The following is a 56,977-nucleotide window of genomic DNA, read 5'->3' on the forward strand; positions in this document are numbered from 1 at the left end:
CTATTTAGGCTATTTTCAGGTCTATTTCGTAATTAAGGGAAATTTCTCCGCTTATTGAGGGTTCGCTCTTTATTTAAATTTATTGATGTCAAAGACTCCAACATAAATGAAAAGGCGTGTCAAATCTGTTGTCAGATTGCACGCCTTTTTCATTGTCATTTACAGGATTTGCACCTCAAAACGGAACGGTTTAATAAAAATTAGGCCGGATTCTTTACTATTATGCCTTTTGTTCAAAAAGCTGCGTAATCTCAATAATGACGTTAGTGGCTTTAACCATATTGTCGATTGAAACATATTCATACTTGCCGTGGTAATTTTCGCCACCAGTGAAAATGTTTGGAGTAGGGAGCCCCATATAAGAAAGCTGTGAACCGTCAGTACCACCGCGGATAGGCTCTATTTTTGGCTGTATATCTAGGTTTTCCATCGCTTGTTGTGCGATATGAACGATCTCCATCACTGGTTCGATTTTTTCACGCATGTTGTAATATTGATCATTCATTTCAAGTAAGATTGAACCTTCGCCGTATTTGACCTGTAACTCATTCACAATACTCTCAATCTTCGCCTTCCTAGCTTCAAAACTTTCCTTATCAAAATCTCTAATGATGTAAGATAGGATAGTCTTTTCAACATCTCCTACAACTGAGTTTAAATGAAAGAAGCCTTCATAGCCTTCCGTATATTCAGGTGCCTCATCAGCAGGTAGCTTACTATTAAATTCCATTGCGATTTTAGTGGAATTAACCATTTTACCTTTTGCTGTTCCTGGGTGAATATTTGAACCATTAATCGTCACTTTCACGCCCGCAGCATTAAAGCTCTCATACTGAAGCTCTCCAAGCGGTCCGCCGTCCATCGTATAAGCATATTTTGCATCAAATGCAGCTACATCAAATTTGTGCGGTCCTCTACCAATCTCTTCATCTGGTGTGAAAGCAACACGAATTTTTCCATGCTTGATTTCCGGGTGCTGAATTAAATAAGCCATAGCCGTCATAATCTCAGCAATTCCAGCTTTATTATCAGCACCGAGTAACGTAGTGCCATCGGTTGTCATTAAGGTGTGACCTTGATAATTGCTCATTTGTGGGAAGTCCTTTGTCGTTAGGACGATATGTAAGTCTTCGTTTAAAACAATATCCTCACCGTTATAGTTTTCAATGATTTGCGGTTTGACATTCGCACCAGTAAAATCAGTTGCCGTATCAACATGGGCTAAAAAGCCAATGGTTGGTACATCTTTATCAGTATTGGAGGGAAGTGTAGCCATTACATAGCCATTCTCATCCATTGTCACATCGACCATACCAATCGCTTTTAATTCATCTACAAGCTGAGTGGCAAGCGTTAATTGTCCTTTAGTGGAAGGGCAAGTCGTACTGTCAGCGTCGGATTGTGTATCCACAACCACATAGGAAGTTAATCTTTCAATGATTTCGTTTTTCACGGTACTTCAACTCCTATTTCTCAAGATAATTTCATCTTATCATGGATTAATTAGGTTCGGTATCTTTCATTCGTTACATTGCAATCAAATTTCACTCTGTGGTGTAAGTAATTTTTTTCAGCTAAAATGGAAGAGATAAATGCAGTTATCAATGAATGGAGAGAAATCAAATGAATGATTTAACACTAAAGCAAATGCAGAAGGAAGTAGACGAATACATAGGTCAATTTAAAGAAGGATATTTTAGCCCCATGACGCTAGTTGTCCGCTTGTCGGAAGAACTTGGGGAGCTCGCTCGCGAAGTAAATCATCACTACGGTGAGAAACCAAAAAAGAAAGAAGAGGAAGAGGGAAGCATTGCTTTAGAGCTTGCAGACATGATGTTTGTTATTACTTGCATGGCCAACAGTCTTCAAATCGACCTCGATGATGCCCATAAACGTGTAATGGAAAAATTCCGTACTCGTGATGCCGATCGTTGGACGAGAAAAGAGTAACATTTTTATTGATAACTTCCAAAGAAATGTATAGGAATCCCTTTTCTATGAATAATAAAATTGGAACAAAATGCATATAAAGGGGTCAACAATAATGAAAAAGTTTATTTTGGATGGAGCATAAGAATTTGCTTCATCCATTTTTTGTTAAAACTGTGAAACTTTAGTTGTGGATAAACGTCTAATGATATTATTGAAAACTATGAAGTGTATGAATTCAATAAAGGAGCTGCTCGCAAAGCATGAAACTTATTTCACAGTTAATAGGATTATTATTCATGTGGCTATTTGTAACAATCGTCTTAATTATGGTTGTTTTATTACCTAGAGGATTTACAGAGATAGACTTTTCTAAATCAAGAGTTGAGATGGTGAAAGAATACGAGAGTAATATTACTACTTTTTCATGGGATGCGTATAAACAAAATATCACCAATACATACAAGTATGTGAAAGAACATAAAAGCTTAGGTCAAACGGTTCATCTTTTATCAGTAGAATATGAAGTTTGGAGATATTGGAAAAAGAGTCTGATTATTTTAATACCTAGTATTCTACTAAGTATGATTCTAGGAATATCAAAAGGGGTATATGATTTCACATTAAAGAAGCGGAAATTTTCTTTAGTAGGCGCTCGAACAACATCTTTTTTCTTAGTAGTTCCTGATTTTTTTATTATCCTTTCAAGTCAATTGTTGATCATGATAGCCTTTTCCTATGGGTTACCATATGTAGATGTCTATGGCAGTGAGACTTGGTCTAATAAAATTTTGGCGATCCTTTTTTTATCGATGTATCCTATGTTTTTCATCGCAAGAATTACTTCCTCTACCTTGGAGGAGCAATCGGGGCAAGACTATATTCGAACAGCTTTAAGTAAAGGGGTATCTTTTCGCAAAATTATTTGGCGGCATATGATGGGGAATTGTTGGTTGAAAATAATCAGTCAGTTGAATACTTTAGTCCTTTACCTTTTATCTAACCTTTTTATCGTTGAATTTCTACTCGGCTATCGAGGTGGGGCATACAGATTTTATAGAGCCTTTGAAATAAAAAGAACATTCACTCCTCTTGATGTAATGAATATTGATACTGGAATTGTTATAGGCTTTATCATTGTTTTTACTTTTATCGTTTTCATTAGTCATATCATTAGTAAAATCTTAAGCTTTTATTTTTTAAGGAATGAGGGGAACAATAATTGAACTGGAATAGACAATTAATATGGGGACTAATATTTGTGTTTATCCTTCTTTTTATTACCATTTTCGGTCCCTATTTACCCTTTATTGACAGCGACCTTACGAAAGAAGGTGCTATAATTTCTAAAAAGGATGGGAAAATTTCATTACCTCCATTTGCACCATCGAGTGAATACTGGCTTGGTTCCGATCGAAATGGAGTGGACATGTTCAGTCGTCTTGTAATGGGGGCAAAAGATATGTTGCTACTCGTATGTAGCATTACCCTGATTCGTTATGTATTTGCGATTCCATTAGGTTTTTTTGCCTTTTATTCAAGGGTTATAGAAACGCTTTTAAATTTTTTGAATTTAGCCTTTTCCTTTGTACCTGCTATCTTTATGATCATTCTATTTATTAATATGCCATATTTAATTTACTCTCCACATCGTGTCATTTGGGTGATTCTAATTATCGCCTTTCTTGAAGTAGGTAGGGTGGCTGAAATATTGAAGCAGCAAGTGACGATGATTTCTCAAAAGCCGTATATTGAAGCAGCGATTACAATTGGCACAAGACAAAGCAAGTTAATGAAACGTTATTATTTCCCTGTATTATTTCCTGAGCTATTAGTTAATATCATCCTCGACTTGGGAAGAACTATGTTTATTATTGGACAATTAGGTATTATAGGAATTTTTATTTCGCATAAAATCCAAACTATTTCAGCTGATACGATTCCTGTTTTTCAAATTCAAAATACATCTAACGCCTGGCCACTACTATTTGAAACATTATTAAAAGATATTTTTAGTGCACCTTGGATTCCCATTGCTACTGGGATAGCAATTTCCATCGTAATATTAGGATTTTTCACATTAGCAGAAGGATTAAGAAAACATTTTCATAAAGGAATTCATTATTTGTAAAAGGATGGTGGCACCATCCTTTTTTTAGCGTGTTTTTTGTAGTCTCAGTAGTATTAGCAAAAGTTTACTAAAAGCATCTTTTTTAATGCACTATATTTTGAGGATTTGTAAAAATGTTATCGGTTTGTTGCAACAATTCAGATACAGTTACAAATTTATAGCCCTTCTTAACAAGGATTTCAAGAATATTCTCAACTGCTTTTACGGTTTGCGTTCGATCACCACCAGCATCATGGAAAATGACAATATCACCAGGCTTTGCGTCAGTTACAACGTTGTTTGTTATTTTTATAACACCTGGTCTTTTCCAATCCTTCGTGTCTTGATGCCATGACCACAAAATTACTCGATAGCCATTATTAATGGCTGTATTAACAATTTTTTCATTGTAATAACCTGAATGCGGCCGATAAAGTAAGGGCGTTTGTCCTGTTAAATCCTGAATAACCTTAGAGGTTTTATCTAATTCATCTTTTAATTTTTCTGGATTAAAATGATCTCTGAAATTATGTCGATAAGTATGATTCGCAAGTTCGTGTCCTTCTTTTACTTGTCTTTGTATAATTTGTGGATATCTTTCTGCTTCTGCACCAATTACAAAAAAGGTTGCTTTTGCTTTATATTTGGCGAGTGCATCTAATATTTGAGGAGTATACATCGGATCGGGACCATCATCAAAGGTCAATGCCACTAGTTTCTCATTTGTTTTAACATCCCAAAATACCTGTCCTGTTTTTTCAAATTTAAAACGCTTAAACATATTTGCCTTTGCTGTGGAAATAGGAAGAGTAAGGCACAGCACAGTGATGGTAAGAAACATAAGAAGTTTTCTCATGATTATGGACTCCTTAGTATTTAGGTTTAGTTTATATTGTTTGTTTGTTTGGATGATTTTATTAGACACTTTTTGTAAACATAGAAAAACAACAACCTCTCGTAAAACAGCTTTTGTGCAAAAGAATGAATTCCCTATTTCTTTCGGGTGACGAAAGTACTTGTCATTCCCATTAAGTTCTAATATTATGAAGATTAATGAAGAATTTTGGATAGAGATAGGGAATGATCATTTGGACACTTTCTTTTTTACGCTATTAGTAGTTGGAATTTTCTCTTCTTTTGTAGGGACATTAGCAGGCGGCGGTGGGTTAATTACTCTTCCAGCCATGATGATATTGGGGATTCCTATTCAAACAGGGATTGCTACAAACAAGTTTTCATCAGGAATTGCAGCCTTTACAAGCGTTACATTTTTGTTGAAAAATAAGCAGCTTGACAAGAGAACGATTTCCATTAATATAATAATTGCCTTTCTAGGTGGAATTTTCGGGGCTCTTATTACAACTAGCTTGTCAGAAAAATCAATGAATGTCATTGCACTGATACTATTGGCTTTTGCCCTTTTCGTAACCTTTAGAAATAATAATTGGGTGTCAGCAAGTCAAGGAAATAAATCGCAGAAAACGGATAGCCTTTCTTCCCGCATGATTACTTTTTTCATTGCTGTATATGATGGAGGATTCGGTCCCGGCTCATCTACTTTTGGAATCATTCATTATATGGAAAAAAATCAAACTTATGTGAAAGCTGTGCAGCTGACAAGGGTTCTAATATTTGGAAGTGCATTTGGCGCCTTTATCGTTTTTTATCTTACAGGATTTGTTCAATGGCCATATGCCATTGCTTTAGCTATCGGTTCGACATTAGGCTCGCAAATTGGTTTAATAGCTCTTCCACATGTCCCATTAAAATTGGCCAAGTCATTATTAATTACGATTATTGTTCTACTAATTGGGGAAATGGTTTATAAGATTGTTTAATTTAGAACTGGATGAACTTATGTTTATCCAATTTTTTATTTAAAGGAAAATAATGAATAAAATTAACTGTGAATTGTTAGAAATTTCTATATAATAGGTTTAAGTGGGAGCTAAGTTAGTGTATCTGCACAGTTCCATATTTAATAGATAAAAAATTGGGAGGCGAAACATCGATGTCTAATGATAGTGAGGTTTTATTTGATAAAGGAAAACAAAATGATCCAAAATTGAAAGTTGAAAGAAAAGAAGGAGAGCCGACTGCAGCGTTTAAAGGGGCTTCTTGGGCGGCGCTGTTAGTAGGTGTTGCGGGATATTTTATCGGTTTGTTTAACGCTTCGATGGAGCTAAACGAAAAAGGATATTACTTTGCGGTATTAGTATTCGGTCTTTATTCCGCCGTTTCTTTACAAAAAGCAGTAAGAGATAAGGAAGAGGGTATACCTGTTACGAATATTTATTATGGTATTAGTTGGTTTGCACTTATTGTAGCTATTTCCTTAATGGCGATTGGATTATACAATGCAGGAAGTATTGTTTTAAGTGAAAAAGGATTTTATGGTATGGCATTTGTTCTCAGTTTATTTGCAGCCATAACGGTTCAGAAGAATATTCGAGATGCTCAGAGGGCAAGAGAAAGAGATTAACGCCAATGGTTGAGAGATATATAACCATCGAATAAAATCAGATTTAGAAAAAAATTCTCTTAAAGATAACCTTCCCATTAAGCAGGATTTGGAATAGGGGTTATGGAACTACTTATTCATTAGGAAGTTCATAATTTCGAGGTGGTAATGGTGAAGGATAAAGCAGGTAATTCTTTTGTAGGTGTGCCTTTCTTAAGACTCATTCGATTCGCCTTTTTGTTATTTATCGTATTTCTAATCATTTCTGCATATTACTTACAAACTGAAGGCAAATTGCTTGGGGTAATTCAAACCATTCTATTTGTAAAAATAATTCCTTTCGTTAAAGCCCACTGGTATGAAATTGTAGTCAGTTCCACGCTATTTTCCCTTGGTTTTTGGTGTGGAAGAGCTAGTAAAGGAAATCATAATCGAAATAAATTTAGAAGGAGTTCTACCTGAAAAGAGATGAATTTTAGCTACTCTGTTCTTTTGAAGAGTACCTTAAAGAATGATTTCACTCTCAATGTATGGTATACTAATTAATAATAAAATACCGAACAACTTGGAGGAGCCTGTCACCAAGGGACTATTATGTCCTTTGGTAACGGGCTCTTTTTGTATTTTATTTTAATTAAGACAAATCATAACAATACGAAAGGGTGGAAATGAAGTGTTAATACTACAACTCGCTATTATCTTAATTGCTTCAAAAATAGCAGGAAGTCTCAGTGTAAGATTAGGGCAGCCCTCCGTCCTTGGTAAACTGCTAATCGGTATTGTCCTCGGTCCATCTGTTTTAGGTTTAGTGAGTGAAACTGAATCTTTAGCTGAATTTAGTCAAATAGGTGTTATTTTATTAATGTTTATTGCTGGATTAGAAACAGATATTGACGAATTTAAACGGACTGGAAAAGCCTCCACATTCGTAGGGTTTGGTGGAATTATTGTTCCACTTCTTTTAGGCTATGTTGCTGGAATTATCTTAAATCTTTCTACCTTCGAATCATGGTTTCTAGGACTACTGCTTTCTGCAACAAGTGTTAGTATATCCGTTCAAGCACTTAAAGAAATGGACCGACTGAAAACACCTGAAGGAACGACCATCTTAGGGGCAGCCGTCATCGATGATGTAGTAGTAATCATTGCTTTGGCCTTCTTAATGAGTTTTTCTGGTGGAGACGTTAATCTAACTACCGTAATTTTAAAGAAAGTAATATTCTTTGCTGGAGCCATTCTGGTAGGATGGAAAGTAGTTCCATGGTTTATGGGGAAATTCGCCAATTTCAAGGTATCAGAAACGGTCATTTCTTCTGCTTTAGTTATTTGTTTTGTGTTTGCGTATTTAGCCGAATATACGGGAGTTGCAGCGATTATAGGAGCATATATTGCCGGTGTCGCCATAAGTGTTACGAAATACAAACACGAAGTTTTTGAAAAAGTTGAAACGATCAGTTATTCAATCTTTGTACCTGTATTCTTTACTTTGATTGGGATATCTGCAGAGTTTGGTGGCATTGGTCAAAATATAGGTCTTATTATTATCCTTAGTATTTTAGCCATTCTAACTAAGTTAATTGGTGCTGCTATTGGTGCGAAAGCAGCTGGATTTGGTTGGAACAGTTCGTTGGGAATTGGGGCAGCAATGGTTTCTCGCGGTGAAGTCGCATTAATAATCGCCGCTATTGGTTTAGAAGCGAAACTTCTTACTCAAGACATTTTCGCCGTACTAGTTATCGTAATACTTGTGACAACAATTGTAACCCCTCCAATGATGAAATTATTTTTTAAATCAAATGGTCAAAAGGAAAAGAGTGTAGCTTAACGAACTTAACCCATCTAAAAGAATGTAAGCCCCTCATGATTTAACGGGTTCTCTTTTGGAGTGCAAAAGTGAAAAAACAGCTCAAATAGCATGCTAAATCACATATGATTTAGCATGCTATTGGTATAAAAACGTTTATAACATTTTAGTTTGAGAATTAACATTGAAATTAGCATTATAAATAGCAGTGTGAGAATGAACATTCTCATGCTGGTAGTTTATATGCTAAAACGGTTGTTAATACTTCGTTAAATTTGATAGGAATGGCAGATTTTTAAACAAAAAATAGATGCATCTAGTAGACAGAATCCTTGTCCTTAATAAAGTGACCAGCGAAAGAAAAAGAAGCGGAGTTTTTCCGGTTATATTCAGAATGGAGCACGTTTCGGGCTAAATAAGGGGAGATTTTCCGCCTAAGCCAAGAAAAACCCCTGAATTTCATGTTTTTTGAGTCAATAAGCGGAATATCTCCGTCTATTTTAGCTATTTTCAATGTTATTTTCTAATTAGGCGGAATATCTCCGTCTATTTATCAGATCGGGTGTTTATCTGTTCCCCTTATAAAACTGATTGTTTAATTCCAATTATTACGAGTTTAAAATATAACGAATAATATCCAGAAGCTAAAAAGCATGATGATTAAATTGCATGCTTTTTCCTACGTAATTTGTATTGTTATTACTGACTTTGCACTTCAAATGAGATCCCATTACTCATTTGTGAGGTTACGTTTTTTCAATATTAAAGAACATGTTCGATAAATATTTGAAAAATAAGAGCTACTGTGACGAATCGCAGAATAGGTTTTACATATTGCGGTTTCAATTTCTGCGCAATACGGACACCAATTTGTGCACCAGATAGAGAGCCGAGGAGAAGAGCTAATGTTACTGGCCATATAATTTTACCAGTAGCAATATAGGTGATCGCTGCACCAAAACAGCTTGAAAAAGTGGCAAGTCTGACTAATCCAACAGCACGAATATAGGCAATATTTAAATATCCAAACAAATAAAACATTAGTGTTCCTTGCCCTGGGCCAAATAGCCCATCATAAATACCAATACTATAAAGCCCAGGAATACTAACCTTATTCATCTTTAAAGATTCTTGCCCTGTAAAATTTCCCTTTCCAATAAAAGAGGTTATGAAAGCAAAAATAAGCAGTGTGATGGCAACAATATACATATTTTCAGCAGATATTTTTGATGCAATAAAACCTCCACTTATCCCACCACCAATACTTACAGGGATAATCCAGAAAGATTCTTTAAGCGATATTTCTTTCTTTTTATAAAGATGAAAAAAGCTTGAAAAAGAACTAAACGTATTTGAGACTTTATTGGCCCCAATCGCAGAGTGGACAGGTATTCCCAAAATCAGCATCGCTGGAAGACTAATCAATCCACCACCACCAGCAAGCGTACCTATAGTTGTCGCACAGATTCCAATCAAGAACAGTATCACATACTCCATATTTAGCACCCCCATGTATCATAGATTAAGTATATTTCTTTTTGTATCATAAGAAAAATTGATTGTTATTATCATAATGGATAAGAAAAACTTATTGCGACAATTGTTAGTGGCTGTAATATCAATAAGGGAATTCAGAATATTGGGCCTGATTTGTGGTATTATTTATTTTAAAAATGGCATTCTCCTTAAAAAAACGAAAAATGGGCATCCATCTCCCAATAGGATACCGTTATTACTCTAATCCAACAGCACGAATATAAGCAATAATTTTTAGAGCAAATATTTTAAAGAAAGTGAGAAGATTTTATGGGGAAAATGATAGCAATCGGTGGAGGTTATAACGGTGGAGATTTTGATAAGCAGCTAGAAGAAAAGATACGTTCTTTTATTCCTAAGGAAAATCCAATCGTTATTTTTGTTCCATACGCTTCAACAGATTATATAGAAAATTATAACGAATTTAAACAGATTTATAATTTCCTAGGATGTGAAGTGAATATGCTTCAACCAGGAAAAGAAAATGTTCTGCTTCAAGCAGACTTAATATATTTTGGTAGGGGATCGACCATTCAATTACTAAAAGAATTGCACGAAACAAATTCTATTTCTTTTTTACATCAAGCAATCAATAATGGAACGATCTTAGCTGGTTTCAGTGCTGGGGCACATGCCTTATTTACAGTTGCGGGTAGTAATGAAGGGGAACTAGGTTATACCTTAGTAGAAGGTTTGGGCTTTATAGATGGCTGTATTATTTCTCACTATAATTATCTAGATAGAGCAGAAGCGTTCCACAATATGTTGACAGAAAGAAGGATAAATGGAATTGGCTTAGAGGAACACACTATGATGGTTGTAGAAAATAATATAGCTACTTTTTATTCTTCAAACACAGTATCAAATGGGTATTTCATTAAAATCTTCGATCATAGTACCTTTATACGACCTATAAAAGGTGAGAAGATTCTTGTACCTTTTTAAACTTTAACAGATGTTTCATTGCCATTATGAATGTTTCAAATAAGCCAGAAATATAAAAGTTGAATAACTTTAATATTTTGGCTTATTTTTTTAAAAACTCTTTTCATAAGTAGTTTAATTATAACATTCGGAATGTTTCATCTATTATTATGGTATTATTTACCTTTATTACTTGTTTCGGGGGATTAGTATAGGAAGAGAAGCAAAAAGTTGCTCAGGCTGTTGGGGGGAGTAAAAATGATTTCACAAGCGATAATCCTACAAAATAATCAAATATTAATGGTAAAACAATATGTTCAAAGAGGAGATATTGTTTGGAATTTTCCTGGTGGAGGGATTGAAGAAAATGAAAGCCCTGAAGAGGCTTGTATCAGGGAGGTAAAAGAGGAAACTGGCTATGATGTGGAGATAATGCGTCTTGCGTTTAGAAACTCTAATAAGTTTACTTATGAAGCGAGGATTATTAGTGGAGAACTTACCATTGATTTAAATAGCGAGGTTAATAAGGATATTATTGATGTTTCATGGGTGAGGATTGATGATAAAGAAATGTTTGATCATTATACAGCCCCGTTATTAAATATGGTGCTGGAAAATTCAGTTTCTATTTAGGCTCTTAAAAAGAAAACGGGCAACAAACTGGAGATAGATTACCATTTTCCCTTAAAAAAACGAAAAACGGGCATCAAAACGGAGATAGATTACCATTTTCCCTTAAAAAAACGAAAAACGGGCATCAAAACGGAGATAGATTACCGTTTTTTCTTAAAAAAACAAAAAACGGTCACGAAAACTCAGATAGGTTCCCATTTTCCTTCAAAAAAACAAAAAACGGTCACGAAAACTCAAGTCCTCTTCTTGTCCCATTTTTCTGTGGTTAAGGTATTAATAAACAGACTTTAAAAAAGGAGATTCCCTAATATGCAAAATAAAAGTATGGATCAAACGTTTGAAAATACACAATCCCAATTAAATATGCTACGAGAAATAAATGATATCTGCACGTCATTAGGTGCTACTATCTGGTTGCGTGGTGGATGGGCAATTGACTTCCTTCTTGGAAGAGTAACTCGTTCACATTCTGACCTTGATTTAGTTTCTATGATTCAGCACCGCAACGAACTTGAAAATGCTCTTGTGAATGCTGGTTTTCAACAAATACCTGTCACAGAATTTCAAACTGATTTCCTCAAGGATGGCGTAGATATTAGCTTTGTTTTCGTTGAACGTTCAAATGAGGGTCGAATCTTTGCTTACAGCATTCCAGATTGGGAATGGAGAACAGATTCTTTACAATCTCAAAAATACCAACTTCAAGGTGTTTCAGCGAATGTCCTCAATCCTCAGATGTTACTTGAAGAAAAACTAGTTTACGAAGAAGGTACAGGTCGGAAACCACGACCAAAGGACATTGAAAGTATAAAAATACTTCAGGGGATTATAAACCATGTGAACGGCTAAATTAAAGCAAATCCAACATAGAAAATGTAGATAAATAGATTTTATGGAAAACTATTCCACGCGCTAAATAAATGTGATAAACTTACTCAAATTTAACTTCTTTAAGGATGTGTAAGTATGGATACCCAACTATTTCTCTCAAAACCTACAATCGAATTAAAGGAAGAATACATGTCTTTTTACCATGAATGGAAACAAAGTGGTGAAACAATGGTTCCTTGGGTCATTGAAAAAGATCCCTCTAATTTTGAAGCAATGGTTCAATCCCTACTTGAAAGTGAAAAATGTTTAAATTTACCAGAAGGATGGGTGCCTGATTCTACCTTTTGGTTAATAAACGAGAACAATAGAGTTCTAGGAGCGGTGAACATTAGACATAGGCTAACACAGAGGTTAATCGATCGGGGTGGGCATATTGGCTATGGGATTCGTCCTTCTGAGAGACGAAAAGGATATGCAACAAGGCTCTTATCCTTATCATTGGAAAAAGTAAAAGGATTTGGTGTAGATAAAGCCCTTATTACATGCGATGAAAGTAATACAGGTTCTTTAAAAACAATTTTAAATAATGGCGGAGTTCCTGATACTGATTTTATTGAAGAAGACGGTAACGTTATTAAAAGGTTTTGGATTGAAACTGAAAGAAAGGAAGTGTAAAAGATGAAATGGTCAGAAGTTCCATCCATTTGGCAGGAATGCTTTAACCAAGCATGGGAGGCCTTTCAAGAAGGCTCTCGCCCAATTGGAGCAGTTGTAATTAATGAAAACGGAGATATTGTTTCTAAAGGTAAAAGTTCTACACTAAATGAACTATCAGAATCGGTTGTTTTTCATAATGAACTAGCCCATGCGGAGGTAAATGCTTTATTAAAATTAGATAATCGAATTCATAAAAGAGTAACGCAGTATACCCTGTATTCTACTTTAGAGCCTTGCCCATTATGTTTTGGTGCATTTTATATGAGTGGGATTCGAAATTTAAAATATGCTGCTAAAGACAAGTATGGTGGAAGTACCAATTTAAAAGATACAACTCCATATTTAAGCCTTAAACCGATAAAAATGGAAGGACCTTTTCCTTATCTAGAGCAGCTTGCTATCCTCATCCATATTTATTTTGAAGACATGATCAATCTAGATAGAAAATCCATCGTACATGACGCAATGGCCGAAGAGTACCCAGAAGCAGTTGCCTTAGCGAAGGAATGGGTTAAACTTGGAAAGCTGAAAGAATACCACCAGCTGATAATAGAAGATGTTTATAACATGATGGTCGAGGAACTTTGCTTAGTTACAAACTGTTAAAATCCTAATTATTTTATAGCATAAACGGGAAGTGATAGATTGCAAGTTAAAGGACTAAATCATTTATTGTTTTCTGTTTCCAATTTAGAGCGGTCGATTCAGTTCTATCAACAAGTATTTGACGCAAAGCTCTTAGTCAAAGGAAGAAGCACTGCCTACTTTGATTTAAATGGTATATGGCTTGCTCTAAATGAAGAAAAAGACATCGCTCGTACAGAAATCCATCAATCTTACACGCATATTGCTTTTTCGATTGAGGAAGTAGATTTTGAAAAAATGTACGATAAACTTAATGGATTAGAGTTAAATATCCTCTCAGGTCGACCGCGAGATGAAAAGGATAAAAAATCGATTAACTTTACAGACCCTGATGGTCATAAGTTTGAATTTCATACAGGCACATTACAGGATAGGTTGGATTATTACAAGCAAGAAAAAGGACATATGGAGTTTTTTAAATAATATTTGAAAAATAATGAGGGAATGACATGGGGACTGAAAATATAGTATTAACCTATACTAGACCAAAAGGAATGGCACTCGTCCTTACGGGTGCAGCATTATGGGGAATATCGGGAACAGTTGCCCAATTTCTTTTTCAGCATAAAGGGTTTAGTGCGGAGTGGTTAGTAGTGATTCGACTATTGATATCGGGTATTATTCTTTTAATACTTGCGAGTAGTAGTGGCAAGGATAAACACGGCGTATGGGGAATATGGAAAAATAAACAGGATGTGATAAGTCTATTATTATTTAGTATCCTTGGGATGTTAGCTGTTCAGTATACCTACTTTGCGGCAATTAAACATTCGAATGCAGCTACAGCAACAGTCTTACAATATTTAGGCCCAGCGATGATTGCCTGCTATTTGGCCCTGATTTCTAAGAGACTTCCAACATCGAAAGAAATAATGGCAGTGATTTTAGCTCTCTTAGGTACCATCCTACTTGTCACCAAAGGGAATATTCAAAGTCTATCCATCTCCGGCTGGGCCTTATTTTGGGGGCTTGCTTCAGCTGTTGCCTTAGCATTCTATACACTACAACCCCATAAACTACTTTCGAGATGGGGTTCGACCGTTGTCATCGGATGGGGAATGTTAATTGGAGGTATAAGCTTTAGTTTTATCCATCCGCCTTGGAGCTTTCAAGGGCATTGGTCGATAACCTCATTTTTTGCCGTAGCATTCATCGTTATTTTCGGAACACTTATTGCCTTTTATTGCTATCTAGAAAGTTTGAAATATATTAGTGCCACAGAAACTAGTTTGCTAGCTTGTATTGAGCCTTTATCTGCAGCGGTTTTATCAGTGATCTGGCTGCAAGTATCCTTTGGGTTGGAAGAGTGGCTTGGTACATTATGTATCTTATCCACGATTATGATATTGTCAGTAGTGAAAAAATCGTCCTAATCTCATCAACTTTATGAATTGAGGGAACTACCTATGAGTAGAATAGCAAAAACGCCAAACCCTCCGTATTATGCCGTGATTTTTGCATCACAGCGAACGGAAGGAGATCAAGGATATGGAAAAATGGCTGAAAAAATGGTGGAGCTTGCTTCACAGCAGGAAGGTTTTTTAGGAGCAGAAAGTGCTCGTGATGAAGGACTAGGCATCACCGTTTCCTACTGGGAGTCGTTAGAAGATATTAAGAATTGGAAGGATCATTCACTGCATCAGGTTGCACAGGAAAAAGGTAAAACTCTATGGTATCAAAATTTCTCCCTTCGAGTTTGTAAGGTTGAGAGAGATAGCTTTTTTGAAATGTAACATAGTGCCCACACCGTTCTTTGGTTTCTCACTAGGTGCTGGGCTTGTGTTGATATGTCGAATATAAAATATAGTCTTTTGTAATTAAAAAAGGTGAAGTAGGTGTATAAATGCAAAGATATAATTTTATGGAATCATGTTTATTTTTACCTACTTACTTGAATAAAAAGAAACTAGAAAACCAACTTGTAGGAAAGTCTGTCCTTATCACTGGTGCGAGTTCTGGTATTGGTGAGCAATTAGCATATCAGTTAGCCGATATTCATTGCCATTTAATCTTAGTCGCGAGAAGGGGAGAAAGGCTATTAGAGATAAAAAATAAGATAGCATTTAAGGCTGCCAAAGTAAGTACTTTTCAAGCTGACCTTAGAAATGAAGAGGAGCTGAAAGGCTTTTTATCATTTCTTCATGAATTGCCAAATGGCTTAGACATAGTTGTAAGTAATGCAGGACTATCAATAAGACGATCCATTTTTGAATCTTTAGACCGTTATCATGATTTCACGCGAACGATGGCAATTAATTATTTTGCACCAGTACATATACTGTTATCAATACTTCCTCTTCTGAGCAAAAATCATGGACAAATAATCAATATATCGACAGTAAATGCCCTGCTAGCACCTGTTCCATATTTCGCAGCTTATCAAGCATCCAAATCTGCTTTTGATGTCTGGCTTAGATCTGTTTCTCCCGAGTTAAAAGCAAAAGGTATATCAACAACAACTATATATTTACCATTAGTAAAAACACCTATGATCCAACCAACCACTGTATACCGCACTATGCCCGCCATGACACCAAGCCATGTTGCAAAAATCATCTGCAAATCCATGTATACCCAAAAGAAGAAATACCAGCCATGGTGGCTTATTTTTGGTCAGTTAGCTTCCATTTTTTTTAGAAATTTTGGAGACTTTTCAAATAAAGAAGGGAAGTAATCATGAAGATATTTACGCTAATGTATGTCTTACATAAAATTCAATTACTTTCTCCAAGTAGTTTATATCGCTTAATGGTAGCGGTTTTTAAAAATGGTATGAACTTAATGACCTTATTACATTTTGCCAAAATGAAATATGGTGATCATATTGCCTTAGTTGACGATGATGAAGCAATTACGTACCAACAGCTTTTTAAACAATCTAAGAAGCTTGCTTACTGTTTAAAGGAAAAGTATAACCTTCAAAGCGGACAAAAGGTGGGTTTTTTGTGCAAAAACCATGCAGAACTTGTAAAAGCTATTTTCGCTGTTTCAAGATTAGGAGCAAATGTCTATCTATTAAATGCTGAAACGAGTAAGAGCCAGTTTAATCAGTTAGTCCATCGCCATCGTTTCGATCTTGTCATTTATGACAGTGAACTTAATGATTTGGTTGAACAATCCGATTATACGAATGTTAGGGTTTATACGTATCATAATCAGTTGCCAGCTTTAAACAATCTCCGATATTCAGACGTCAATGAAGAACAACGCTTAAAAAGAAGCTCAACTAGTAAACTTGTTCTGCAAACAAGTGGTACAACAGGCACTTCTAAGGATGCTGCTCATAAACCCTCTTTGTTTAACTTTTTACATCCATTTATGGCATTTATCCAGCGATTAAAGATATTAAATTATAAAACTGCCTATATCGCTACTCCTATTTATCATGGTTATGGGATTGCTGTTTTGCTTTTATTTATTCCATTGGGAAAAAAAGCTGTGATTAGCAGGGGATTTGATGCTAAAAAAGCTTGCAGAATCATACGTGAGCATCAGGTTGAAGTGGTTACAGTTGTTCCTCTAATGCTGCAGAAAATGCTACGAACTAATCCTGAAGACTTGAAATCTCTATCTTGTATTGCATCAGGTGGTGCAAGGCTTCCGATAAAGCTTATTGAACAGTCCTGTAACGAATTAGGGAATGTCCTATACAATTTGTACGGAACCTCAGAGGCTGGTTTAACTTTTATTGCTGCACCAGAGGATTTAATAGATGCCCCTACTACATTAGGCAAAAAAATAAATAGACTTCAAATAAAGGTCTTGGATAACAACCTGATTGAGTTAAAAGATGGAAAAGTAGGACAGCTCTGCATAAAAAATGATTGGTCAATAGTTAATCGAAATAATACTTGGATTAAAACAGGTGATCTAGGCTACCGGGATGAAAATGGTTATTATTATTTATGTGGACGAACGGATGATATGGTCGTTTCAGGTGGAGAAAATGTTTATCCAATCGAAGTTGAACAAGTGCTAATTAAGCACCCCTTAATCGAGGATGTTGCTATTATAGGAGTTACGGATAACCAATTTGGACAAAGGTTGAAAGCATTTGTACTTCCAGTAGAAAATGCTAATCTTACAGAAAAAGAACTACTTGAGTGGCTACGGCCAAGAGTGGCCAGATTCCAGTTACCTAGAGAAATTAAATTTGTTGATAACATGCCCTATACTACTTTAGGGAAACTGGATAAAAAACAGCTCAAATAACGGTAGATGAACCTTAGTAATATTAGATTCCTTTTTTGCAAAATTATCATACAAATTTAATGGTTTTATTAGATTGCTTTTAACGGAGAATAAAAGGATTTTGGGAGTATTTGTAGAATTTTAAAATAGGAAATATTGTAGTTTAATGATGAACCCAATATGGGGATTTGAAAGAGGTTACATAATGTCTGTTAGTTTTTCACAAATTGCAATTCTATTTATTTTTATCGGTGGTCCGATACTTTTACCACTTCTAACCAAGAAATGGACGTGGTTGATCACGATGATTATAGGGTATGTAGTCTATATCCTTTGGGGTTTCTTTCTTCATTCCACCTCAGATGTTACCGAGTACGGTACAGGGTATGGCATGTTCATAGTCCCTTACATAATCGGAATATCGATTTTAGGATCTTTTTTGCAACGTAACAAAAGCAAGAACCAAAAAAATATCTAAAAAGTAGGAGAAAAATATGAATTTACCAAAAGTGTTTCCAACCCTGGAAACGGAGCGATTTATTCTGAGAAAAATCGAATTATCCGATTCAGAAGAAATGTATAACTATTTTTCAAAAGATGAAGTTACAAAATATTATGATTTAGATTCCTTTACTGAAGTTAGCCAAGCTAGTGAATTAATTAACAAATTCGCAACTAGGTTCGAACAAAATAAAGGCATCAGATGGGGGATAGCTGATAGAGAAAATAACAAACTCATCGGCAGCTGTGGATACCATAATTGGGAGAAGGACCATTTTAAAGCTGAGATTGGATTTGAATTGACTCCTGCTTATTGGCAAAAAGGAGTAATGTCCGAGGCAATCAAACCAATCCTCCAATTTGGCTTTGAACAAATGGAGTTAAATCGAATCGAAGCCTTCTATGATCCAGAAAATATTGCATCCAAAAAAACGCTTGAAAAAGCGGGATTTATTTTTGAAGGAGTGTTAAGAAAAGCGGCCTTTGAAAAAGGACAGTTTTGTGATGCTGCTGTTTGTTCGCTATTGAAGGAAGAGTATTAAAGGGAGACTAAATCATGAGTGAATTTACATTTGGATTTTTAGTTGGAAATTCAGAACAAAACCAACATTTTGTAAAAGAATTAGCCAATACTCCAATAATTAAACCACTAAATAATGATTGGTTAGTATTTAATTACGAAGAGTACGGTGTTCCCGAAAGTATTTTAAATCTGTCTAAAAGTACCCCAGTACTCCTTTTCCATAATGCAGAAGATCATGGATGGGGTTTTGAAATTTTTCAAAATGGAGCGAGGATATCTAAATTAGATATTTCATACGAAATGGAAGAAGAATTTATTTGGAAGGAATTTGAGAAAAGGTATCCTGATATGGATGATTATATAGAGTTTATGTATATGAACCCAGAAGGGCAGGAAATATACTCTAGACTAAAAGAAGAACTGAATATTAGTGAAAAAGTAAGTGAGCAATTTGACACATTAGATATTAAGGCATTCAGTTTGTTTTCAGTTGAAGAAGCTCGAATAAAGGAATTAAATAATATTTTAACACCAAGTCACTTATTATCTTTAGAAGATATCTTTGGGCTAGTCGAAAGCTTTAAGAAAATATTAAATATGGAAGAAATGAGCTGGATTAGACCTGATCGTCCAGATTGGTTTTTTGAGAATTAAACTAACAACTTTTTACTTAAACGTGTTAGGTCCCAATCGTGTAAATTTGTCACGGGTGGTTCCTAGCACATTTTTAATGTTCTACTGAATCTGTATTTTATCCCATTCACTATGGAATAATGAAAAAAAGTGATGGTGATAAAATGGGAAAATATTTTCAAGCAGACGGTACAGATACATTTCGTTTATTTTCTTTTACACATTGGGCTACATTGTTTGTGCTGTTTTTAATTATTGTCTGTATCTACATTTTTAGAAATACACTAAGAAAAGCTCGTATAAATCTCACCGCCCGACTTGTGCTTGCCGTAATGATGGTAGGCTCGGAAATCTCCCTCCATATTTGGCTTTGGAGCATAAACGAATGGACGATCCAAAATTCATTGCCATTGCATTTAAGTAGCATTTCGATTCTTTTATCTGCGGTATTAGTAGTAACAAAGAGCTACCGACTCTTCGAATTTACCTATTTTGCTGGAGTGGGCAGTGCCCTTCAAGCGATGATCACTCCAGATATAAGCGCGTACACCTTTCCACATTTTCGCTATATACACTTTTTTATCTCACATGGCGGAATTGTCGTGGTTAATTTGTTTATCGTCTTTGTTGAAAAATACAGACCAACATTAACAAGTCTATGGAAGGCATTCCTGTATCTCAATATTTACACAGTGTTTATCTTTTTCCTTAACTATTTTTTAAAAGGTAATTATATGTACATCTCAGAAAAACCAGTCAACCCTTCGCTATTAGATTATTTAGGACCATGGCCCTACTACATACTACCATTGGAATTAATAACTCTGGTCACATTTTTCATACTGTACTTACCATTTTGGTTTTTACATCGAAACAAAAGCAAAAATTTATAATGAGGGAAAATGAAATGTTCCATAACATAAAACAAAACAAAGTCATTTTTTTTATTTTTGGTGTGTATTTAGCTGCTCTAGCTAAAGAAGTCTCCATGCTTTTAAGCTATCGGCAGCAAGCAGATTATCTTCTGTTGGACAGTATAAATCGAGGGGATTTGTTTATCATCATACTCATTTTCTTGATTCTAGTGGATGGACTGGCAATATGGTTTATGTTAAAACAACACCAGGCAGGACTTTGGCTTGCCATTCTTTCTACCATTTTTAAGAGGGTCGAAGAGTATTTCGTTCTCCAGATTTCCTTTGATAATTTTGATCTATTAAAAGATATATTCATTCAAAAGAGACTAGCACAAGGTAGGCCAGTGGATGAACAAATGGTTTCTCAATTTTTAAGTCCTGAGCTTTTTACAATTACTTATGGGTTAATGGGACTTTTTTCAGTTATTATCGTGATTTTATTACTTTGGAAACGAAATTACTTCTATGAGAAAAAAGAGTAGCAAAGTGAATAAATATGCTAATTCTGAATAGGAAATTTGTTTATCTAGTCACTTCCCTAAATTTAATTCCGATTAATCTTTCAGTATTTTTATCAATTTCAATATCCACTAAAACACCAAATTCTTTATCTTTTTCCTTTAGCCATAACTTAAATTTTTCTGTGCTTGAAGTTGTCCCTGGAACTTTTCCAAGATGCAGATAATCCGTAATAGCAGCATTCGGGTACTTTTCTTTTGTTTTCTGCATGGCAAGTTGCCCCCACTTAGCATACGGAGGTACTTCGGCCTTCACGATACTAGATGTGCTAATATTAGGGGTTATGGTCGTTCCTAAATTTAATACAATACCCAAAAATAAACTAACTAATATTTTCATGAATAGCACCTACCTTTTTCTTATCGTTTGCAAGTTTTTTGTTTGATATTCATTAAAAGGAGTAATCGAAATTAAAAGTCTTTATTTTTAAAAAATTTCACTTATAATATGTATGAACCTCCTAAATCGAAAGGATAGAGAAAACAAACATGGTAATAAAAGTACCAATTCAAAAATACATATCAACATTAGTCCTAGTGGCAGCCCATGTCATCGTGATTAGTTTATTAGCACACTTCTTCTTGCCCCAGTTTAGCTTGAATTCTATTATTCTATTAGGATCAGCCTTTTATGTTTTTAAAGTAATTAATTATCTTGTAGCTTCTGTTCATGTGAAAGAGAATTCTATTGTAACTAATGGTTTTTTCAAAAGAGGAAAAGTCATTCCTTATGGGGCCATTCAAGAAGTCGAACTAGAAGGCCCATCGCAATTTAACAGTAATTATATGTTAGCTTTATACGGAGAAAGAAAACCAAACTTAGCCAAAAGGCACGTATTAGCAAGAATACCGATTTTTTGGTTCTCAAGAAGCAAGATTGTTGAGTTGCTGAATACGGTTAAGGAAAACAATTATCGTGTACAATTTCAAAAACAAGTTAGTCTCTTTATGATTGGACAGTATTGGAAGACATTGTTAGTCAATTATGTGATTCAGTATGTGATTTTAGCTGTAATCGTTGTTGTTATTATTACGAAATATAATTAACTTACTTTGGCACCTTGAAACTATTTGTTTTTGGGTGTTTTTATTTGTCCTAAACAGGGGATTCTTTGAACAAGTCGAATACTAAAAGTGGCAAAACAACCAAACATAAAGGGGAATACTAAATGCTGGCAATAATAAAAAAGTAGAAAACGGCCATATTGCCCGATTTGAACGTCATTTCAACCATTCAGTAGAAGACGTTTGGTCCTGGTTGACGGATAATGAAAAACTTCTTAAATGGTTTTCTGAACTTCGAGTTGATGAACTTCGTGAAGGCGGTGTAATTAAGTTTGATATGCAGGATGGCACCATTGAGGAACTAACGATACTAGATCTAGAAATGAACTCCATTCTGGAATTTACATGGGGAGAAGACATTGTTCGTTTTGAGTTAAATCAAGAATCAGATGGCTGCAGCTTAGTTTTAATCGAGAAGATTAAAACCATCACAAACCATACTCCAAAAGACCTTGCTGGATGGCATGTATGTCTAGATGTCATTAATGCCCTGTTAAATGGAAATACAATAGAGGATCAAAAAGAAGAATGGAAAAAGTGGTACGTAAAATATGTTCAAGCTGTAAGTAATATCTCAGAAGTTCAAAATTAATAAATCCAATTCTAACTACTTTCCAAACAACAAGGAAGTGAAATATTGGGTACACTTTTTATTGTTTTAGGACTAATCTGTATCGGCCTATTTTTGAATTCCTTAATAAAGGAATTAAAGAAAGCCAAATCGACTAAAGAAAAGTGGGAAAGGTTTTTTGATGTCCTTTTTGATGAATTTATGGGTATTGCTGGTCTATTTTATGTCGGGATATTATTAGTTCTTTACGGATTGTTAAGAAACTTACATATACTTGATTAAAAAGAAGGCTATCTTAATGGTTAATGTTGATTATCTAACCTAAAACAGTCGAGCGAGAACACCTCGCGAACGCGAAACCCGCCTAAAAGGAAGAAAACGTGCACGCGAGAAGTTCTCGCGAACGCGAAACTCGTCCAAAAGGAGAATAACGTGCACGTGAGAAGTTCTCGCGAACGCGAAACCCGCCCAAAAGGAAGAAAACGCGTACGCGAGAACACCTCGCGAACGCGAAACCCGTCCAAAAGGAAGAAAACGTGCACGTGAGAAGTTCTCGCGAACGCGAAACCCGTCCAAAAGGAAGAAAACGCGCACGCGAGAACTCCTCGCTAACGCGAAATCCGTCCAAAAGGAGAATAACGTGCACGTGAGAAGTTCTCGCGAACGCGAAACCCGCCCAAAAGGGGAAATTGTGCACGCGAGAAGTTTTCGTGTGACCGAATCAAACCAAAAACATTCGGACACTTTTAAAATAGCAACACTATAGATTAACAGAGCCAAAAAAGTTAAAACGCTCATTCCCACATTTTTTTGTGTTAATGAATATCATGCTTTTTAAAGTTTCCGCCTTTTACTTCAGCTACATCATATACAACAACAAAGGCATTTACGTCAATTTCATTAATGATTTCTTTCATTTTACTATCCTCTAAACGGTTTACAATACAAGTGATTTCTTTAAATTGTTCATTTCTATAACCACCTTGAGCAAGTGTATACGTTGCTCCTCGACCTAAACGATCACGAATGACCTCTACCATAACTTCAGGTTGATTAGTGATAATTTTAAAGCTTTTCGAGCCGCTTAATCCTTCTTCGACTATGTGAATAACTTTTGAAGCAATATAGTACGCGATTCCCGATAATATAGCTCCTTGGAGACCAAATACAAATGAAACAACGATAAATACAAACATGTTTAAAAATAATATGAGGTCACTTGTCCCAAAAGGTAATTTTCGTGAAAGAAGTACGGCTAACATATCAATTCCATCTAATGCTCCGCCATTTCGTAAAGCTAACCCCATTCCAAAGCCGATGATAATACCACCGACGACCGTTATTAATAATGTATCTCCATGGATAATGGTTGGAACATGATGCATGAGGGTAGTGCCAATTGATAGGGAAGCAATGCCCATAACTGAATAAATGGCAAAACTTTTACCAATTTGTTTATATCCTAAAAATACAAATGGGATATTTAAAATGCCAATTAAAAGTCCTAGTGGTAAACCAAATAATTTTGAACCAACGATACTCAAGCCTGTTACGCCACCGTCTGATACGTTGTTTGGGATTAATACGGCTTCTAATCCGTATGCTGTTATTAATCCACCAATAATAACTAAAAATACGCGTAAAACCATTTTAAGTTTATTGCTTTTTTGCTTTTTGATTGGACTCATTATCATTCCTCGTTTCAAATTCTTTCCTTATTCACACTAGTTTAACCATTATGTAATAAATCACTTTTACAATATTTTGTTTTTAATAATACTATTTTTTTTTGATAACTCACCACATTCTAATAGAAAATGTTGTATTTTCCCCACACATAGTAAATAATCAATTGAATTGGATAAAACTAAGTAAACGACTAGTAACGTAAAAAATGGAGTGAATTAGATGACGAAACCAAAAGCTAAAGCGAAAAGTGGTACAGGTAGAGGAACAGATAAAAAGGGTTGGAACCGTTGGCAATCTAAGGCTAAGAAAATTAAAAGCGCTAAACCTTATGTAAGTAAAGGTACTAAACAAGATGAAGCTAAATCAGCCAATAAAAATAAGAGCAACTCACCTGTCAAAGAGGAAAAGTCTCTGAAGTTTCCCGATGACGCAAATGGTCAAGCTTTAAAAAGCCTTTACAAAGAGGGAATTGATTTCAAAAAATCACACTCAGTAGAGTTCTTTATAGCAGTACCTGACAAAAAATCTGGCGAAATAGTTTCAGAAGTACTTAAAGCTGAAGGCTTTAACTGTTTCTTGGAGCAAGATGATGAAACAGATGAATGGTCTTGCTGTACTTCTAAAAACATGCTGTTGGATTATGATTCAATCGTTGAAATTCAGAATAAATTAGATCAATTAAGTAAACCACATGGTGGATTTTCAGATGGTTGGGGAGTATTTGTCGATTAGGGAAGAACTAACATTATATTTATACATAGTAAAATGAATAATTTATCAAAAGAAAAGCACAATAAATTTTAAAGGAGGATGTTAAATGAAACATATAAAAGCATTAGCCATAAAATTTATTGCCACCCTTGTTCTTTTGTACATTATTCTTGATGTATTCAATGGTGTTGACTTTAGAAATGTATTTCTCATTTCTCTGGTAGTGAGTGTCGCAGCTTATTTGATTGGCGACATGTTAATCCTACCTCGTACTAATAATACGGTTGCCACCATTGCAGACTTCGCGTTAGCATTTGCGATTATTTGGTTTATGAGTGCAAACTTAACTTATGGTGCCGGCATGATGGGTGAGGCATTTGCATCTGCATTAGCACTAGGTGTATTTGAATTAATGTTCCATCGTTACTTAGCAAATAACATCTTACCAGATCAAGATCATGGTGAAAGACGTTATCAAGGCAACCTACAATATCAAACAGAAGCTTCCGAAGAGCTAACACCAGTTCGACCAGATGTAAGAGACGATAAAGAGTAAGAAATAGTTGATTAAGCTTTACTTCCTTTTGGAGGTAGAGCTTTTTTTATTTTTTAAAGGAAATATCATTATTTTATCGAACTTATTTCATAGATAATAAAGAGAAAAGGAGTAAATGAAAAGTGAGTGATCAAATATTCCCAGCATTAATTTCTTTTGTAGTTGTTTCAATTTTATCTCCACTATTAATTGCTGTTTTGAGAAAACTTAAGCTCATTCAACCGATAAGAAAAGAACTTCCTTCAGATCATCAATTAAAAAAAGGCACTCCGTTAATGTTTGGAATTATTCTTTTTGTAGGAATTATCGTATCAATTCTTTTTTCACCTACTCCATTAATGTATTTCTTGTCTATTACCTACATACTTTTTAGTTTTGTTGGGTTTTTAGATGACTTTTGGAAAGCTTCTCGCCAAGATCCAGGAGGTGTATCGGGTAAGACAAAACTTATTTTTCAATTTTTCTTTACAGGTACTTTGCTTTTCTACGTGATCAACGAACTAGGAGTAGACACCAGCATTAATATTTATAAAAATATTTCCTTGAATCTTCCAATGGCGTTATATGTCATTGTCATCACCTTATTTGTGGTAGGTTCTGCAAATGCCATAAATTTCACAGATGGCTTAGACGGTCTTTTAGGAGTTGTTGCAATCCCTACATACTTTTTCTTTTTTATGGTGTCTGACAGAGCAGAGGTGCAGATTTTTTGTTTAATTATGATTGGATGTTTACTTGGCTTTCTCATTTATAATATATATCCTGCTAAAGCTTTTATGGGGGATACTGGTTCGTTAGCTATCGGGGGATCGCTTTCATTTCTTGCCGTTATTGAGAAAGTTGAAATTTTAATTCCCATTTTGTTCTTTATATATTTTGCTGAACAACTTTCGGTTATTTTACAGGTTTCGTCATTTAAACTTACTCATAAGCGCATTTTTAGAATGACACCGATTCATTATCACTTCGGCTTAAAATATGGATGGTCCGAAACTACAATTGTCTCAGTTTTTGGATTTATTTCTTGGTTTTGTACTTTTATCTGTTTAGCTTATTGGAGATTTCTTCTAAATCCATAAATAAAGTTATAATTATTCCAATGAATAGTAGAGGTAACCAGGCAATGCACAATGCAGAAAAAATATACCAAGGTCGAAAATCCGCCACCACATAAATTGATGTACTAATCATTACCCCGATAATTAAATAGACAGAGATTATTTCCATTTTGTCATCGAACTCCTTTTTATAGTATAAAAAGGTGAACATGTAGGAGTACTTCATTTTGGCATAATAGTAAGATTTTTTAAGTTAAAAAGATCTTCGACTTGAAGATCGTATTAAGTAGCTAGCTTTATGTTCTAAATATGGTATTAAAATAAAATAAAGTGAATAGTCTAATATTGCTCAGAGTTTAAGGAGGTGGAAGATAAGTATGGATTTAAGATATCCTGTTGGTCATTTTAAAATTGAAGGAGAAATTACAACTGAGTTAATTAGTAATTGGATTGCTGAAATAGAAAACGCCCCTCGATTATTAAGGGAAGCAGTTAGGGATCTACAAGATTATCAGTTAAACACACCTTATCGGCCTGGAGGATGGACAGTCCGGCAAGTTGTTCATCATTTACCAGATAGTCATCTAAACAGTTATATTCGTCTTAAATTAGCACTTACAGAGGAAAAACCAGTCATAAAGCCATATAAAGAGGATAAATGGGCAGAACTTCCAGATTCTAAATTGCCGGTTGAGGTTTCTCTTCAGCTTATGGAGGCTATACATAGTCGATGGGTAAGTATATTAAATACATTATCACCAAGTGAATTAGAAAAAACATTTTACCATCCAGAATCAGGGGAAAATTCCATTGCCTCAATGATAGCTCTATACGCATGGCATAGTCGCCATCATATCGCACATATTACATCGCTGCGTAATCGATTGGGCTGGTAACAAAACGAATCTTCATAACTTCCACATAAGTTCCCTATAATTTCTACACAGGTATTTTTTAATATAAAGGTAACTTAATTTGAGTTTTAGGGGAATAGGACCTCTAATCTTAAAAACCTTCCCATAATTTGATTGGTACATATGTATCAATCTTTTTTTTGCCCATTTTGTATTTACTTTAAGTAGGAGTTTTTCGTAAAAGCGAATAATTTGTTATAATGAAAAGGAAAATAAATTCCTATGTGGAATCTTTAATAGGAGACAACATGAAACAAACTATTACATATAAATTAATGGATTTAATTATTTTACAAACAACTAGCTTAAAAAAATTCAATCGATATCAAGAGACAAATCGTGTATGGTATAAAGACAATGAACAATTCAATATAAAAGCAGACCACTTTGTTGAACAGTGGGATGACGATATAAAGATACTTGTCCTTCAAGATTTACAGCAATGCGTTAATTCAGGCGGGATTGTAGTTGGAGCCTTTTTAGAAGATGATTTAATTGGTTTTGCTAATGTCGAAGGAGAATTGTTCGGTAGCAAACAGGAATATCGAGAACTCACCTACATCCATGTTTCTAATGAGTTTAGAAATGGTGGAATCGGAAAGAAGTTATTTCAGCTTTGTTGTCAGAAAGCAAAGGAAATGGGTACCAAGAAGCTATATATTGGAGCACATCCTTCAGAAGAAACGCAGCATTTTTATCGGAATTTAGGATGTACCTATGCTGTTGAAATCAATCAATCTATATTTGATAAAGAGCCATTAGATATTCAGTTAGAGTTTGTATTGTAACTGTGATAATGGTGTAATCATATAAGATAGGGAGTTGGAACAATGTCGAAATCTAAAACACTAGCTGAAATGAAAAGTTGGATTCTTTCATTATCGATTGCTGTTGGTATCGTTTTAATAGTAAGAACGTTTTTATTTGCTCCGTATATCGTTGAAGGGGCATCAATGGAACCGACCTTGCATAACCAAGAAAAAATATTTGTTAATAAGTTAACAACTGTTACTGGTTTTGCTAGAGGTGAAATCGTTATTATTAAAGGATCAGAAGATAACTATGTAAAAAGAATCATTGGTCTACCTGGTGATAAAATTGAAATGAAGAATGATCAATTATTTGTAAATGGAGAAGTAGTAAAAGAATCCTATTTAGCTTATAACCGTGAGGTAGCAGAACAAATGGGGGTTTACTTAACCGAAGACTTTGAAACCGTTACTGTCCCGAAAAACCAATACTTTGTTATGGGGGATAACCGACTAGTCAGCATGGATAGTCGTAATGGTTTAGGATTAATTAAAGAAAATCAAATTGTCGGAAGTCCAGAATTTGTGTATTTTCCATTTAAGGAATTTAGAACAGTAGAATAGTTGTGTTTGAGAATTGATAAGAAAAGAACGCATTACTCAGTGATGGCGTTCTTTTTTTTCTATAAATAAAAATATTAAATATTCAAAAAAGGGTGGGTTTTATGACTTACATAGACAACCTAGAGCAATTTCCATATCCATTTAAGGGCAATATGTATCGCTACTCTAACAATTCCATCCCGCTCGATGTTCCAAAAAGTGTCGATATCACTTCCAACTATGAAGAAGAAATTAAACTAAAGCGACAATTGCTCAGAGACCATCCAAAAAGATGTTTTCAATCCCTATCACATACCTTAAAAGCACAGTGGGAAATCCTCGCTCTAGTTATGAATCATCTCGTAAACTACTATCCTGATAAATTTTCATTAACTAAAACCAATACCTTATGGACCTTCCGAAACCTAATACTAAACGAAACGCAACAGTTTATTTATGGCGATGAATCCACACTTCTACAACAACCACTGGATTTCATCGGAAGACATGTTCAAGAGGACCTTATTTTAATGAGTGAACGTGATGGTAACCTGTACTTGGATGCTGGTCAGCTGTGCTTTCCTGCAAATTGGTCGCTTGCTTTTGATCTTGGAATGAGCTTTAGAGAAATACATTACCCCATACCAGGTTTTAAGGAAGAGAAATTAGATGATCGAATTTTAAACTTTCTTCTCCGACTTGAGGCTGGAAACCCATGGGGGAGAAATAATTGGTCTTTAATGGCTGGGAATCGTCTTGATACTTCACTCGAAACCTTCGACGATTGGGGAAAGGGACGTAAGCAGGTGACCGCTGAAAATGCTGGTGATTTGGTCCATTTACGTGTCGAGGTGCAAACGCTATTTCGACTTTCAAGAAGCAATGGCATTCTATTTACCATACATACTCATCTGCTGCCTTTAAGGAAATTGGCAGAAAAGCGAGCATGGTTGGAGCAGTTTTATCACATTCTCCAAGAGCTTCCACCTTATATTGTCGATTATAAAGGACTTTCCTTGTTTAAGGATGTCGTTATTGACTATTTGAAAGTTCAACTAGAAAAGGAAGACGCTTCATGAAAAATCAACCCATATTCGTTCAAAGTAAGCGTAAATATTTGTTTCTTGCTGATCAAAAAGGATTGACCATATTAAACCCAATTATCGAACAAGCAATAATAAATAATGACTCTTTTGAAGTGGTGTTTCTTGGTAAACAGAAGGAATTCCTGCATACAGATATAGCCCATTGGTTAAGTCAGCAAAAGATGGGTACTTATCTTTACGTCTGTCTTCCATGGAAAGAACTACATCCAATCAAACTAAAGATTGAAGAAGTTGGCTTCTCTGAAGAGGAATATCAATGGTTTGGACATGGTGACAAATCGAAAAATGTTTTTTGTTGCCGATGCCATGAAATCACGGAAGTAGCAAACGGAGAAGTAGAGATAAATTGCCAATACTGTCATCTACTCTTAGAAGTTTCTGATCACTATTCTGCGCTCCGTCATGCCTATCTTGGCTATGTTGCAAAACTTTAACAAGGGGACTGTTGCATGAAAGAACATACAATTCCTGTTTTTATTAAATCAATTGAAAAGTTAACGCCACAGGTTAAGCAATTTACACTTTCACCTATAAATATGACGAAACTTCCTCCGTTTAGTGGAGGGTCACACATTATAACCTATATAGCTGGTGAAAATGGATTCATTACTAGGGCATACTCTTTAACAAATCTACCTGACCAAACTGATTCCTATCAAATTGCTATTCGCTTAAGTGAGAATTCCAATGGGGGTTCAAAGTATTGGCATGAAAGCATAAAAATGGGTGATTTCCTAAAAATCAGTTACCCTAAAAATCATTTTCCTTTAAGCTTTAAAGCGAAACATCATGTTTTTTATGCAGCTGGAATTGGGATTACTCCCTTTCTTTCCATGATGGCAGAGTTAAGAGAACGTAAAACTACCTTTGAATTGCATTATGCTTCAAAATCAGAGGATTTATGTTCTTTCTACTCCCTTATAAAAGAAAATTTTGCAGATGAAACTACCTTTTATTTTTCAAATAGGCATAACAAATTAAGTAATGAAACGCTGCTTGATCATAGAATTGGTACCCATGTTTATTTCTGCGGACCGGAATCGTTTATTTCAAGTTTTAGGAATGAGGCAGAACGCCTAGGATATCCCAAATCAAGCATTCACTTTGAACATTTTGCTGTATCATTTTCAAAAAATAATAAAGCATTTCAAGTGAAACTAACTACGGGTTCAAGCATTTCTGTATCTAAAGATCAAACCTTACTAGAAGCATTATTAATAAACGGAATCAACGCTCCTTATTCCTGCAGAGTTGGACGCTGTGGGACCTGTGAGGTAAAGGTAATCGAAGGTGAAATTGAACATAATGATACCTTCTTAACAGAGGATCAAAAAAACGGGCATGAGTGTATGTTAACCTGTGTATCACGAGCTAAATCTGAGAAATTAGTTATTCAACTTAATTAAAAAGTGATTTCGAGAAAAATTTAGTCTTAAGATGGAGAACTTAGAATTATCCAAAAACGATTTGACGAAATCATAGATTTATAGTATATTCATATTTATAATTAAATAATCAATCTCCTAAAGGGGAGTAGCTTTTACAGCAAAGTCGTCATTTCAGAGTAGTATTACTCTCGGCTTTGTTGGCAACTTTATCGTTGTTAGCAAGACCTTTACCCACTGGTAAAGGTCTTTATTTGTTTTAAAAAACCTTTACCGAATATGGTAAAGGTTTTTTGTTTAATTGAAAAAAGTTTAAGGGAGAGTTCGGAATGAGAAAAGAAAAAATTTCATTTTTAAATTTAATGGAAAAAAACAAGGAAGAAATTTTGAAGGACAAAAAAAAGCTTGAAAAGATTGAAAAGCGTATCGAAGAAAAATATATAAAAAAATAGGAAGGGAGATAAGCATGATACTAAGAAAATACATGTCACTTTTAGGAGTAGGTTCAGCCACCATCGATTTAATTTTACCGAAGGAAACTTATTATCCTGGAGAATTCATTGAGGGGATTTTCATGATAAAAGGCGGAACTGTAGATCAACAAATTAAACGAATCGAATGTGATTTAGTGATGACGGATCTAACAAATGGTAATGAAAAAGTAATTGATACAACAACGATTTTGACTTCAAAGCTTATTCAATCAGAAGAGTCTGATCAATTAACCTTTACCTTTAAATTGGCGGATTATATTCCTACCTCCTCAGATGAAAGGTCTTACCGTTTTAAAACACGGTTAACCTTTAACGAAGGGGTAGAAAGTAAAGACCAAGATATCATTCAAATCATTTCTAAGTGAATTAAATAAAGGATTAAACTTGAAGGAATGGTGAAAATAAATCTAAGCCTAACACTTCAGATTCAAATATACAGGAGGATAATATGGAACTATCCATTTTATTAGAATACAGCTGGGTATTATTGCTTTTAATAGCTATTGAAGGATTGCTTGCCGCCGATAATGCTCTTGTTTTAGCAATCATGGTTAAGCATCTCCCAGATGAAGAAAGAAAACGTGCCTTGTTTTATGGTTTAGCCGGTGCCTTTGTGTTCCGATTTGGCTCCTTGTTTGCGATTTCCTTTCTCGTAGATGTATGGCAGGTTCAGGCGATTGGAGCACTTTATCTTTTATTCATCGCCTTCAATCATATTTTTAGAAAATTAGTCGTAAATAAAGGAAAAGAGAAGAATAAAATAGAAGAAAAGAAAAAATCTGGATTCTGGGCAACAGTTATTAAAGTTGAATTAGCGGACATAGCTTTCGCGGTGGACTCCATCCTTGCAGCTGTTGCATTGGCTATGGCTCTTCCTAATACGAACCTTCCCAACATCGGTGGACTTGATGGTGGTAAGTTCTTAGTCATCTTTGCTGGTGGTCTAATCGGTTTGGTTATTATGCGTTTTGCAGCAAATTTCTTTGTAAAGTTGCTTCAAACAAGACCTGGACTGGAAATTGCCGCTTTTGCAATAGTCGGCTGGGTAGGGGTTAAACTAGCTGTTTTCACTTTAGGACATAAGGATGTGGGAGTTATCCCTTATGAGTTTGCTCATTCTACAACTTGGAAGATTATCTTTTATGCGGTATTGATACTCATTGCAGTTGCAGGTTGGTTCTTGTCAAAGGATAAAGCAGGTCGTCCAAGTGGGGAACATTCTCCTGGAACGGTATAATAATTAAATTCAAACGCCGCCTTTTACTTGGCGGCTTTCGTTTCACTTTACGGAAAGGAGAAATTTTATTGAAATCATTCAGTGAATTAGCCCAAAGTGTGAAGTTTTCTAATAATGGCTTTAGAGTAATACTGAATGACAAAGATCCTAGCTTAGAATTTATTGGAGCAGGTAGAAGTGCATTTGTGTTTAAAATCAAGCATACTGACAAAGTAATTAAAGTGTTTTTTCCATCCTTTACAAAATTAGCGAAAGAAGAAGCTGAAATATACAATATTCTAGAAGGTATTCCTTTTTATCCGAAGCTCTACGATTCAGGGGGAAATTACTTAGTTATTGATTATATCGAAGGACATACCCTTTTTAACTGTTTGGAAAAAGGCTACCCTATCACAAATAAAAATGTAAGTGAAATAGATGAAGCGCTTAATCTTGCCGTAAGTAAAGGGTTAAATCCATCTGATGTACATTTGCGAAATATAATCTTAACGCCCGAGGGAAGCATTAGAATGATCGATGTGGCTCGATTCCGACAAACGAAAACCTGTACTCAGTGGAACGAGTTGAAGACAGCTTTCTTTAAGCTCTATAAGCGTCGGATTTTCCCCAAAAAAATTCCTGCCCTATTACTCAACTTTATCGCCCTGTTATACAAAAGAAAACTATTGCCATCATTATCCTTTTTATTAAATCATGTATAATAAGGACTTATTTTTTGAAAAATACGGAAGAATATACTAACTTATAATAGTCGATATACTATTTATTGAAACCCCTGGAGGCTGGTCTTTTTGGCAACTGAAATATTGGTACTTATAGTACTAATACTTATAAACGCATTTTTTGCTGCATCTGAAATCGCTTTGATTTCATTAAATGATAATAAAATAAAACTAAATGCTGAAAGTGGAGATAAAAAGGCGAAAATGCTTCAAAATCTACTCTCAGAACCAAGCCGTTTTTTAGCTACGATTCAAATAGGTATCACTCTTGCCGGATTCCTAGCGAGTGCCTTTGCGGCTGGAAGCTTTTCAGGGAGGTTAACTGAATTCCTGATTGACATGGGAGTTCCAATCCCAAAAGATATGCTTGAAACGATTTCCGTTGTCTTCATCACATTAATTCTTTCCTATTTTACGTTAGTTGTTGGCGAGCTTGTACCGAAACGGTTAGCTTTACAAAAAGCAGAGGCCATTGCTTATACGGCAGTTGGTCCGCTTACTATATTATCAAAGGTTACAGCCCCGTTTGTTAAATTATTGACCTTATCCATGAACGTAATTGTGCGATTATTTGGTGTCGACCCAAATGCCGAGGATGAGAACGTGACCGAAGAAGAAATTCGAATGATGGTCGATGTTGGAAAAGAAAAAGGTACAATCCAAGATATTGAAAAAGTAATGATTAACAATATTTTTGAATTTGACAATAAAACGGTGTCCGATATCATGACTCATCGAACAAATATTGTCGCTATACCTATAAATTATGGTTTAAAGGAAACAGCACGAACTGTAAATCTTGAAAAATACACAAGATTTCCTGTATACGATGACAATATCGATCATATCGTTGGTATTGTTCATGTGAAAGACTTGATCCAATTTATAGAAGATTGCGATGAAGAAAAGTTTAATTTACGAGAACTGATTCGTGATCCGTATTTTGTTCTAGAATCTATTCGAATTGACCATCTGTTTAAAGAAATGCAAAAGAATAATATCCACATGGCCATTGCCGTAGATGAATATGGTGGAACAGATGGTATTGTGACAATTGAAGATTTAATAGAAGAAATCGTTGGAAATATCTTTGATGAACATGATGACATGGATATTCATGACGAGGATATCATACAGTTAGATTCCAACACGTATCTATTCCCAGGGACAACCAATCTTTACGAAGTGGAGGATATATTAAAAGTGGAATTGCCTGATCGAGATTACGATACGATAAGTGGTTTTGTAATTGGTCAATTAGGCTACATTCCAGTAGGAGACCAACAACCATACATTGAATATCAAAATATCACCTTTGAAGTGGATGAAATGGATGAGCTCCGAATTATGAAAGTAAAGGTAACGGTGAAAGAAGTAGACGCATCAGAAGAATAACACAAACGTCACTAAGAACGCTCTTAGTGGCTATTTTTTTTGGAAGAATAGTGAGACTTTCCATAATTCATTACTATTTTAAAAAAATTATCTATTTATTTTAATCATAAATATGTTAAAATAGTCTCAATATTATGATAGATTTACTACAAGATTCACTAAAAAATACAGAGGTGCAAAAGATGAAAAAAATGGTCATGATTTTAAGTCTAATGGGAACTCTTTTACTGGCTACTGCTTGTTCTGAACAAGCCACAAAAGAGACTGAGAAGGATAATGAACAAGTAGAATCTGAAAAGGCAGAAACTGATACTTCAGCGGTAATTGATGACGAGACAGCTGAAGAAATTCCAGGTGATGTGGAGTATGTCGAAGCGGAGCTGCCTGATAAACCAGAATACAATCAAATTTTCTCTATTTTCTTAGATGATCAAATGGAAGAATCCTTTAAAAAGCTTGTCGGAGAAGATTTAGATATTTTCCGAGTTACGTTTCAACAAATCACACCAGTACCTACGGACGATGAGAGCGTTTATGCGTTTCACGGATATATGCCTGGTCTTGAAGGTGTAGCGGAAGGTGTAGTTATTTTTGATGATAAGGGCAAGATGTGGGCAGCTACTTCAGAAGGGGAAAATGTTAATTTTTACTCAAATAGCGGTGATGTAAATCAACACCACCCGATTATTGAAGACTGGAGAATGAGCTTCTTTTCCGGTAGTCCAGTTGTTTATAAAGGACAGTAACTATAATTTGTGATAAAAAATGTGCCAAAAGCTAATATATGCTTTTGGTATTTATTTTAGTTAAAAATTAATTTTATTCTAGCGATTATTTATGAAGGAATTTAATCGAGAATAGGAGAATAGTTTTAGTTGGTTGACTTAATTGAAGAGGAGTAATTTTATGAAGAAGAAAAGTAGTGCATTTATTCTTCTTTTGATCGCTTTTCTAGTATTTTCAAATACTGGATATGCAAAATCGGTTAGTAAGAGAATAACTGCTATATTTGGGTCAAATGTAATTAAGGTAAATGGGAAGACACAGAATACAGAGACGTTAGCAAATGGTTCAAAAGTGTATGTTCCAATTAATGATTTAACAAAACTGACAGGTGCAGCCGTTAAAAAAACTGGAACAACATACGCTATTACACCGGTCGTGAAAGATGATGGTGTAACAAAAAAACAAGTGGATGCCGTGAAGAAAGACTTAGCAGGAGTTCAAAAAGACCTTGATGACGTTCAAATAAAGGTTAAATTTATGAATCATTACAAAATGTTAGAGGATTTTACTGTTCATCTTTATATGTTCAGCGAATATCTTGATATGGCCTACTTTGAAATTCGTGATGGTGGAGGTAAAGGTCCACTAAACAAAACTCAGCAATATTATAACGATTTAAATGGATTGCTAGATGATCTAACTAAGGAATATTCAAAGCTAGAGACAACAGCAAAAAAAGTAGGATTTGATTATAAAGAAGATTCTAGAATCGTGAAGGACATCATTGCAGTTTACAAAAGCTCATTAGAATCAATGGGAGAGTCGTTAGATCTTTTAGAAGAATATGCAGAAACGTCTAATGATAACATTGCAGATGAAAGCTTTAATAAATCTTCAGAAGCATTAGATTTAGCCTATGATGCTGAGGATTTATCACTTCAAGGCTATAGTTATTACTTAAGTGAAATAAGCGGTAGATAATGATAACGGCCCTTCCACTTGGAGGGCTTTTAGTTTGAATATTTTTATTAGGAATTTGCTGGCGTCGTATTAGTACTTTATCCCCATCGTTATCCACCGGCAAAAGTTGGATTTAATGCAATTTATCTGACTTATCCACACTGTCCACAGAGTTATCCTCAGGTTTATACACAGTATTATGAACAAATAATCCACAGAATTGACCTATTTATCCACTAGGATCTTTTTTTGTTGATATTGGAACAAATGAAAAAGACTTGCAACTAATCCTAATGATGAAGTGAGTTCACATTCTATTCATATTTAACAACGTTAATATGTTAAGAAACTGTGAAATGAATTGAATCTGAGTACTCTCTGCAGTATATTATGAGTGTAGAGAAGAAGTATCCTCTCTTACATGAAAATTGCATGATGACTTTTGTTTTTAATTCCCCCTTATATTATTTTTTGAAGCAGGATGACAAATCATCCTGCTTCCTTTTTTACTTTTTTTTCCGTGATTGTACTCGTTGGTTAGCAGCGTTAGCTCGTGCTAGAGCTTCTAAGTCAGCGCCATCTGCCATCTCTTTTGAAAACTCCACATCATTACCATCGGATTTTAAATTCTTTGGTACTTGAGGAAGGCTTGCTTTGTTTCGGTCTCGAGTTTTATGTCCATGTGATCTACCCATTACTAAAATCCCCTTTCAAAACAATAAGGTACGAAAACATAATTGTTTTCGTACCTTATTGTTTGTTAAAACAGTGAAATTATGAGGAGATTTTCGCATATGTGCTTTATCTCATGCTGTTGCTTTTGTATCCCCCAGCACGGTCAGCTTTTTGGAACTCACGAGAATATGTAACTGCTTGCATACTAGTTAAATTACTTTTTACCTTTTCTTTTCTGTTGTTTTTAGTCATGTGTTATCAACCTTTCCTTTCGTTTCTTTTTTTAGTAGGGAACCTTTTCTCTGGATGCCTTCCTATTTTTGCCCTAAACGAAAGGGGATAAACGGTTATTTTTGAAAAATATCTTTTAAAGCAGAATCTAAGGTCGGGAAGTGAAACTTATAGTCATGATCAAGTAATTTTTTTGGCAAAACCTTTTGTCCTTCTAACATCAGCAAACTCATTTCACCTAATAGAATCTTTAAAGCAATTTCTGGAGTTGGAACCCAATGAGGTCGATTCAATACCTTTGCAAGTGCCTTTCCAAACTCATCCATAGTAACAGGATTTGGTGAAATGAAATTAACAGGACCTTTATACAATTCATTTTGAATCAAAAAAGAAATCGCCTGAATCACATCTTCAATATGAATCCAGGAAACCCATTGATTCCCCTTACCTAATTTTCCACCTGCAAATAATCGATAAGGTAGTGCCATTTTCGGTAAAGCCCCTTCATTTTTAGCTAGAATGATACCGAAACGAGCTAACACAGTTCGTACACCAATCGTTTCAGCCTTCTTTGCAAGGTCTTCCCATTGTTTAACCGTTTCCGCTAAAAAATCAGAACCGACACTGTTGCTTTCCTCTGTAAAAGTTTCTGAAGTAGACGTCCCGTAATAGCCGATAGCGCTGGCATTAATAAGAACTTGAGGTTTTTCCTTCAGGTTTTCCATTATATGAAGCAGCTCATTTGTTGCTTTTAATCGGCTCTGTAAAATTCTTTGTTTTCTTTTTTCATCCCATCGGCCACTATTAATGGATTCTCCAGCTAAATTAATAAATACATGAACTCCTTCAAGCAATGGGGCTGGATGGCTATCCGCATTTAGCCACTCTATATAGGTTAATTTCAATTGAGGGGATGTTGGTTTTGGGTGACGTGTTAGGATCACAACATCATCTCCGTTTTTTAGAAAAAAATCACTAAGTGCTTGACCGACAAAGCCAGAACCTCCAGCAATGACAATTTTCAAAAAAATCACTCCTTTTAGCAATTTTATACCATTTAAGCTCACATATGCTAAATTTAAGATGAGGTGAAAAAAATGGTTCATATTACGAAAATTACAACACAAAAAAAACCTGGTCGGTTTAACATTTTTGTGAATGATGGTAATGGTGAAAAGTATGCCTTTAGCGTCGATGAAGATGTATTAATTAAATACGAAATGAAAAAAGGGATGGAATTAGATGAGTTTACTCAAATTGAGATTCTCTACCAAGACACCGTCCGAAAAGCCTTTGGAACAGCGATTCAATATTTAGCAATTAGAATGCGTTCAGAAAAGGAAGTTAAGGACTATTTAAAACAAAAGGATATCGAAGAATCAGTCATTCAAGAGGTCATCCATCGGCTTTATGGCTTGAAATACTTAAATGATGAAGAATTTGCTCTTGCTTTTATGAGAACGCAAATCAATACAACGGACAAAGGACCGAATGTCATTAAGCTAGAATTAATGGAAAAAGGAATTAGTGAATCGATTATAAAATCAGTCCAAACTGAATTCACCTATGATCTCCAATTGTCAAAAGTGATTCAACTATGTCAAAAGGCACAAAAGAAACAGCGGAAAGATTCTACCTATATTTTTGAGCAAAAGTTAAAACAGGCTCTCTCGCGGAAAGGTTATTCTTTTTCAATTATTGATGAAGCTATGGTGGAACTGAAGGATTCATTATTAAACGAGGATATAGAGCTTGAAGCTATTAAAAAACAAGGGGAAAAGGCAGTTAGAAAATATGGAAATGATAGTTATAAAATAAAACAATTTCTTTATGGTAAAGGGTTTGGAATGGACCAAATTGATGACTATTTAAATAGCTTGGATCACGAGGAGTGACCCAAGCTTATTTTTATTTTCGATTCTCGATTATGATCGATTCCTCATTTAATTGGGACATGATAATTTCAGCAACCTCTTTGGGAGAACGTAATCTAGAAGGATCTTTAATATGATCACTATTTTCCCAAAAAGGAGTATCCATTCCTCCCATATAAACAGGGGTGAATTTGATATTTGTATTTTCGTATTCCTTTTGTAGGCTCTCCGTGAAGCCTCTGACAGCAAATTTACTCGCTACATAAGCGGCTTCATTCACTTTTCCACGTAATCCAGCAGTAGAAATAATATTCATAACAAATCCTGAATTTTGTTGTTCGAGTATAGGTAAAATAGCTTTTGTAACATAAATGGTTCCTAGGAAATTAGTTTCAGTCATCTCAACGATTTCGTTTTCATCCATTTTTACGAATGGTCCAAAGTAGCCAACACCAGCATTGTTAATAACCCCCTGTAAAGAGTAATCTTCACTAAGCTCATTGATTTTTGCTGAAATTTCATGATATGAACGAATGTCTGCTTGAATGACATCAGCGTTTCCGCCAAGCTGCTCAATTTCCATCTTTACCCTTTGGAGTTTATCCTTTGACCTTCCAACTAATAGAATATGTAAATTATTTTGCGAAAATAATAACGCAAGCTCTCTTCCTAATCCAGAACCGGCACCTGTAATTAATAATGCTTTCATTGTGCATTCTCCTTTCGTGTTGTCGATATTTTTATTATACTAAAAGAAAGCCTTATTTTTGCATAGATTGTTTTTCGAATATGATATGAATCCCGTGCAAATATGGGTTTCGTGCTCTTTTCCTTACTCAAAAGGTTCATACACTTAAAAAATGAGACTAAAACCGTAAAAATCCAAATTCCGATTTTTACTTTGATTCAAATAGCACCAAGATATGAAAAGAGCCTTAAAGAAACTGATTTGACATAAAGGGGAATGCAAAATGCAACAACAAGAAAAGAGATATAGTCAAATGTCCACTTTTGAGCTGCAGCAAGAAATTTCTCAGTTAAATGAAAAGGCAAGAAAAGCGGAGCAAATGGGAATGGTTAGTGAATTTGCTGTATTAGAACGAAAAGCAATCATGGCCAAGTCTTATTTAATTGATCCTAGCACGATAAAAGAAAATGAACTATATGAGATTGAAGGCGCTCCAGGATCTTATTTTAAAGTCCAATATTTAAATGGTGTTTTTGCCTGGGGCTTTCGTGTTGGTGGCAATACAGATGAAGAGGCACTTCCAATTTCGATGCTAAAGGATTTGAAAAAATAAGGCCCTCTTAAAGAGAGCCTTCTTAAAAATAAAATTCTTAAGGTCTGAATAATTCAGGAGTATCCTCTGAGCGAGTACTAGAAGCCCGCATTCTCTCTTGAGGATGGGTGTTAATGGTACCATCAGCCCGTTTCGAAGCGTATTCGGCCTTAGCTCGTGGCTCGCCTTCAAGCTTATTATTGCTTTGATTTGGGAAGTTTGTTTCTTTATTTCGCATGCGAAAACCCTCCTAAATTAGGTTCAACCATGAGTAACAAAGGATAGAACCAATGCTGCTCATGTGTGTTTATTATCTGTTAACTAGTGCAAAGCTATGAAAAGGAAAGATTGGAAATGGAGTTGAATGATAATGTTGTTGTATCAAGATGCGTTAACACAATTATTGCTTGAGAAGAATGACCGTCTAACGGAGCTGCAAGCTAGAACTTGTGTGGAACTGCTTTGGGAGGACTTTGAGTCAACCTATGCGAAAGCTGGGAGGGAATACAAAGGTCCTGAAATGGCGGAACGAGTGGTTCGACAATGGATTGAGAACTATGGTGAAAACCTCCATGATTTTATTGCCAATAATCCAAAATATAAGCATTTATTAGGGGATAGTGATCCATTACTGCATTAAAAAAGATAAGGTTTGGCCTTCAAAATCGGCCAAGCCTTATCTAGTTGTACTAATTCGATAAAATATCCAACTTCTTCCTCAACTTTGCTTCACTAAAAATCCAACCAGTATAAGAATTGATAATGCTGTAATTTAAATCAAGCTGAACGACTGCTACGAATGGGTAATGTCCATTGCTCCGATAACGTAGGTCAATAAAACGAACCTCATAATGTTCATCATATTCATCTAGCTCCCACCGATATATAGGTGAAAAGGAAAGGAATGCAGAAATATTCTTATCTTTTTTTGCCGCCTCAATGACTTCATTTTCTGGAATTGGTACTCGTTCAAATTCATCTAAAATATTCACATTAAATTTACTTGAACGACCTACAAAAAATCTGCTTTCACTAATAACGGCAATCCTCCACTCATGGAATTTCATAGTTGGCGCAATAATTATTTGCGTTGCATTAGGAATCATTTCTTTTACTCTACAACGTATTTTTCTCTGAACCTGAAATCGAATGATGTAATAGGAAAAAATAATCGCATAAATGCCTATAAACGTATACCCTGGATGGGCTCCAAAAGCCCACATTAATAATCCCACGACATGAATCGAGAAAATAAAAGGATCAAACGTGTTAATAACCCCTAATGCGACCCATTTCGACGAAAAAGGACGTAGTGCCTGTGTGCCATAGGCATTGAATATGTCGACAAATACATGCAGGAATACAGCGATAAATGTCCAAATCCATAAGTGGAGCAAATTTGCTTCAGGAAAGAGTGGATAAAGAATAGCAATAATCCCGATTGGCCAAAGCAGAACGGCCGGGATGGAATGGGTAACCCCTCGGTGATTCCGAATATAAATGGCGTTATTTCTTAATTTTAATACAGTATCAATATCAGGTGCCTGTGAGCCAACTAACGTTCCAATGACAACAGAAGTTGCCGTTATCGAATGATTTGCAACAACAGGATCTAAAGTGGCTAAACCACCTAATGCGAGACCCATCACTACGTGAGTACCTGTATCCAAAAGGAAAGTACCTCCTTTTAAGAGAATATTTTCAATGCATTCAAGCTTGTCAATCGTCATCAATATGGTTTAGTCTAAGGAGATGAAGCGAATGAATACACAAATTCAAATGGTCATTCAATATGAGGTAAATGAAGACTTTCACCACCAATATAAAGAAGCGATTCACCACATCATTTCAAATTTACATGCGTTTGAAGCACACCAAATTCAGCTTAATGAATCGCAAAATAAAGTGATTGAAACATTCCAAGTACCTACGGAATCACATTATTATGCCCTGAAAAAGTTACGTAAATCCAAAAATCATTCGTTATTTGGCTGTTTAGATCCTTTTATTAAAGGTGGTTTACAACAAATAAGTTGCTATGGATTAAAATTTTAATATGGCTCTTTTCGTACCCCTTCTTGCAATAACTTCTAAATAATAAACAATATCAAAAAACAGAAAACAAATCTTCAAACAATGACGAAAAGATGCCCCGAAGCCTAAATTCATACGGGTATAAAATTGGTTCGAAAAACGACAAACTTTGAGAAAACAGATTTTATATTATCTTCCCAGATTACTGGACTTTTAACACCATGGAGGAACAAAAGTGCAAAAAAATTCAGTGGAATGCTTAGAAATAATTGATATAAACAACTTTCAAGCCGACTTGATTGGCTGGTTTACAAATGAAAAAAGGGATTTGCCTTGGCGAAAAGAGCGGGACCCTTATCGTATTTGGGTATCAGAAATTATGCTTCAGCAAACGCGAGTGGATACGGTTATTCCTTACTATAATAATTTCATGGAGCAATTCCCGACTCTAGATGATTTTGCAACTGCTGATGAAGAAAAGATTTTAAAGGCATGGGAAGGTCTAGGATATTATTCACGCGTGCGTAACCTACAAAGTGCTTGCAAGGAAGTCCAAGAAAAATATGAAGGTGTTGTTCCGAACACTCCGAAGGAAATATCAAGCCTTAAAGGAATTGGTCCATATACAGCAGGGGCCGTATTGAGCATTGCTTATGGGGTTCCGGAACCAGCTGTTGACGGGAATGTAATGAGGGTATTATCGAGAATCCTATCGATTTGGGAGGATATCGCAAAGCCCTCCACTCGTAAAATATTTGAAGAGGCTGTTAGAAAACTTATATCCCACGAGAATCCGTCCTATTTTAATCAAGCCTTAATGGAATTAGGGGCGCTCATTTGTACTCCTACATCACCATCCTGTTTGTTATGCCCTGTTAGAGAACATTGTAACGCCTTTGAAACAGGGACACAAAAGGAATTGCCTGTGAAAACGAAAAAGACCAAGGTGAAGGATGTCCACCTTACTGCAGGTATTTTGACTGATGTGAAAGGGCGAATACTCATTCGTAAACGGCCAGAGAGCGGTCTACTAGCTAACCTCTGGGAATTTCCGAACTTTGAATATGTAACCGATCTTAAAAACGGACAAGGGGATTTTCTAAATCAATTAATGAATGAATATGAAGTGGAGGCTATCGTGAATGAGAGTCTCGGCTCGATTGAACACGTATTTTCACATTTAAAATGGTATATCCAAATTTATTCAGGGAAAATCCTTTCCGAAGTGAAAGAAACTCCTCGTTTGAAACTAGTTTCCCTTGATGAGATGGAATCCTATGCATTCCCTGTATCTCATCAAAAAATGCTTCAGCAATTTTTAGAGTTCAAGAAAGATGGGCTTACTCTTTAGGAGAGTAGCCCATTTAATATTTAATCAAAAGTAACCTCTGTTCCATGAGTATAATCGGCTTCGTTACGTTTCAATCCACCACGGCGTTCGATTTCCTTAATAATTTCACGATGAATGGTTTGGCCTTCGACATTTAAGTAAGGAACCATTTGCTGTAATGAACGATGGAAAAAGGCAAGCTCTTCATGCTGCCAATCTGTTTTTGACATCATCGATAATTCCGTCATATCGCGTCCTACATACATACTCAACTACCTCCAATGATAAAAAGTTCACTGTTTAATTTAATCTCACTCCTACCTATTTTCCTTTCAACAATTGTCATCTATACATGGAAAAGCTAAAATGAAGAGAAAGTGATAGAAAGGAATGTAGATATGACACAAAAAGTAGCGCTTATTACAGGAAGTAGTAGAGGAATTGGAAAAGCAACGGCCATCCGTCTTGCTAAGCAAGGTTATGACATAGTTATCAATTATGCACGTAGTCGATCAGCTGCCCAAGAAGTAGCAAACGAAATTGAAGCTTTAGGAAGAAAAGTACTTATTGTTAAGGCTAATGTTGGAGATGTTGAAAAAATTAAGCAAATGTTTAACCAAATTGATGAAGCCTTTGGAAGACTTGATATTTTTGTGAGCAATGCTGCCTCTGGGGTTTTGCGCCCTGCAATGGAATTAGAAGAATCACATTGGGATTGGACAATGAATATTAACAGTAAAGCGTTATTATTCTGTGCCCAAGAAGCGGCCAAGCTGATGGAAAGAAACGGTGGAGGGAAAATTGTAAGCATTAGTTCACTAGGATCAATTCGCTATTTGAAAAACTACACGACAGTAGGTGTATCAAAAGCGGCATTAGAAGCACTAACACGTTATTTAGCGGTTGAATTAGCTCCTAAAAACATCATCGTAAACGCCATTTCAGGGGGAGCTGTGGATACTGAGGCTTTAGTTCACTTTCCAAATCGGGATGAATTATTGTCAGAAGCAAAAGAAAGGACACCTGCTGGAAGAATGGTGGAAATCGAGGATATGGTAAATACGGTCATGTTCCTTTTATCAGATGAAGCAAGCATGATTCGAGGTCAAACCATTATAGTTGACGGTGGAATATCACTACTTGTATAAGTCGTCCAAGCTAAAAAAAATTTTAATTTAAACTAGGATAACCTTCTCGACGATTGGTTAAATTAATCTTCGTGGAGGTGATATCAAATGGCAAATTTCAACAACCAACAACCAAACAAAACACAAGCAGGCACTAATATTCAAGAAGTAAGACAACAAAATGCACAAGCTGGTGCTGGTGCTGGAGCTGCAGGCGCATTCGGAACTGAATTCGCTAGCGAAACAAATGCAGCTGAAGTAAGACAACAAAACCAACAATCACAAGCAAACGCTGGCCAAGGGAACCAAGGTCAGTTTGGAACTGAGTTTGCAAGTGAAACAAATGCTGCTGAAGTGAGACGCCAAAACCAACAGTCTCAACAAGGACGCAACCAATAATATTCAATGAAAGAAGTACCCTACATTCGTGAGGGTGCTTTCTTTTTGTGGTTTTTTGGAAGTAGGTCTAAAGGTTGTTTATGAAGAACACTTCGAGGGTTTCCTAGAGCTGTAATGTCCTTAAGAGGGCTAATGAAGGACACTTCAAGGGTTTCAGAGGGCTAGAATGTCCTTCATCGGCCTTATGAAGGACAGTTTGATGGTTTTACAAATACTCGATTGTCTTTAATAGAACTTCATTAGAATCGAAATGCCCACAGACATTATTTTTAAAAATAAACTCTAAAATAACATCATAATATAAAATTCAATTCGACAAAACCTCCCTTCACTCTACACAACTAGTCAAAGGAGTCACTTTGAATTTCACGAATACATATAGTAACCAAAAAATATAGGCGGTGGCATACTATGAACCAATTTAACCATTTAGTATCGGAGCAAATGAAAACTATGGAGAAATTATTATTCCTACAAGCAGAATTAGAACGCTGCCAAGAAATTGAGGAGGAGCTAAGAGTCCTTCAGCAAGAAACAGAATTGGACACGGTGCTGTTTGAAATTAATCGCATGAAAGAAGAATTAAAGGAAATTCAACAAATATTTGAAGATCAAACTGAAGAAGTTATTCGCTCTTATCAAAGCATGGATGAAACGGTTTATTCGTAAAATATAAAAAATTTTTAGCAATTTTGAAGAGTCATTGAAATTTCAATGGCTCTTTTGTTTTAAATTCTTCGTACAACCGTTATAATAATAAGAAAAAAGAATCGTACTTTGTTGCCTTATGTCGTTTTTACCAAAGAGTAAAGTTGTCTAGCTGCAGCGCCTAGCCCCTCGAGGGAAAAAATAAACCCCTTTTTTCCTCGGTCATAAGCCAATTTCTGAATGAAGGCAAAAAACGCCTTCCTTCAGAGCTTGTCTTATGCTTGTCGGGGCTGAGCAAGGCGCTTTTAGCTTTTCGAGGTGCAAAGGTTCGGATGAAAGTAGGGGAAATGTAATGGGCGTTCCCACTGAAGGTGAACCAATACAAATTCATAGCTATAAGCATAATGGGTACATCCATCGCATTTGGGACGAGACCACTGTATTAAAGGGGTCTGAAACTCTTATCATAGGCGGGAATGACCGTACTCTCGTGACAGAATCAGATGGAAGAACGTGGATTACAAGAGAGCCAGCGATAGCTTACTTCCACACCCAATACTGGTTTAATATTATCGGGATGATTCGTGAAGATGGTGTATATTACTACTGTAATATAAGTTCTCCTTTTATTTATGATGGGGAAGCATTGAAATACATCGATTATGATTTAGATATAAAGGTGTATCCAGATATGACTTTTCATCTTCTAGATGAGGATGAGTATGAACGTCATCGACGTGAAATGAAATACCCAGAAGTGATTGACCAAATTTTAAAACAGAATGTTGAAAAATTAATTAAATGGATTAAACAACGGAAAGGTCCATTTGCACCGGATTTTATTGATATCTGGTATGACAAGTATTTGAATCTAAAACGTTAAATCCAAACCTGCCTGTTCGTTTACTAAGGCAGGTTTCTTAAGTGTGTAAGGAGTTGAGAGGTTGGGCAGTATACGTAGATATCTTCAATTTGTTAAGCCATATCGGCTTCAAATCATCGGGACGATTATTATTGGAATTTTAAAGTTTTCCATTCCATTAATGATTCCCCTTTTAATCAAATATGTCATTGACGATGTGGTTGGTAGCACAGAGCTTTCAAAAGCAGAAAAGACTGATCAATTATTATTTGTCATGATCATTATGTTAGTCGTCTTTGTTATTATTCGTCCACCTATTGAATATTACCGTCAATACTATGCACAGTGGACAGCAAGCAAAATCCTATATGATATCCGTGATCAGCTGTATACACATATACAGAAATTAAGCTTTAAATATTATTCAAACACGAGATCAGGGGAAATCATCTCAAGGGTAATAAATGACGTTGAGCAAACTAAGACCTTTGTTGTTTCGGGTTTAATGAACCTGTGGTTGGATATGGCGACGATTTTGATTGCGATAGGTATCATGTTTACGATGAATGTAAAATTGACATTCGTTTCACTCATACTATTTCCGCTGTATGCGTTATCGGTTAAATATTTCTTCGGTAACTTAAGAAAATTAACAAAGTCGCGCTCACAAGCATTAGCAGAGGTTCAGAGCTATTTGCATGAACGGGTACAAGGGATGCAAGTAGTCAAAAGCTTTGCAATCGAGGAACACGAACAAAAACAGTTTTCGAAACAAAATACAAATTTTTTGGAAAAAGCCATTGCTCAAACACGTTGGAATGCGAAATCCTTTTCTGCTGTTAATACGATAACGGATATCGCCCCCCTTATTGTTATTGGCTTTTCTGCCTATCAGGTTATCGATGGTCAATTAACAATTGGGACGATGATCGCTTTTATCGCTTATATTGATAGGCTTTATAACCCATTGAGAAGATTGGTTAACTCGTCAACAACCTTGACCCAATCGATCGCTTCTATGGATCGTGTTTTCGAATTAATTGATGTGAAATATGATATCGAAGACGCACCACATGCCGTTCTATGCGAAAACGTTCAAGGAAATATAAGTTTTAATAATGTCTCATTTTCTTACAATGAAAATGAAGAATATGTCCTGAAAAACATTAATCTTGAGGTGAAAAAGGGAGAAACCATTGCCCTTGTAGGAATGAGTGGTGGTGGAAAGTCATCGCTTGTTAGCTTAATACCGAGATTTTATGATGTGACAGCTGGGGAAATTTTATTAGATGGTACCGATATTAGAAACTTCAATGTTCGTAGCTTGCGCGACAAAATCGGTATGGTATTCCAAGACAATATTTTGTTTAGCGATTCAGTTAAAGAAAATATTTTACTAGGAAATCCGTCAGCAACCGATGAGGAAGTTATCCAAGCGGCAATCGCAGCCAATGCCCATGAATTTATTATGAATCTTCCTACTGGTTACGATACAAAGGTAGGGGAAAGAGGAGTAAAGCTTTCAGGTGGTCAAAAGCAACGAATTGCAATTGCAAGGGTGTTCTTAAAAAATCCACCATTACTAATTTTGGATGAGGCTACATCTGCGCTTGATTTAGAAAGCGAGCACCTTATCCAAGAATCGTTTGAGACGTTAGCCAAAGATAGGACAACCTTTATTGTTGCCCACAGGTTGTCTACGATAACACATGCGGACCGAATTGTTTTAATCGAACATGGAGAAATCACTGAAATCGGAAATCACGAACAGTTGATGGAAAAGCAAGGTGGTTACTATCGATTATTCCAGGTCCAACAAATCGAACAATAATAAAAAAAACAAACTCAAAGGAAATCTTGAGTTTGTTTTTTTTGATATTTTATTCAAGAGTATTTTCCTCAATCTTCACTTCATTATCTTCTTTATGATAGGATTGAAAACTGTTTATTAACCTTTCCAGATGCTCTACCTGTTCTCCGTAATCCATAATCGCTGCGATAACCTGCATCGCATGATAAAGGACCATTTCTTCTTCCTCCGAGCAGGCTTGCTTTTGAGAGAAAAACAAATGAAACAATCCTTTATTATCTAAAGCAACATCGGTAAATTCAGACGATTGAACCTTTGTTTTTCCAATAAATCTTAAAAGGAGCTGTTCATGATGGTTAATAATAAAATCAAGCTGCTCATGAACCGTATGTCTAAATTCTTCAGGCATATGAAGGAGCTCATTTTCATAACGGTTTAATTTTCTTAACGTTTCTAAAGCTCTCTTTGTAGAAGTAATCATCTGACGATAAATGACAAGCTTCCTAGACTTCACTAAATCATTTTTCTTAAAATAATTGCGTTCTTCCTTAAAAAATAGGTAAACCTGGTCGAGCTTTACTAGGATATCTTTCAATCGCTCAATTTCGTTTTTAACGTGATTCTTCTCTGAAGCATGCCTTGAAGTCACTCTGATCCATTTGAAAATCTCCTCTGTCAAATAGGTGATTTTATTATATAGTGTATTCTCATACTTAGGTGGAAGAAACACCAGGTTAATGATAAAGGCGGAAAAAACTCCAATCATAATCGTTGAAAAGCGAATTATGGCAAAGCTAATAAAATCTTCCCCAGGTGCTTCCATTATCGCAATTAGAGTAACTAACGATAAGGCAATCGTATTTTCAAGCTTAAGCTTTATATTGATCGTGATAACGATAATGGCTGCTAATCCGACAATAATAAAATTATTGCCAAGCAACAAAACAAACAAAACAGCAAGTACAGCTCCAATCAGATTTCCTTGAACTTGTTCAAGAATGGATAAATAAGAACGATAAATCGAGGGTTGAACAGCAAATATAGCAGCAATTCCGGCAAACACAGGGGAGGGAGAATCAACAAGTTGGGCAACAAATAAAGAAAGAATAATTGCGATTCCCGTTTTTAATATTCGGGCACCAAGCTTCATTTTAAAAAAATCCTTTCAAATTCAAATAATGATTACGCTAAAATTGTACTATACAGCGTTGTTCTCAAAACTTCAAGGGACAATTAACCATACAAAATGAAAACGCTTGGGGCCTCCAAGCGTTTCTTTATCATTATTTTTTTAGATATAAACAATTTATTTCCCCTTTACTCCGTAGAAACGGACGGATCGGCCTGTTCCTTAACAGGTACTACTTGAACAAAATGCTTATCAAGATTCGTTAACAAGGATCCGAGTTTTGAAGCTTCATCACTTTGACCATTTCCAGCTAACAGCTGAATATACGTATTTAATAACTCTTCGATATCCGTTAAGCCTTTTTCAGAAAGCTGCGTCACAGAAACCTTTGCTCCTTTAGCAATACGCTTCTTTAACACATCAAGGGTCAATCCCATTTCCGTTTGCTGTCGCAAATACACAACGCCACCGGTCATTCCTGCACAAATCCACGGACCTGGATCACCAAGCACCAGTCCTCTACCATTCGTCATATATTCGAAAGCGAAGCCTTTAATATTGGCGCGAGTAGCAACATTTCCCTTTTCTTCAGCAGGAATAGGGGATACCACCTCACCACCAATAATAATATCTGCTCCAGATAAACGAATACCTGCCCGTGCATCCGCGTTACCTTGAGCAACTAATAGCCCTTTTTGAGCTCCATAGCCAAACCCTTTCCCAACAGAGCCATTATAGAATTTCCCATCTTTCCCTTTTGATTTTAAAATAACAATGCTGCCACCAAATGACGTTTTGCCGATACCGTCCTGCGCACCGCCGTGAACCTCAAGAGTGATCCCGCTACTGTTATACGCTCCTAAACCGTTACCAGGTATAGACCCCTTTTTATAACGCAAATGAACTGAAGGGAGACTGCGATAGGTTCCATCAAGTCGACCTCTTACACGATGACAGGATACTCTACTACCGAGAACTCTTTGCTCAGAAGTAACGGTATAAAAGTCTCTTGAGTAATGTAAATCCTCGACGTTTTGATCCAAATATTCTGCTCCAACTGCGGTTTGCATTGCGGCAGCTGCTTGACCTGTATTAGCTTTTAAAGGATTTAGTTGCCCGATTTCAAGTGTCTTTAACAAATAGTTAAGATTTAGCTGGTTATGTCCTTTAACCTGCTCTAATAAATCAGAACGACCAACGAACGATTGTAAATTTTGGATACCAAGAGATCCAGCTAATTTTCGTAATTCATCGCCAAATGCCGAGTACAAATTCATAATCCCTTGAACCGCTAATTCAAGATTTCGGGGGACAAATTTTCGTAATCCATGCTCTTTTGCTTGAAGCTCTGTTTCAATCTGGGTTGCGATTCCAACGTGACAAGTATCTAGATGGCATCCTTTACAAGTCGTACACCCGATTGAAATCATGGAAAGGGTACCGAATCCAACTCGGTTTGCGCCAAGAAGCATTACCTTTAAGACATCCACAGCACTTTTCAAACCACCATCAGCCCAAATTTCTACCTGGTGACGTAATCCGTTTTCAAGAAGTGCATTATGAGCGGCTTTTACACCAATTTCAACGGGTAAACCTACATGTTGAAGGGCATGTATTCTTGCTGCTCCCGTACCGCCGTCAAATCCACTTACCGTAATAATATCTGCCCCTGCTTTCGCAATACCGACAGCAATCGTCCCAATATTAGGTACAATTGGAACCTTCACGGCCACTCTTGCTTGATCATTGGCAGTTTTTATCTCATGAATCATTTGTGCCAGATCTTCAATGGAATAAATGTCATGATTATTAGAAGGGGAGATCAGGTCAGAACCGATCGTCGCATTTCTTGCTTCAGCAATTTTGGCTGTCACTTTAGAGCCAGGGAGATGTCCGCCTTCTCCAGGTTTTGCCCCTTGACCAATTTTTATTTCAATGAGATTAGAAGAGTTTAATAGTTCGGCATTTACGCCAAAACGACCCGAGGCAACTTGTTGACCTCTTGTTTTGGGGTATTTACCGAGCATATCCTTAATTTCTCCGCCTTCACCGTTCATACTAACCATATTAAGTCGGTCCGCCCCTTCTGCATAGGCACGGAAGGCAACCTCATTTTGTGAACCGAAGGACATGGAAGCAATAACAAACGGTAAATCATGCGAGCCAACTTTAATATCTACTAAATCTGCTGAAATGGCTTCTTCCGTCTTTTTAAATTCAGTTAAATGACGAATCGTTGTTGGATTTTCTTGCTCCTGTTCGGTAATTTTCTCACGGTAGGAAGAATAGTCTCCTGTTTTTGCCACCTCACCAATTGCTTTCCAAATTCGTGGGAAGATGTGAAAGGACTTTCCGATTCTCGCCCCGTCATCATGGTAATCTTGAGCTCTATCTCGAGCATCCTTTTCCATTTCAGAAAAATTAAAACCGAGATGGCTAGTTCCAAAGAAATTGACAATATCTAAAGCGTCTGAAACCTCATCAGCTAATCCAATCGCTGAAAATAAACGACCGTAGCCACGAAGTTCATGGATACCTAGAGTCGAAATAACCTTTTCCATCCCTTTAGATAAGGAGGAAAAGAGATTCGTTAGTGAGTCAGTTCCATTTTCCATGACGGTCATAAACATATAATAAGGACTTATCAAATCAGCCCCACATCCGATAGCTAAAACGAGGTCGTGTAGGGAACGAATCGCAGCTGACCGCAATAGAAGGGAGCAATCACGTCTCAAGTATTCTTTTCGTAACGCTTGATCGACTGTTGATACAACAAGGTGAGGGTCTATCCAATAGTGATTGTGATGGGCCTCTGCGTCATCTAGCACAATCAATGATTTCCCAGCCTTAACACTGGCTATTGCTTCAGCGCCAATGCGAGAAAGTGCCTCTTCGATTTTTTCATTTTCTCGGAAGGTTGTAGATAAATAGGCAACAAGCTTTTGCCCTTGAAAATCATTTAATAGCTGATCAAAACTAGGTTGCTTTAATAGATGTGAGCACTCATAACCAAGCTTTCCTTCAATTAATATCGGACCAGTTAACTCGACAACAGTTTCTACGTTTTTCGGCTCTGTTAGAGTTGGTCTTTTCCCAATAACAACTCGAGTTGAAAAATGTTCCGTTTCACGATCTCGGTCAATCGCTGGATTGGTCACAACTGCTACACTTTCTTTAATAAAATCAGCTACATTTTTTCTTTCTAGATTTAAGGCAGCCAAAGGCGAGTCGTGTCCTAGGGAACGAATCGGTTCAGCGCCTTTTTCAGCCATTTGCTCGACTTGCTGGACATGTTCTCTTTCCCAACCAAAGGCTTTATATTGGCCATTTTGAATCGTATCGGGATAATTCATTGTAATTATTTTTTCATAGATTGGTGTTTGTAATCGCTGATGAGAGTTTTCAAGATTTACACGAAGCTTCATTCGCTCATAAACTTCCTGTTGTAAAGCAGGTTGGTCATATACCTTTAATTTATCCCCATCCCATTTAAAGCCTACTTTTTCTCCAGGAGCTAATGGCTTAGGTTCCCCTACGTATTCACTGGAAGGGATGATGCCTGGTTCCGATGAGAACAAATATGATTCTACTGTTTCTAACATCCATAATGGACGCAATCCTAAAGCGTCGACACTAAAGACCGCTTCATCTCGGTACCTCGAAATAATCCCGGCTGGACCTTGAGCGAAATGTCCCCATGCCTCTCGAACATAGGTGTACAAGTCTTGAAGATGTTGAGGATAAGTTTTAATTTCATTCATAATCGGTGGGAACATGACATCCATCGCTTCAAATAAGCTATATCCATCACGTGAAAGAAGGGTATCAATCGTACGACTTAAATCTTGAGAATCGCTTCCACCCTCTACAAGTGGAACCTGAATTTTCAAAGCTTCTTCTCTTAACTTCTGAATCGTATTAATTTCACCATTATGTCCAAGAATACTGAAAGGCTGAACGCGGAAAAAACTAGATAACGTATTAGTTGAATAGCGGTTATGACCTAAAGTCATCGTTGAGGCAATATCTGGATCGGCAAGATCTTTATAATACTTTGGTAGAATATCACCAGCACCAAGTACTTTATAAACCACAAAATCTTGGCTTAATGAGGCGACATGGACGGAACTATTTTGTTCGAGCTGAATGGTAATTTCAAAAAGTAATTTTGATAATTTTTTATTTGCCAAAGGGGCTAGACAGGCGATTTGTAAAAATAATGGGTTTTCTTGAAGAGCAATTGGGCCAAGGGCGTCGAGGTTAATCTCATTAAAGGATTGGTAAACTATTTCTAATTGATTTTTTTGAAGTATTTGGATGACATGATCAAGCGTTTTAGAATCATCGTCATTTCGTTTGAAAAATAAATGACCGACGACAAAGTTTTCTTGTTGAACGATTTTTGAATTGGAGAGTTTTTTCTTCCACAGGTCTCTAGGAATATCAATATGGATTCCGACACCGTCGCCTTCTTGATTAATGAACCCAGCTCGGTGATTCATAGTAACAAGGGCATCAATACAATGAAAAATGTTCTCTCTTGTTGGGATTTTTGACTTTTCTAGACAAGCAACAATGCCACATGCATCATGCTCGTGATGATAAAAATCTTTAAATATTGCAGGACTCCATTCTCTATTCATATTGATCGGCGTAACGATCTGTTAAGCCGGTTCACCTCCTATAAATGAATGGTGGCATCAAAATCAAGATGCTCTAAAAAGCTCTTTTGTTTTGTCACCACCGTGTTGTTAAAGTATGAATTTTCAAATAATAGTTTCATATTATCATAATAATTTTATAATTTCAAATAATTATGCAGAATATTGAATAAAAGACGCATGCCGAATCTTGTAAATTTGTAAGCGTTTTCAATAAAATTGTAAGAAAAACACTAGTACAAAAAGTACTAGCGTTGTATAAAAAATGTATATTAATTTGTCATTAATGCTTCAAATGCTTGTCGTACTGCATGTAGAGTGGCGTCGATATCTTCTTCTGTATGCGCGATGGTGACAAACCAAGCTTCATATTTAGATGGAGCTAAGTTTATACCTTGATGTAACATGAGCTTGAAGAACTTAGCAAACATTTCGCCATCTGTATTTTCAGCCTGTTCATAATTGACAACCGTTTCAGTTGTGAAATAAACGGTCAAAGCCCCTTTTAATCGATTAATCGTAATAGGCACATTAAATTCCTTCGCCGCACTTAAAATGCCATCTTCTAAAAGAGCTCCTAATTGGTCTAGATACTCATACACACCTTCTTGCTGCAGAACCTCTAAACAAGCAATCCCTGAAAGAATCGAAGCAGGGTTACCAGCCATTGTTCCAGCTTGATAGGCGGGACCTAATGGTGCAACCTTTTCCATTATCTCTTTTCTGCCACCGTATGCTCCGATTGGCAGTCCACCGCCAATTATTTTTCCAAGTACAGTTAAGTCTGGCTTTACACCTAATAAATCCTGTGCGCCACCATACATGAAACGGAACGCAGTGATGACCTCATCATAGATGACTAAAGCACCTGCTGCATGTGCAAGGTCATTTACTTGTTGTAAGAAACCAGGCTTCGGTTCAACGATTCCGAAGTTACCAACAATCGGTTCAACAAGAACACCCGCGATTTGATCGCCCCATTTTTCTAGTGCTTCCTTAAACGGCTCGATATCATTAAATGGTACGGTAATCACTTCTTGGGCGATGCTTTTTGGAACTCCTGCCGAATCTGGTATACCGAGAGTTGAAGGACCTGAACCAGCAGCAACAAGTACTAAATCAGAATGACCATGGTAACAGCCTGCAAACTTAACGATTTTATCTCGGCCGGTATAAGCACGAGCTACTCGAATCGTTGTCATAACAGCTTCCGTTCCGGAATTGACAAAACGGACTTTTTCCATGGAAGGAATAGCTTCTTTTAGCATCTTTGCAAATTTCACTTCATGTGGAGTTGGTGTGCCGTAAAGAACACCTGATTCTGCAGCTTTTTGAATTGCTTTTGTAATATGTGGATGGGCATGGCCAGTAATAATCGGTCCGTAAGCGGCTAAATAATCTATGTATTGGTTCCCATCAACATCCCAAAAGTAAGCGCCATGAGCTCGTTCCATCACCACTGGAGCTCCTCCGCCAACTGCCTTGTAAGATCGAGAGGGACTATTCACACCTCCGACGATATGTTGTAGAGCTTCTTCATGAATTCTTTCTGATTGGCTAAATTGCATAAGCCATCCTCCTAAAATAGACTTTTTCACTTAATAATAGTTTAAATAATTATTTCAATTTATTTTAGCATGATTAAGTTTTAATTTGCCCTTTTATAATTTTGCAAAAATAACAAACAATAATAGAGGTTATTAAAAACAATTAAAGTAGAATTTAGGAGGAAAAGATGTTAAAACAATTAACACTCGGTGTACTAGTACTATTCCTCTCCATACCACTTATAGGTCATGCCGAAGAAACAAAAACAATTTCGGATTATATTCTAGATGTTTCGTTACCTAGCACCTTTACAAACGAAATAATAGGAGAAATAAACACGAAGGTACCATTATCCAATATTAGTGTTTTATATAAAAATAGGGATTCCAACACCTTTTTTAATATTGGTAGTGATGTACATGAACATTTACAAACAAGTCATCCGATTAATAATGATGCAACCTTTATGGCGCCTGGCGATTGGATACCAATTGAAATATCGTTTATGGAAGGGGAGGAATATGTCACACTACCTGTCGATTCAGCTAACAATTC

Annotated in this window: 67 protein-coding genes (1 of these 67 cut by a window edge); 52 read left to right on the forward strand and 15 right to left on the reverse strand. The window is 36.0% G+C overall.

The window, feature by feature from the left end:
• Positions 1-220: 220 nt before the first annotated feature.
• Positions 221-1,453 (reverse strand): peptidase T, encoded by a 1,233-nt coding sequence (pepT, locus tag LRP83_RS18345; protein WP_230498161.1) that lies wholly within the window; start codon positions 1,451-1,453, stop codon positions 221-223.
• Positions 1,454-1,623: 170 nt separating this feature from the next.
• Here pepT and LRP83_RS18350 point away from each other — a divergent pair, with 170 nt between their 5' ends.
• The 3 genes from LRP83_RS18350 to LRP83_RS18360 all read left to right on the forward strand — a co-directional run bounded on the left by LRP83_RS18350 (position 1,624) and on the right by LRP83_RS18360 (position 4,060).
• Positions 1,624-1,950 carry a nucleotide pyrophosphohydrolase gene (locus tag LRP83_RS18350; RefSeq protein WP_230498231.1) on the forward strand — a complete coding sequence of 109 codons (327 nt, stop codon included), beginning with the start codon at positions 1,624-1,626 and terminating at the stop codon, positions 1,948-1,950.
• A 242-nt stretch (positions 1,951-2,192) separates the two neighbouring features.
• Complete coding sequence (locus LRP83_RS18355; RefSeq protein ID WP_230498162.1) at positions 2,193-3,155, forward strand: ABC transporter permease subunit; 963 nt, start codon at positions 2,193-2,195, stop codon at positions 3,153-3,155.
• Positions 3,152-4,060 (forward strand): ABC transporter permease, encoded by a 909-nt coding sequence (locus tag LRP83_RS18360; RefSeq protein WP_230498163.1) that lies wholly within the window; start codon positions 3,152-3,154, stop codon positions 4,058-4,060. Before LRP83_RS18355 ends, LRP83_RS18360 begins: the two co-directional genes overlap by 4 nt.
• Positions 4,061-4,142: 82 nt before the next feature.
• On the opposite strand, the gene LRP83_RS18365 is transcribed toward LRP83_RS18360, so the two are convergent.
• Positions 4,143-4,895 carry a polysaccharide deacetylase family protein gene (locus tag LRP83_RS18365; RefSeq protein WP_230498164.1) on the reverse strand — a complete coding sequence of 251 codons (753 nt, stop codon included), beginning with the start codon at positions 4,893-4,895 and terminating at the stop codon, positions 4,143-4,145.
• Between the two features lie 187 nt (positions 4,896-5,082).
• Between LRP83_RS18365 and LRP83_RS18370 the strand changes: the two genes are divergently transcribed.
• The 4 genes from LRP83_RS18370 (at position 5,083) to LRP83_RS18385 (ending at position 8,325) form a co-directional block, all read left to right on the forward strand.
• Positions 5,083-5,877 (forward strand): sulfite exporter TauE/SafE family protein, encoded by a 795-nt coding sequence (locus tag LRP83_RS18370; protein WP_230498165.1) that lies wholly within the window; start codon positions 5,083-5,085, stop codon positions 5,875-5,877.
• Between the two features lie 173 nt (positions 5,878-6,050).
• Complete coding sequence (gene yiaA, locus LRP83_RS18375) at positions 6,051-6,521, forward strand: inner membrane protein YiaA (protein WP_230498166.1); 471 nt, start codon at positions 6,051-6,053, stop codon at positions 6,519-6,521.
• A 147-nt stretch (positions 6,522-6,668) separates the two neighbouring features.
• Entirely contained in the window at positions 6,669-6,962 is a 294-nt protein-coding gene (locus LRP83_RS18380) for a hypothetical protein (protein ID WP_230498167.1), read from the forward strand.
• 211 nt (positions 6,963-7,173) lie between these two features.
• On the forward strand, positions 7,174-8,325 hold the full coding sequence (locus LRP83_RS18385; protein ID WP_230498168.1) for a cation:proton antiporter: 1,152 nt from the start codon (positions 7,174-7,176) through the stop codon (positions 8,323-8,325).
• 741 nt (positions 8,326-9,066) lie between these two features.
• Here LRP83_RS18385 and LRP83_RS18390 read toward each other — a convergent pair.
• Positions 9,067-9,801 (reverse strand): sulfite exporter TauE/SafE family protein, encoded by a 735-nt coding sequence (locus LRP83_RS18390; RefSeq protein WP_230498169.1) that lies wholly within the window; start codon positions 9,799-9,801, stop codon positions 9,067-9,069.
• 309 nt (positions 9,802-10,110) lie between these two features.
• Here LRP83_RS18390 and LRP83_RS18395 point away from each other — a divergent pair, with 309 nt between their 5' ends.
• From LRP83_RS18395 to LRP83_RS18465, 15 genes are all read left to right on the forward strand, one after another.
• Positions 10,111-10,785, forward strand: a complete 675-nt coding sequence (locus tag LRP83_RS18395) for a Type 1 glutamine amidotransferase-like domain-containing protein (RefSeq protein ID WP_230498170.1) — start codon at positions 10,111-10,113, stop codon at positions 10,783-10,785.
• Between the two features lie 237 nt (positions 10,786-11,022).
• Complete coding sequence (locus tag LRP83_RS18400; RefSeq protein WP_230498171.1) at positions 11,023-11,397, forward strand: NUDIX hydrolase; 375 nt, start codon at positions 11,023-11,025, stop codon at positions 11,395-11,397.
• A 309-nt stretch (positions 11,398-11,706) separates the two neighbouring features.
• Entirely contained in the window at positions 11,707-12,246 is a 540-nt protein-coding gene (locus tag LRP83_RS18405) for a nucleotidyltransferase domain-containing protein (protein WP_230498172.1), read from the forward strand.
• A 117-nt stretch (positions 12,247-12,363) separates the two neighbouring features.
• On the forward strand, positions 12,364-12,903 hold the full coding sequence (locus tag LRP83_RS18410; RefSeq protein WP_230498173.1) for a GNAT family N-acetyltransferase: 540 nt from the start codon (positions 12,364-12,366) through the stop codon (positions 12,901-12,903).
• A 3-nt stretch (positions 12,904-12,906) separates the two neighbouring features.
• Positions 12,907-13,551, forward strand: a complete 645-nt coding sequence (locus LRP83_RS18415; RefSeq protein ID WP_230498174.1) for a nucleoside deaminase — start codon at positions 12,907-12,909, stop codon at positions 13,549-13,551.
• A gap of 39 nt (positions 13,552-13,590) precedes the next feature.
• The gene (fosM, locus tag LRP83_RS18420; protein ID WP_230498175.1) at positions 13,591-14,013 is read left to right on the forward strand and encodes a FosM family fosfomycin resistance protein; all 423 of its coding nucleotides are present in this window, start codon (positions 13,591-13,593) and stop codon (positions 14,011-14,013) included.
• 26 nt (positions 14,014-14,039) lie between these two features.
• On the forward strand, positions 14,040-14,963 hold the full coding sequence (locus LRP83_RS18425) for a DMT family transporter (protein ID WP_230498176.1): 924 nt from the start codon (positions 14,040-14,042) through the stop codon (positions 14,961-14,963).
• A 33-nt stretch (positions 14,964-14,996) separates the two neighbouring features.
• Positions 14,997-15,323 carry an antibiotic biosynthesis monooxygenase family protein gene (locus tag LRP83_RS18430; RefSeq protein WP_230498177.1) on the forward strand — a complete coding sequence of 109 codons (327 nt, stop codon included), beginning with the start codon at positions 14,997-14,999 and terminating at the stop codon, positions 15,321-15,323.
• Positions 15,324-15,433: 110 nt separating this feature from the next.
• Positions 15,434-16,264 (forward strand): SDR family NAD(P)-dependent oxidoreductase, encoded by an 831-nt coding sequence (locus LRP83_RS18435; protein ID WP_230498178.1) that lies wholly within the window; start codon positions 15,434-15,436, stop codon positions 16,262-16,264.
• A gap of 2 nt (positions 16,265-16,266) precedes the next feature.
• Entirely contained in the window at positions 16,267-17,802 is a 1,536-nt protein-coding gene (locus tag LRP83_RS18440) for an AMP-binding protein (RefSeq protein WP_230498179.1), read from the forward strand.
• Between the two features lie 184 nt (positions 17,803-17,986).
• Positions 17,987-18,259, forward strand: a complete 273-nt coding sequence (locus LRP83_RS18445; RefSeq protein WP_230498180.1) for a hypothetical protein — start codon at positions 17,987-17,989, stop codon at positions 18,257-18,259.
• A gap of 16 nt (positions 18,260-18,275) precedes the next feature.
• Entirely contained in the window at positions 18,276-18,824 is a 549-nt protein-coding gene (locus LRP83_RS18450) for a GNAT family N-acetyltransferase (RefSeq protein WP_230498181.1), read from the forward strand.
• A gap of 14 nt (positions 18,825-18,838) precedes the next feature.
• The gene (locus LRP83_RS18455; RefSeq protein WP_230498182.1) at positions 18,839-19,459 is read left to right on the forward strand and encodes a hypothetical protein; all 621 of its coding nucleotides are present in this window, start codon (positions 18,839-18,841) and stop codon (positions 19,457-19,459) included.
• A 119-nt stretch (positions 19,460-19,578) separates the two neighbouring features.
• Positions 19,579-20,331, forward strand: a complete 753-nt coding sequence (locus LRP83_RS18460; protein ID WP_230498183.1) for a YwaF family protein — start codon at positions 19,579-19,581, stop codon at positions 20,329-20,331.
• Between the two features lie 14 nt (positions 20,332-20,345).
• The gene (locus tag LRP83_RS18465; RefSeq protein ID WP_230498184.1) at positions 20,346-20,837 is read left to right on the forward strand and encodes a hypothetical protein; all 492 of its coding nucleotides are present in this window, start codon (positions 20,346-20,348) and stop codon (positions 20,835-20,837) included.
• A gap of 40 nt (positions 20,838-20,877) precedes the next feature.
• Here the strand turns inward: LRP83_RS18465 and LRP83_RS18470 are convergent, their stop codons facing one another.
• Positions 20,878-21,213 (reverse strand): DUF3889 domain-containing protein, encoded by a 336-nt coding sequence (locus tag LRP83_RS18470; RefSeq protein WP_230498185.1) that lies wholly within the window; start codon positions 21,211-21,213, stop codon positions 20,878-20,880.
• A gap of 149 nt (positions 21,214-21,362) precedes the next feature.
• Here LRP83_RS18470 and LRP83_RS18475 point away from each other — a divergent pair, with 149 nt between their 5' ends.
• From LRP83_RS18475 to LRP83_RS18485, 3 genes are all read left to right on the forward strand, one after another.
• Complete coding sequence (locus LRP83_RS18475) at positions 21,363-21,920, forward strand: hypothetical protein (RefSeq protein ID WP_230498186.1); 558 nt, start codon at positions 21,363-21,365, stop codon at positions 21,918-21,920.
• A 211-nt stretch (positions 21,921-22,131) separates the two neighbouring features.
• Positions 22,132-22,530, forward strand: a complete 399-nt coding sequence (locus LRP83_RS18480) for an SRPBCC domain-containing protein (RefSeq protein ID WP_354002358.1) — start codon at positions 22,132-22,134, stop codon at positions 22,528-22,530.
• Between the two features lie 45 nt (positions 22,531-22,575).
• Positions 22,576-22,791 (forward strand): hypothetical protein, encoded by a 216-nt coding sequence (locus LRP83_RS18485; protein ID WP_230498187.1) that lies wholly within the window; start codon positions 22,576-22,578, stop codon positions 22,789-22,791.
• A 533-nt stretch (positions 22,792-23,324) separates the two neighbouring features.
• Here the strand turns inward: LRP83_RS18485 and LRP83_RS18490 are convergent.
• Positions 23,325-24,197: a YitT family protein gene (locus tag LRP83_RS18490; RefSeq protein WP_230498188.1), complete on the reverse strand. Its 873-nt coding sequence runs from the start codon at positions 24,195-24,197 to the stop codon at positions 23,325-23,327.
• A 220-nt stretch (positions 24,198-24,417) separates the two neighbouring features.
• On the opposite strand from LRP83_RS18490, the gene LRP83_RS23375 reads away from it, so the two are divergent.
• The 16 genes from LRP83_RS23375 to LRP83_RS18575 all read left to right on the forward strand — a co-directional run bounded on the left by LRP83_RS23375 (position 24,418) and on the right by LRP83_RS18575 (position 36,835).
• Positions 24,418-24,930, forward strand: a complete 513-nt coding sequence (locus tag LRP83_RS23375) for a DUF3934 family protein (protein ID WP_435531371.1) — start codon at positions 24,418-24,420, stop codon at positions 24,928-24,930.
• 85 nt (positions 24,931-25,015) lie between these two features.
• Positions 25,016-25,465: a YndM family protein gene (locus LRP83_RS18505; protein ID WP_230498189.1), complete on the forward strand. Its 450-nt coding sequence runs from the start codon at positions 25,016-25,018 to the stop codon at positions 25,463-25,465.
• A 122-nt stretch (positions 25,466-25,587) separates the two neighbouring features.
• Positions 25,588-26,544: a phospho-N-acetylmuramoyl-pentapeptide-transferase gene (gene mraY, locus LRP83_RS18510; protein ID WP_230498190.1), complete on the forward strand. Its 957-nt coding sequence runs from the start codon at positions 25,588-25,590 to the stop codon at positions 26,542-26,544.
• Positions 26,545-26,900: 356 nt separating this feature from the next.
• Positions 26,901-27,419 (forward strand): YfiT family bacillithiol transferase, encoded by a 519-nt coding sequence (locus tag LRP83_RS18515; RefSeq protein WP_230498191.1) that lies wholly within the window; start codon positions 26,901-26,903, stop codon positions 27,417-27,419.
• Between the two features lie 266 nt (positions 27,420-27,685).
• A complete protein-coding gene (locus LRP83_RS18520; protein WP_230498192.1) occupies positions 27,686-28,225 on the forward strand; it encodes a GNAT family N-acetyltransferase in 540 nt (179 codons plus the stop codon).
• Positions 28,226-28,267: 42 nt separating this feature from the next.
• Positions 28,268-28,810: a signal peptidase I gene (gene lepB, locus LRP83_RS18525; RefSeq protein WP_230498193.1), complete on the forward strand. Its 543-nt coding sequence runs from the start codon at positions 28,268-28,270 to the stop codon at positions 28,808-28,810.
• A 101-nt stretch (positions 28,811-28,911) separates the two neighbouring features.
• Positions 28,912-29,868 carry a heme-dependent oxidative N-demethylase family protein gene (locus LRP83_RS18530; protein ID WP_230498194.1) on the forward strand — a complete coding sequence of 319 codons (957 nt, stop codon included), beginning with the start codon at positions 28,912-28,914 and terminating at the stop codon, positions 29,866-29,868.
• Entirely contained in the window at positions 29,865-30,329 is a 465-nt protein-coding gene (locus LRP83_RS18535) for a hypothetical protein (protein ID WP_230498195.1), read from the forward strand. Before LRP83_RS18530 ends, LRP83_RS18535 begins: the two co-directional genes overlap by 4 nt.
• A gap of 15 nt (positions 30,330-30,344) precedes the next feature.
• Complete coding sequence (locus LRP83_RS18540; RefSeq protein ID WP_230498196.1) at positions 30,345-31,301, forward strand: PDR/VanB family oxidoreductase; 957 nt, start codon at positions 30,345-30,347, stop codon at positions 31,299-31,301.
• A 308-nt stretch (positions 31,302-31,609) separates the two neighbouring features.
• The gene (locus LRP83_RS18545) at positions 31,610-31,732 is read left to right on the forward strand and encodes an FbpB family small basic protein (RefSeq protein ID WP_230498197.1); all 123 of its coding nucleotides are present in this window, start codon (positions 31,610-31,612) and stop codon (positions 31,730-31,732) included.
• 14 nt (positions 31,733-31,746) lie between these two features.
• A complete protein-coding gene (locus LRP83_RS18550) occupies positions 31,747-32,139 on the forward strand; it encodes a sporulation protein (RefSeq protein ID WP_230498198.1) in 393 nt (130 codons plus the stop codon).
• A gap of 83 nt (positions 32,140-32,222) precedes the next feature.
• The gene (locus LRP83_RS18555; protein ID WP_230498199.1) at positions 32,223-33,011 is read left to right on the forward strand and encodes a TerC family protein; all 789 of its coding nucleotides are present in this window, start codon (positions 32,223-32,225) and stop codon (positions 33,009-33,011) included.
• 68 nt (positions 33,012-33,079) lie between these two features.
• The gene (locus LRP83_RS18560) at positions 33,080-33,712 is read left to right on the forward strand and encodes a protein kinase family protein (RefSeq protein ID WP_230498200.1); all 633 of its coding nucleotides are present in this window, start codon (positions 33,080-33,082) and stop codon (positions 33,710-33,712) included.
• Positions 33,713-33,802: 90 nt separating this feature from the next.
• Entirely contained in the window at positions 33,803-35,128 is a 1,326-nt protein-coding gene (locus LRP83_RS18565) for a hemolysin family protein (protein WP_230498201.1), read from the forward strand.
• A 134-nt stretch (positions 35,129-35,262) separates the two neighbouring features.
• Positions 35,263-35,874 carry a hypothetical protein gene (locus LRP83_RS18570; RefSeq protein WP_230498202.1) on the forward strand — a complete coding sequence of 204 codons (612 nt, stop codon included), beginning with the start codon at positions 35,263-35,265 and terminating at the stop codon, positions 35,872-35,874.
• 160 nt (positions 35,875-36,034) lie between these two features.
• A complete protein-coding gene (locus tag LRP83_RS18575) occupies positions 36,035-36,835 on the forward strand; it encodes a hypothetical protein (RefSeq protein ID WP_230498203.1) in 801 nt (266 codons plus the stop codon).
• Positions 36,836-37,320: 485 nt separating this feature from the next.
• Here LRP83_RS18575 and LRP83_RS18580 read toward each other — a convergent pair whose 3' ends face one another.
• From LRP83_RS18580 to LRP83_RS18590, 3 genes are all read right to left on the reverse strand, one after another.
• Complete coding sequence (locus LRP83_RS18580; protein WP_230498204.1) at positions 37,321-37,509, reverse strand: YfhD family protein; 189 nt, start codon at positions 37,507-37,509, stop codon at positions 37,321-37,323.
• 106 nt (positions 37,510-37,615) lie between these two features.
• On the reverse strand, positions 37,616-37,741 hold the full coding sequence (locus tag LRP83_RS18585; RefSeq protein WP_230498205.1) for a YfhE family protein: 126 nt from the start codon (positions 37,739-37,741) through the stop codon (positions 37,616-37,618).
• A gap of 95 nt (positions 37,742-37,836) precedes the next feature.
• Positions 37,837-38,745 (reverse strand): TIGR01777 family oxidoreductase, encoded by a 909-nt coding sequence (locus LRP83_RS18590; protein WP_230498206.1) that lies wholly within the window; start codon positions 38,743-38,745, stop codon positions 37,837-37,839.
• Between the two features lie 72 nt (positions 38,746-38,817).
• Here LRP83_RS18590 and recX point away from each other — a divergent pair, with 72 nt between their 5' ends.
• On the forward strand, positions 38,818-39,615 hold the full coding sequence (recX, locus tag LRP83_RS18595; protein WP_230498207.1) for a recombination regulator RecX: 798 nt from the start codon (positions 38,818-38,820) through the stop codon (positions 39,613-39,615).
• A 13-nt stretch (positions 39,616-39,628) separates the two neighbouring features.
• On the opposite strand, the gene LRP83_RS18600 is transcribed toward recX, so the two are convergent.
• Positions 39,629-40,303 carry an SDR family NAD(P)-dependent oxidoreductase gene (locus tag LRP83_RS18600; RefSeq protein ID WP_230498208.1) on the reverse strand — a complete coding sequence of 225 codons (675 nt, stop codon included), beginning with the start codon at positions 40,301-40,303 and terminating at the stop codon, positions 39,629-39,631.
• A gap of 262 nt (positions 40,304-40,565) precedes the next feature.
• Here LRP83_RS18600 and LRP83_RS18605 point away from each other — a divergent pair, with 262 nt between their 5' ends.
• Positions 40,566-40,895, forward strand: coding sequence for a YfhH family protein (locus LRP83_RS18605; RefSeq protein ID WP_230498209.1), 330 nt, complete (start codon positions 40,566-40,568; stop codon positions 40,893-40,895).
• 37 nt (positions 40,896-40,932) lie between these two features.
• Here LRP83_RS18605 and LRP83_RS18610 read toward each other — a convergent pair whose 3' ends face one another.
• The gene (locus tag LRP83_RS18610; RefSeq protein WP_230498210.1) at positions 40,933-41,112 is read right to left on the reverse strand and encodes a small, acid-soluble spore protein K; all 180 of its coding nucleotides are present in this window, start codon (positions 41,110-41,112) and stop codon (positions 40,933-40,935) included.
• A gap of 126 nt (positions 41,113-41,238) precedes the next feature.
• Here LRP83_RS18610 and LRP83_RS18615 point away from each other — a divergent pair, with 126 nt between their 5' ends.
• On the forward strand, positions 41,239-41,514 hold the full coding sequence (locus LRP83_RS18615) for a YfhJ family protein (RefSeq protein WP_435531372.1): 276 nt from the start codon (positions 41,239-41,241) through the stop codon (positions 41,512-41,514).
• 49 nt (positions 41,515-41,563) lie between these two features.
• Here LRP83_RS18615 and LRP83_RS18620 read toward each other — a convergent pair whose 3' ends face one another.
• On the reverse strand, positions 41,564-42,544 hold the full coding sequence (locus tag LRP83_RS18620) for a metal-dependent hydrolase (RefSeq protein WP_230498212.1): 981 nt from the start codon (positions 42,542-42,544) through the stop codon (positions 41,564-41,566).
• Between the two features lie 91 nt (positions 42,545-42,635).
• On the opposite strand from LRP83_RS18620, the gene LRP83_RS18625 reads away from it, so the two are divergent.
• Together LRP83_RS18625 and mutY are read left to right on the forward strand one after the other, a co-directional pair.
• A complete protein-coding gene (locus LRP83_RS18625; protein ID WP_230498213.1) occupies positions 42,636-42,929 on the forward strand; it encodes a hypothetical protein in 294 nt (97 codons plus the stop codon).
• Positions 42,930-43,143: 214 nt separating this feature from the next.
• Positions 43,144-44,259 (forward strand): A/G-specific adenine glycosylase, encoded by a 1,116-nt coding sequence (mutY, locus tag LRP83_RS18630; protein WP_230498214.1) that lies wholly within the window; start codon positions 43,144-43,146, stop codon positions 44,257-44,259.
• A 20-nt stretch (positions 44,260-44,279) separates the two neighbouring features.
• Here the strand turns inward: mutY and yfhS are convergent, their stop codons facing one another.
• Positions 44,280-44,504: a mother cell protein YfhS gene (gene yfhS / locus LRP83_RS18635; protein ID WP_230498215.1), complete on the reverse strand. Its 225-nt coding sequence runs from the start codon at positions 44,502-44,504 to the stop codon at positions 44,280-44,282.
• 132 nt (positions 44,505-44,636) lie between these two features.
• Here yfhS and fabL point away from each other — a divergent pair, with 132 nt between their 5' ends.
• From fabL to LRP83_RS18660, 5 genes are all read left to right on the forward strand, one after another.
• Positions 44,637-45,386, forward strand: a complete 750-nt coding sequence (gene fabL, locus LRP83_RS18640; RefSeq protein WP_230498216.1) for an enoyl-[acyl-carrier-protein] reductase FabL — start codon at positions 44,637-44,639, stop codon at positions 45,384-45,386.
• Positions 45,387-45,473: 87 nt separating this feature from the next.
• Positions 45,474-45,764: a gamma-type small acid-soluble spore protein gene (locus LRP83_RS18645; RefSeq protein WP_230498217.1), complete on the forward strand. Its 291-nt coding sequence runs from the start codon at positions 45,474-45,476 to the stop codon at positions 45,762-45,764.
• A 411-nt stretch (positions 45,765-46,175) separates the two neighbouring features.
• Entirely contained in the window at positions 46,176-46,433 is a 258-nt protein-coding gene (locus LRP83_RS18650) for a YgaB family protein (RefSeq protein WP_230498218.1), read from the forward strand.
• A 331-nt stretch (positions 46,434-46,764) separates the two neighbouring features.
• On the forward strand, positions 46,765-47,295 hold the full coding sequence (gene ntdP / locus LRP83_RS18655) for a nucleoside tri-diphosphate phosphatase (protein ID WP_230498219.1): 531 nt from the start codon (positions 46,765-46,767) through the stop codon (positions 47,293-47,295).
• A 61-nt stretch (positions 47,296-47,356) separates the two neighbouring features.
• Entirely contained in the window at positions 47,357-49,105 is a 1,749-nt protein-coding gene (locus tag LRP83_RS18660; protein WP_230498220.1) for an ABC transporter ATP-binding protein, read from the forward strand.
• Positions 49,106-49,154: 49 nt separating this feature from the next.
• On the opposite strand, the gene LRP83_RS18665 is transcribed toward LRP83_RS18660, so the two are convergent.
• From LRP83_RS18665 to LRP83_RS18675, 3 genes are all read right to left on the reverse strand, one after another.
• Entirely contained in the window at positions 49,155-50,234 is a 1,080-nt protein-coding gene (locus LRP83_RS18665) for an FUSC family protein (RefSeq protein WP_230498221.1), read from the reverse strand.
• Between the two features lie 167 nt (positions 50,235-50,401).
• Complete coding sequence (locus LRP83_RS18670) at positions 50,402-54,856, reverse strand: glutamate synthase-related protein (RefSeq protein WP_230498222.1); 4,455 nt, start codon at positions 54,854-54,856, stop codon at positions 50,402-50,404.
• 290 nt (positions 54,857-55,146) lie between these two features.
• Positions 55,147-56,442 (reverse strand): glutamate-1-semialdehyde 2,1-aminomutase, encoded by a 1,296-nt coding sequence (locus LRP83_RS18675; protein ID WP_230498223.1) that lies wholly within the window; start codon positions 56,440-56,442, stop codon positions 55,147-55,149.
• Between the two features lie 167 nt (positions 56,443-56,609).
• Here LRP83_RS18675 and LRP83_RS18680 point away from each other — a divergent pair, with 167 nt between their 5' ends.
• A protein-coding gene (locus tag LRP83_RS18680; protein WP_230498224.1) for an Ig-like domain-containing protein crosses the window boundary here: on the forward strand, positions 56,610-56,977 show its beginning. The gene runs 907 nt beyond the window's last position; the window shows 368 of its 1,275 coding nt (coding positions 1-368); the start codon lies at positions 56,610-56,612; its stop codon lies off the right edge, out of view.

The organism is Pseudoneobacillus rhizosphaerae, from assembly GCF_917563885.1.
GTDB classification, from domain to species: Bacteria; Bacillota; Bacilli; order Bacillales; family Cytobacillaceae; genus Pseudoneobacillus; species Pseudoneobacillus rhizosphaerae.

Excerpts from the sequence above, each read along its gene's own strand:
- LRP83_RS18665 (WP_230498221.1), bottom strand. The coding sequence starts at position 50,234 with ATGAAGCTTGGTGCCCGAATATTAAAAACGGGAATCGCAATTATTCTT.
- LRP83_RS18515 (WP_230498191.1), top strand. The coding sequence starts at position 26,901 with ATGGATTTAAGATATCCTGTTGGTCATTTTAAAATTGAAGGAGAAATT.
- fabL (WP_230498216.1), top strand. The coding sequence starts at position 44,637 with ATGACACAAAAAGTAGCGCTTATTACAGGAAGTAGTAGAGGAATTGGA.
- LRP83_RS18575 (WP_230498203.1), top strand. The coding sequence starts at position 36,035 with ATGAAGAAGAAAAGTAGTGCATTTATTCTTCTTTTGATCGCTTTTCTA.
- LRP83_RS18470 (WP_230498185.1), bottom strand. The coding sequence starts at position 21,213 with ATGAAAATATTAGTTAGTTTATTTTTGGGTATTGTATTAAATTTAGGA.
- LRP83_RS18350 (WP_230498231.1), top strand. The coding sequence starts at position 1,624 with ATGAATGATTTAACACTAAAGCAAATGCAGAAGGAAGTAGACGAATAC.
- LRP83_RS18405 (WP_230498172.1), top strand. The coding sequence starts at position 11,707 with ATGCAAAATAAAAGTATGGATCAAACGTTTGAAAATACACAATCCCAA.
- LRP83_RS18530 (WP_230498194.1), top strand. The coding sequence starts at position 28,912 with ATGACTTACATAGACAACCTAGAGCAATTTCCATATCCATTTAAGGGC.
- LRP83_RS18570 (WP_230498202.1), top strand. The coding sequence starts at position 35,263 with ATGATAGATTTACTACAAGATTCACTAAAAAATACAGAGGTGCAAAAG.
- LRP83_RS18355 (WP_230498162.1), top strand. The coding sequence starts at position 2,193 with ATGAAACTTATTTCACAGTTAATAGGATTATTATTCATGTGGCTATTT.
- LRP83_RS18370 (WP_230498165.1), top strand. The coding sequence starts at position 5,083 with ATGAAGATTAATGAAGAATTTTGGATAGAGATAGGGAATGATCATTTG.
- LRP83_RS18465 (WP_230498184.1), top strand. The coding sequence starts at position 20,346 with ATGTTCCATAACATAAAACAAAACAAAGTCATTTTTTTTATTTTTGGT.
- LRP83_RS18390 (WP_230498169.1), bottom strand. The coding sequence starts at position 9,801 with ATGGAGTATGTGATACTGTTCTTGATTGGAATCTGTGCGACAACTATA.
- LRP83_RS18455 (WP_230498182.1), top strand. The coding sequence starts at position 18,839 with ATGAGTGAATTTACATTTGGATTTTTAGTTGGAAATTCAGAACAAAAC.
- LRP83_RS18555 (WP_230498199.1), top strand. The coding sequence starts at position 32,223 with ATGGAACTATCCATTTTATTAGAATACAGCTGGGTATTATTGCTTTTA.
- LRP83_RS18430 (WP_230498177.1), top strand. The coding sequence starts at position 14,997 with ATGAGTAGAATAGCAAAAACGCCAAACCCTCCGTATTATGCCGTGATT.
- LRP83_RS18645 (WP_230498217.1), top strand. The coding sequence starts at position 45,474 with ATGGCAAATTTCAACAACCAACAACCAAACAAAACACAAGCAGGCACT.
- LRP83_RS18450 (WP_230498181.1), top strand. The coding sequence starts at position 18,276 with ATGAATTTACCAAAAGTGTTTCCAACCCTGGAAACGGAGCGATTTATT.
- LRP83_RS18615 (WP_435531372.1), top strand. The coding sequence starts at position 41,239 with ATGATAATGTTGTTGTATCAAGATGCGTTAACACAATTATTGCTTGAG.
- LRP83_RS23375 (WP_435531371.1), top strand. The coding sequence starts at position 24,418 with ATGACGAAACCAAAAGCTAAAGCGAAAAGTGGTACAGGTAGAGGAACA.
- LRP83_RS18625 (WP_230498213.1), top strand. The coding sequence starts at position 42,636 with ATGAATACACAAATTCAAATGGTCATTCAATATGAGGTAAATGAAGAC.
- LRP83_RS18440 (WP_230498179.1), top strand. The coding sequence starts at position 16,267 with ATGAAGATATTTACGCTAATGTATGTCTTACATAAAATTCAATTACTT.
- LRP83_RS18585 (WP_230498205.1), bottom strand. The coding sequence starts at position 37,741 with ATGACTAAAAACAACAGAAAAGAAAAGGTAAAAAGTAATTTAACTAGT.
- LRP83_RS18540 (WP_230498196.1), top strand. The coding sequence starts at position 30,345 with ATGAAAGAACATACAATTCCTGTTTTTATTAAATCAATTGAAAAGTTA.
- LRP83_RS18600 (WP_230498208.1), bottom strand. The coding sequence starts at position 40,303 with ATGAAAGCATTATTAATTACAGGTGCCGGTTCTGGATTAGGAAGAGAG.
- LRP83_RS18445 (WP_230498180.1), top strand. The coding sequence starts at position 17,987 with ATGTCTGTTAGTTTTTCACAAATTGCAATTCTATTTATTTTTATCGGT.
- recX (WP_230498207.1), top strand. The coding sequence starts at position 38,818 with ATGGTTCATATTACGAAAATTACAACACAAAAAAAACCTGGTCGGTTT.
- LRP83_RS18610 (WP_230498210.1), bottom strand. The coding sequence starts at position 41,112 with ATGCGAAATAAAGAAACAAACTTCCCAAATCAAAGCAATAATAAGCTT.
- LRP83_RS18395 (WP_230498170.1), top strand. The coding sequence starts at position 10,111 with ATGGGGAAAATGATAGCAATCGGTGGAGGTTATAACGGTGGAGATTTT.
- yiaA (WP_230498166.1), top strand. The coding sequence starts at position 6,051 with ATGTCTAATGATAGTGAGGTTTTATTTGATAAAGGAAAACAAAATGAT.
- LRP83_RS18435 (WP_230498178.1), top strand. The coding sequence starts at position 15,434 with ATGCAAAGATATAATTTTATGGAATCATGTTTATTTTTACCTACTTAC.
- LRP83_RS18670 (WP_230498222.1), bottom strand. The coding sequence starts at position 54,856 with ATGAATAGAGAATGGAGTCCTGCAATATTTAAAGATTTTTATCATCAC.
- LRP83_RS18380 (WP_230498167.1), top strand. The coding sequence starts at position 6,669 with ATGGTGAAGGATAAAGCAGGTAATTCTTTTGTAGGTGTGCCTTTCTTA.
- LRP83_RS18505 (WP_230498189.1), top strand. The coding sequence starts at position 25,016 with ATGAAACATATAAAAGCATTAGCCATAAAATTTATTGCCACCCTTGTT.
- LRP83_RS18545 (WP_230498197.1), top strand. The coding sequence starts at position 31,610 with ATGAGAAAAGAAAAAATTTCATTTTTAAATTTAATGGAAAAAAACAAG.
- LRP83_RS18365 (WP_230498164.1), bottom strand. The coding sequence starts at position 4,895 with ATGAGAAAACTTCTTATGTTTCTTACCATCACTGTGCTGTGCCTTACT.
- LRP83_RS18535 (WP_230498195.1), top strand. The coding sequence starts at position 29,865 with ATGAAAAATCAACCCATATTCGTTCAAAGTAAGCGTAAATATTTGTTT.
- LRP83_RS18520 (WP_230498192.1), top strand. The coding sequence starts at position 27,686 with ATGAAACAAACTATTACATATAAATTAATGGATTTAATTATTTTACAA.
- LRP83_RS18425 (WP_230498176.1), top strand. The coding sequence starts at position 14,040 with ATGGGGACTGAAAATATAGTATTAACCTATACTAGACCAAAAGGAATG.
- LRP83_RS18650 (WP_230498218.1), top strand. The coding sequence starts at position 46,176 with ATGAACCAATTTAACCATTTAGTATCGGAGCAAATGAAAACTATGGAG.
- LRP83_RS18415 (WP_230498174.1), top strand. The coding sequence starts at position 12,907 with ATGAAATGGTCAGAAGTTCCATCCATTTGGCAGGAATGCTTTAACCAA.
- ntdP (WP_230498219.1), top strand. The coding sequence starts at position 46,765 with ATGGGCGTTCCCACTGAAGGTGAACCAATACAAATTCATAGCTATAAG.
- LRP83_RS18460 (WP_230498183.1), top strand. The coding sequence starts at position 19,579 with ATGAAAAAAAGTGATGGTGATAAAATGGGAAAATATTTTCAAGCAGAC.
- lepB (WP_230498193.1), top strand. The coding sequence starts at position 28,268 with ATGTCGAAATCTAAAACACTAGCTGAAATGAAAAGTTGGATTCTTTCA.
- LRP83_RS18550 (WP_230498198.1), top strand. The coding sequence starts at position 31,747 with ATGATACTAAGAAAATACATGTCACTTTTAGGAGTAGGTTCAGCCACC.
- LRP83_RS18580 (WP_230498204.1), bottom strand. The coding sequence starts at position 37,509 with ATGGGTAGATCACATGGACATAAAACTCGAGACCGAAACAAAGCAAGC.
- LRP83_RS18475 (WP_230498186.1), top strand. The coding sequence starts at position 21,363 with ATGGTAATAAAAGTACCAATTCAAAAATACATATCAACATTAGTCCTA.
- LRP83_RS18490 (WP_230498188.1), bottom strand. The coding sequence starts at position 24,197 with ATGAGTCCAATCAAAAAGCAAAAAAGCAATAAACTTAAAATGGTTTTA.
- LRP83_RS18400 (WP_230498171.1), top strand. The coding sequence starts at position 11,023 with ATGATTTCACAAGCGATAATCCTACAAAATAATCAAATATTAATGGTA.
- LRP83_RS18605 (WP_230498209.1), top strand. The coding sequence starts at position 40,566 with ATGCAACAACAAGAAAAGAGATATAGTCAAATGTCCACTTTTGAGCTG.
- LRP83_RS18410 (WP_230498173.1), top strand. The coding sequence starts at position 12,364 with ATGGATACCCAACTATTTCTCTCAAAACCTACAATCGAATTAAAGGAA.
- LRP83_RS18675 (WP_230498223.1), bottom strand. The coding sequence starts at position 56,442 with ATGCAATTTAGCCAATCAGAAAGAATTCATGAAGAAGCTCTACAACAT.
- yfhS (WP_230498215.1), bottom strand. The coding sequence starts at position 44,504 with ATGTATGTAGGACGCGATATGACGGAATTATCGATGATGTCAAAAACA.